Source organism: Desulfatitalea alkaliphila (assembly GCF_022968795.1).
Classification (GTDB): domain Bacteria; phylum Desulfobacterota; class Desulfobacteria; order Desulfobacterales; family Desulfosarcinaceae; genus Desulfatitalea; species Desulfatitalea alkaliphila.
Genome location: NZ_JALJRB010000007.1, coordinates 1 through 57,671 on the forward strand (window position 1 = coordinate 1; position 57,671 = coordinate 57,671).

Genomic DNA, 57,671 nt, shown 5'->3' on the forward strand with positions numbered 1-57,671 from the left:
GCACCCGGCCCCCCGACCCACCCGCCGGCGGTCGTTCAACCCTCCCTTGTCATTCAACCTTTCGTTACAATCGCCACCATTTTCTATCATTCCCGCTGTTCCCTCCTTCCCCTCGATGCCCTCCATGCCCTCCATTCCTCCATTCCAACCTTTCCCAGCCGTGCCGCATTCACCTTTCCCGCCCACGCACCATTCACCATTCACCATTCACTCCCACGATTGGCAATCGCAACGCAAACATCTGTTATTCGATTCAAATCGAAATGCAGTTCTCGCGATGCGATCGACGGCACACACGCTTTTCAACATTTCGCCACGCCCCGATAGCGTCAATACCGAATGTCCCTTCCCCCTGCTTGTCATTACACAGCGCATTTGATAGAAACAGCGCCATGGTACACAAGTTCCAACAAGGCCGGTTGATCCTGGCGTCCAACTCCCCGCGACGGCGTTATCTGCTGTCCAGGGCGGGCCTTTCCTTCGAGGTGCTGCCCAGCGGTGTGGACGAAGCGCAGGTGCCCTACGACACACCCGCCGCCTACACCCAAACCCTGGCGCGCGCCAAGGCGCTGGATGTGGCCGAACGCCGGCCCGATGCGTGGGTCATCGGCGCCGACACCATCGTGGTGATCGACGGCCAACCCCTGGGCAAACCCAGGGGCCGCACGGCGGCAAGGGAAATGTTGCACCAATTGAGCGGCCAGACCCATCAGGTATTCACCGGCTATACCATATGTTGTATCGCGCACAACCACCACGTCACGGATGTGGTATGCACCGACGTCACTTTCAAATCGCTCAGCGAACCGGAAATCGAGTGGTACATCCACACCGACGAACCCTTCGACAAAGCCGGCGCCTACGCCATCCAGGGACTGGGCACCTTTCTGGTGCAGCGCATCAACGGCTCCTACACCAACGTGGTGGGGCTGCCGGTGTGCGAGGTGATCGCCCATCTGATCGAGGCGAAGGTGATCCGCATCGCCGCCGACGGTGAGCCGTGAATGCAACGCATGCGGATCGGGTCGCAAGAGTACAATGGAGAGGTCAATGAACAGCACCATCGCTGATCGCCTGCACGAGGTCCAGGCACGGATGGCGATGATCGCCCGCAGGTGTGGGCGGCGGCCCGAGGAGATCCAATTGGTGGCGGTGGGCAAAACCCATAGGGCGGAAGCCATCGAAGCGGCCATGGCGGCCGGGGCGACCATCATCGGCGAAAACTATGTGCAGGAGGCCCGCGACAAGTTCGCCGCCCTGTCTCATCGACCGGCGGCCTGGCACTTCATCGGCCATCTGCAGACCAACAAAGCCAAATATGCCGTGCGGCTATTCGAACTGATCCACACGGTGGACTCCCTCAAACTGGCGGAGGAACTGAACCGGCAGGCCGGCAAGGCGGGAAAGATCCAGCGGGTGCTGATCCAGGTGAACACGGGCGGCGAGAAGAGCAAGTCGGGGGTGACAGCGGAGCAGGCGCCGGCCCTGGCGCGGGAACTCAGCGGCCTGGAACACCTCAAGGTCGAAGGATTGATGGCCATCCCCCCCTATTTCAACGACCCCGAAGCGTCCCGTCCCCATTTCGCCGCGCTGCGTGAACTGCGGGACCGGATCGCCGCCCTGGCCATCCCCGGCATCGAGATGCAAGCCCTCTCCATGGGCATGACCGGCGATTTCGAAGCGGCCATCGAGGAAGGCGCCACCCTGGTGCGCATCGGCAGCGCCATTTTCGGAGCGCGCGCATGAAACTCCTATTGCACATCTGTTGCGGTCCCTGCGCCATATACCCTTTGAAGGTGTTACAGGAACAGACGACCCAAGTGATGGGCTATTACTACCGCAGCAACATCCACCCCTACACCGAATGCCTGCGGCGACAGCAGACCCTGGAAACCTATGCCGACACCATCGGCTTGCAATTGATCGTCGACCGGGAGTACGACCTGGAGGGCCATCTGCGAGCCACGGTCTTTCGTGAAACCCAACGCTGTCTTTTGTGCTACCACCGGCGCCTCAAGGCCACCGCCCTAGTGGCCAAACGGGGCCGCTTCGATGCTTTTTCGACCACATTGTTGTACAGCAAATTCCAGCAACACGACGCCATTCGCGCAACCGGACAAGCGGTGGCCGAAGAGGTGGGGATCCCCTTCCGATACCACGACTTCCGCGTCGGCTGGAAAGAAGGCATCACCGCTTCCAAGGAGATGGGCATGTACCGGCAGCAATATTGCGGATGCATCTACAGCGAGAAAGAACGCTACTTCGGCCGCGGCAGCCGCCAATAAATCGGCGGCGCCACACTGACGCCACTGTTTCACATACGCCAAAGACGCGCAGGCGCCCGGCGGGAAGGCAACATGTTCCACAACTTCATCTACTTCATCGTCGCCTTGATCACCCTGATCCTCTACCAGCCGACCCAAACACCGGCCTTGTCCGCCCTGGATGCGCTGCTGGGGCTGCTGGTCGTCACCGGGCTGTTTACAGCCATCGTTCGCTTTCGCTTCGACCGTCTGGCACGGCGGGCGAGCCACTACAGTCAACGAGTGCTGGACCAACGGTTCGGCCAGTTAATGTCCCAGCACGCCATTCTGGCCCTCGCCGTTTTCGCTGTGGTCATCTGGGTCCTGGATCTGCCCTCCCACATCGGTTTCCTGGGCATCTTCGTCTGGTTGCCCACCCTCAAGGACCTGCTCTTTTTGCTGCTGTTCGGCGGCTACCTGGTGCTGGTCTGGACCTATGCCTACGATGCCCACCAGGCCATTTACGGTGGGGATCTCACCCGCGCCAATTATGTTTACTCCAATGCCGCCTTCAGCGCGCCGATCCTGCTGCCCTGGACCCTGTTGTTCGGCATCTCCGATCTGTTGCGTCTGCTGCCTTTCGAGCTACCCACGCGAATACTCGATTCGGCGGTCGGTCAAACGGCCTATTTCCTGGTCTTTCTGGTGTTGGCTACCATCTTCGCCCCCCTGTTGATCAAACGGATCTGGCGTTGCCGCCCCTTGGAGGCAGGCGACCTGCGCCACCGCATCGAAGCCCTCTGCCGCCAGGCAGGGGTGCGCTACGCCGATATCGTCTACTGGCCCATCTTCGGCGGCCGGATGATCACCGCCGGTGTCATGGGGCTAATGGGGCGCTTTCGCTACATCCTGGTGACCGACGCCTTGCTGCAAATGCTCTCCCCGTCCGAAGTCGAGCAGGTGATCGCCCACGAAATCGGGCATGTCAAACGCAAGCACCTGTTGCTCTACCTGCTGTTCCTGGTCGGCTTCATGCTGATCTCCTACGCTGCCTATCCCCTGAGTTTCATCGCTCTGTTCTTTGTCAAACCGGTTCTGTCAATCGTACTCCATTTCAATCTCAATCCCACCAACTTCATCTACGCCATCTACGCCGTGTTGCTGGTGGCGGGCGTAATCGTTTACTTCCGATACATCTTCGGCTATTTCATCCGCAACTTCGAGCGCCAGGCCGACCTGTTCGTCTTCCGCATGTTTCGCGATCCCCAACCCTTGATCGTTACATTCCAAAAGATCGCGGCCACATCGGGACAACCGGCCGACAAACCCAACTGGCACCACTTCAGCATTCAGGAGCGGATGGATTACCTGCAACGCTGCCGGCACGATCCCCACCTGATCGCGCGACACGACCGCAAATTACGTTACAGCATCGCCCTTTTCCTGACCGCCTTTTTACTATTGGCAGTGGGCGTCTTTCAACTCAACCAGGCGGTGATAGGACACGGCGGACGCCAATTGCGCCTGGCCGCCCTTGAAAACTACCTCGAGCGCAAGACGCCTAAAACCGAGGAAGACGCTCTGCTCTACGCCATGCTGGGCAACACCCACCTGGAACGCAACGACGAAAGGGCCGCCCTATCGGCCTACGAAAAGGCCGCCCGTCTCAACCCCAACGATCCCGACATCCTCAACAACCTGGCATGGGTCCTGGCCACCATCGAAGAGCCATCCCTGCGCAAACCCCAGCGCGCCCTGCACCTCGCCCAACAGGCCATCGCCCTGCAATCGACCGCCCCCCATATCTGGGACACCCTGGCCGAAACCCTCTACGCCAACAACCGCATAGAAGAAGCCATCAATGCGCAGCAAACCGCCCTATCCCTGAACCCCCCGGACAGAACCCACTATGAAACACAACTGGAAAAATTCAGACAAGCAAAAAAAAGGCAGGAATAATCAATACATCACCCCTTACTAAAAGGAACCAATCCTTCAACTTAAAACTTAAACCTACTTTTAAAGGCCCCAATCCTTCAACTTAAAACTTAACACTTAACACTTAAAACTACTTAATACACACCTTTCGAACTTGCAGCATATCGGTTTTACCACCGAAAATCTTTTCTATACCATCCTGTTTCAACGTCGTCATGCCGTCGGCGATGGCCTGCCTGCGAATCTCTTCCATCTGGGCCCGGCGCTGGACGAGCTTTTTCATCTCTTCGGTGCCCACCAGCAGTTCATGGATACCCATGCGGCCGCGGTACCCGGTGTTGTTGCAGAATTCGCAGCCTTGCGGTTTATACAACTCCAGTTCATCGTTGTAGTTGATGTTGACGTTCTTGGCGAATTCCTCTTCCCCGTACTCGCGCACCAATTCGCCAAACTCTTCTTCGGAGGGGTTGTACGCCTTTTTGCAATCCGGGCAGAGGGTCCGCACCAGGCGCTGGGCCATTATGCACAAAATGGCATCGGCGAAGTTGAAGGGGTCCATGCCCATGTCCAGCAGGCGGACAATACTCTCCGGAGCAGTGTTGGTGTGCAGGGTGGAGAAGACCAAGTGACCGGTCAAGGAGGCCTCGATGCCGATGTGGGTGGTCTCCTTGTCGCGCATTTCGCCGACCATGATCACATCCGGGTCGGCGCGCAGAAAAGAGCGCATGGCGGCGGCGAAGGTGAAGCCGATCTTGGGTTTGACTTGTACCTGGCGCAGCCCCTTCTGGGTGATTTCCACCGGATCCTCGGCGGTCCAGATCTTGGTCTCGGTTTTATTGATGTAGGCCAGGGCCGAATGCAAAGTGGTGGTTTTACCGGACCCGGTGGGGCCGCACACCAGCACAAGGCCGTAGGGCTGGATGACGCACTGCACGAAGTTGTCGTAGTTGCGCTCGGAGAAACCGATCTTATCCAGAGGAATCGGCTCGCCGGCGGCCAAGATGCGCATGACCACATCCTCCATCCCCCCTTGGGTGGGAATGGTGGCCACACGCAGTTCGATGTCCTTGCCGCCGTACTTCTTGAATTTGATCTTGCCGTCCTGGGGCAACCGCCGTTCGGCGATATCCAGATCGGCCATGATCTTGATGCGCGACACCACCGCGTTGCGGTAGGCGAAGGGAACGGTCTGGTAAACCGTACAAGAGCCGTCCACCCGGATGCGCACCATGGTGTTCTGCTTGCCCGGATACGGTTCGATGTGAATGTCCGAAGCGTTGCGGGCGTAAGCATCCAGGATGATCTTGTTGACCAGCTGGACGACGGCGCTGTCCTCTTCCCCGACGCCCGATTCGGCCTCCTCGATCTCATGATATTCGTCCTGCAACTGAGAAAGAATATCGTCGATTTCGGCCATCTCCCGCTCATCGGCGCTGAACAGCTTGATGAAATCGAGGATGTCCTGCTTGAGAGTGACCGCGAACTTTAGGCGCCGACCTGGAAAAAGGGCCTTGATCTCGTCGATCCGCTTCAGATCGTGGGGATCGTCGATGGCGATCACCGGTTGTCCCTCATCCAGGCGCAACGGTACCCACAGATTGGCGCGCATGAAGGGCACTTTGATCCCGGCAAGCAGTTCACCGGGAATGGGGTGAGCGGCGCTGTAAGAGACAAAGGGCACTTTGTAATAGCGGGAAAGGGATTCGCCGATCTCGGTCTTGGGCACCTTGTATTCGCGGCTCAGGACGCTTTCCACCGGCTCCTTGCGTTGACGGGCGTCGGTGATGGCCTTGGCCAGCTCTTTCTGGGTGACCAGGTGGTTTTCCAGCAGATAGTCGAACTTGGTCACACGCCCGCCACGGGCTGCCATACGTTTTTGGTTGTACAGTGCGATACCGATGATCTTGGCCAGATCGACCACCGCTTTTTCGTCCGCTTCATGGAAACGGCCGCCGTCCTTGCGATTGATCAATTGCAAGGCGCCCATAAGGTATTTTTGAAAAATGATGGGATAAACGAGAACTTGCTGGGTACGGAAGCCGGTTTTCTGGTCCCAGCTCTTGTCGAAGTCCAGGTTCTCGTCGATGTTTTGCAACTCCGCCTTGTCATAGACATTGCCGATGTTGAGCAGCTTGTGGGTCAAGGCGGCGTAACCGGCCAGGGAGGATTTGCTCACGGGAATGCGGATTTCACCGATCTCGTCGCCGGACTTGAAACGCGACACCAGCTCCCGCTTGACGCCATCCACCACATAGACGGTCAGTCGTTCGGCATCGAACAGGGAGAGAATCTCATCCGACAGATCGATAAAAATCTCGTCCAGATCACGTGCCGCATTGATTTTATTGCCAATTTCGATAAGTCGCGTACGGTAGGCGACTTCGGACTGCAAATTGACGTTCCCGTCCTCCAAGGTGGCACGGGCCTGGGTTTGAGATGTATTCAAATTCAACATAGGACCTTACCTGTGGACTCCATGGTATCCATCCGCATGGGGCCGTAAGGGGCCACTGACAGCCTTGCCGAAACCGTCGGCGGCCCTCACCGGATGGGCAAGCAGGCTAATCGCCCGACCGCTCCACGGGGTCGGACCGATCCGCCGGTGGGGCTTTGAAATGGTGAACGATCTTTTTCGCCCCGCCGACGATCAGCACAATGCCAATGAAATAAAAGATGATCACCACCGATTTGGAAAAGGATTCGAACTCGGCCAGTCGGGGCATCACCTGCACATTGCGCAACAGCACGCCCACGCCGGCCAAAACGAGCGCGATTCCCCAAAATAGTTGACGGTAGTCCTTCGCCGCAGGTTTATCGTTGTTTGTCATCGCTGTTCCAAGTGCCGACAATCGGGCGTTTGAATAGCTATCGGCTGTTTGATACCGGAAGTTTACCATAAAATGGTGATCACCGACAGGAAACTGAATGCATTTCCGCGAAGGGCATGTGCCATCCGCGGCATACCCTGTACCGTCCGTCTCGTCCTAAATGGCGTAAAGACGCTCCCGCGTGATGATGGACACCCCATTGGCCGTCAGCACTTTGATGGCCGCCTCGCTGTTGTCAAAGCGAAAGATCATGACCGCATGCTTGCCGGTGTGGTGCACATAAGCGTACATGTACTCCACGTTGATGTCGGTGTCTTTCAGGATCTCCAGAAGCCGGTGCAGCCCGCCCGGACGATCCTCCACCTCCACGGCCACCACCTCGGTGCGCCCCACCGTCAGGCCGTTGTCCTTGAGGGCGTTGGCGGCTTTCTCGTTGTCGTCCACAATGAGCCGCAGCACCCCGAAATCGGAGGTGTCGGCAAGGGCCAGGGCCTGGATGTTGACGCCCGCTTCGGCCAAAATGCCCGTTACCTCGGAGAGGCGGCCGGATTTATTCTCCAGAAAAACGGATATTTGTTCCACTTGCATAGGGCCTCCTTCAACCGGCTGCGCCGGCTGCTGCTTGCTCGACGGTTAAACACGATCGGGTCGGAAAAACCGTTCCCGGCGGCGGATCGGCCGCCGGCAGGCATCGAAATCGTTCCCCCCGGGCCTACAACTTGCGGTTGTCCACCACGCGCTGGGCCTTGCCTTCGCTGCGGGCGATGGCCTTGGGCTCGACCAGGCGCACTTTGGCCGTGACGCCCAACAGCTCCTTGATGTTTTTCGAAATGCGTTTCTCGGTGGCCTGAAGCTTCTTGACCTCATCGGAAAACAATTGCTCGCCGATCTCCACCTTGACCGTCAACACGTCCAGCGCGCCTTCCCGGTCCACCACCAGTTGGTAGTGGGGGGTGACGCCCTCGGTGTCGATCAGCACGCTTTCGATCTGCGAGGGGAACACATTGACCCCCCGGATGATCAGCATGTCGTCGCTGCGGCCGGTGACGCGGCTCATGCGCAGATGGGTGCGACCGCAGATGCACGGTTCGGGATTCAACGAACAGATGTCCCGGGTGCGGTAGCGAACCACCGGGAAAGCCTCCTTGGTAATGGTGGTGAACACCAGCTCGCCCACGCTGCCGTAGGGCAGTGGTTCCAGGGTGGCGGGGTCGACGATCTCGGGAATGAAGTGGTCCTCGAAAATGTGCAGCCCGTTCTTGGCCTCCTTGCACTCGATGGCCACGCCGGGCCCCATAACCTCGCTGAGGCCGTAGATGTCCACGGCGGTCAGGTTGAGTTTGCGCTCGATCTCGCCGCGCATGGTTTCGGACCAGGGTTCGGCGCCGAAAATGCCGAATTTGAACTTGAGGTCCTTGAAAGAGACCCCCATCTCTTCGCACACTTCGGCCAGGTGCAGGCTGTAGGAGGGCGTGGCGGTGATGATGGTGGGGCCGAAATCCTTCATGATCATCACCTGCCGGCGGGTGTTGCCGCCGGAAACGGGAATCACCGACACCCCGAGCAGCTCCGCGCCGTAATGCACCCCCAGGCCGCCGGTGAACAGGCCGTAGCCGTAAGCGTTGTGAATGATATCGCCCCGGTTGGCGCCGCCGGCCATCAGGGCCCGGGCCATGAGTTGGGCCCAGGTCTGAATGTCCCGCGCGGTGTAGCCCACCACCGTTGGTTGACCGGTGGTGCCCGATGAGGCGTGAATGCGCACCACGTGATCCATGGGCACGGCAAACATCCCGTAGGGGTAGTTGTCGCGCAAATCCTGCTTGGTGGTGTAGGGCAGGCGCCGGAGGTCGTCGAGGGTGCGGATATCGGTGGGGGAAATGCCGGCTTCCTTGAATTTTTCCCGGTAAAAGGCCACGTTGGCATAGACCCGCTCCACGGTGGCCTGCAACCGGCGCAGTTGAATCGCCTCCAGCGCCTCGCGCGGCATGGTTTCATATTCCATATTGTAAATCATCGAACCACTCCTCCTTGAAACAATCACTCATCCATCAGTTTGCCGGTGAAGGCCGGTTTGCGTTTCTCCAGAAAGGCGCTGGTGCCCTCCTTGGCGTCCGGGCTGGCCATGCAGAGGGCGAAGGCGTCGGTTTCAATGCGCAAAGCGGTGGTCAGGTCGGCATTGAGACCGTTGTCCACAGCCTGCTTGACGGCCCGCACGGACACCCGGCCCATGGCCGCCATCTCCCGCGCGGTGGCCATGACGGTGTCCATCAAGGCCTCCGGTGCGACCACTTTGTTGACGATCCCCAGCCGCAAGGCCTCGACGGCGGAGATCATCTTGCCGGTGAAGAGCAGCTCCTTGGCCTGGGCCGCGCCGATGATGCGCGGCAACCGCTGGGTGCCGCCGTAGCCGGGAATCAAGCCCAGCTTGATCTCCGGTTGGCCGAAGGAGGCCTTTTCCGAGGCGTAGATGAAATCGCAGGCCATTGCGATCTCCAACCCGCCGCCCAGGGCGAAACCGTTGACCGCGGCGATCACCGGAATCGACAGCTGGGTCAGGGCGTTGATGGCGGACAAGCCACGATTGATAAACACCTTTGCCTTGAGGGTGTCCAGCCGGGCCAGCTCCGTGATGTCGGCCCCGGCCACGAAGGCCTTGTCGCCGGCGCCGGTCAACACCAACACCCGAATCTCCTCATCGGCGGCGACGGCTTCCACCGCCCGGGCAAACTCTTCCAGCAAGGCGCTGTTGAGCGCATTGAGGGCCTTCGGCCGGTTAAAGGTGATGGTGGTGATGCCCTGTTCCGTGGCCACGCTGATGTGCTCGTATGACATCTCTGCTGCTCCTTCCCTGCTTGCTTGTGCAACCGTTGATGAAAGCGGATTTCAACTCGGCCCCTGAAGGGCCTCCCGCATTGCCGTCGGCGTTACTTCGTTAATATACCGTTTGATGCCATCCACGATGCCCTGGACCAGCAGACGCTGATATTCAGGGCTGGTCAGGCGCTTGCCCTCCTCGGGATTGCTGATGAAGCCGGTTTCCACAAGGATCGATGGCATTTCGGCGCCCAACAGCACATAGAAAGGTGCCTTTTTGACCCCTTTGTTGCGAATGTTGTATTTCCGGCCCAGTCGGCCCAAAGCCCCTTCCTGTACGTAGCTGGCCAAGAGTGTGGATTCGCTGACTTTGGCATTTTGCATCAGATCTTTCAAGATCGAATCCAGATCGCTGATATTTTTCATGGAAGTGGCGTTTTCGCGCGCCGCCACGCGGATGGCCTCGTCGTCGGTGGCCAGATTGAGAATGTAGGTTTCGAAACCGGACGCCCGACGGTCCGGCGATGCATTGGCATGAATCGAAATGAACAGATCGGCATTTTGCGTGTTGGCAATGGCCGTCCGTTCCTCCAGGCTCAGGTAGACATCCTTGTCGCGGGTCAAAATCACCTCGCACTTGAGTTGCGCCCGGAGCTGTTCCGCCAACTTTTTGCTGATGGCCAGGACCACATCCTTCTCTTGGACCCCCTTGTGATATCCCGGTGCCCCGGGATCGCGTCCGCCATGGCCCGGATCGATGACGATGCGCCGCACGCCGAGAGCCAACTGTTTGACGATGGCGCCGGGTGGCAAAACGCCCGTGTCTGACGGCGAGACCTCGGGCGCCGGCCGCTGTGCAACGGCGCCCGTTTCCACGCCCCAAACATCCAATACGATGCGGAAAGGGTTTTTAAGGGAAAAGATCTTGAAGGTCCGGGCCGATTTGATATCCACCACCACCCGCACCGTATCGGCGGTGTATTGCCCTGCGCGGGCATCACTGAGCAGATCGTCGTTGATGGGAATGATACGTTGCAGGTCGTTGCTCAAACGGCTGTTGTGCAGGTCGATGTAGATGCGCTGGGGCTTGCCGATGGCCGGATCTTCGCGCAGCTCGTTGTAGGTGAAGACGGCATCCTGGTCGGCGTCGATCACCACCCGGGTGTAGCGCGGATTGGACCAAAAACGCAGACCCTCCACCACCGCCGGCCGGCCCGTGCCGCCCGCAACCGCCGCCGGCCGGACCACCGCCGGCGCTCCGTCCTGCGCCGTCTCGATCACCCGGGCGATGGCGTCGCCGTCGCTGCCCTCCTGCCGGGAGGCGATCCCCAGCGTTTGGCGGGCCATCTCCGCTTCAGGGCTTTGGGGATACCCATCGAGCAGCTGTTCGTAGGTTTTGCGCGCTTGCAGCCGATCCACTTCATTGCGCGACCAGTGGTGCAAGCCGCTGTAGCTTTGGGCCAATCCAAACAGTGCCGCGGCGGCCAGGGCGCCGTTCGGTTCGGCCTGGTAGGCCTGGCGGTAGGCGTTGATGGAACGCAACCACTGATCCCGAAGCTTCTTCAATTCGGGTCGCTGTTCGAGGCGTGCATCGTTGGCACGGGCCTGTTCGTAGAACTGCCGCGCATTGCGGGTCGAAGCGGCGTTGGCCGAAGCCGCGGGCGGCGGCGCGGCCGGTTTGGCGGCGGGGGGGGATGATTTTTCAGCGGTGGTCCGGGTCCCGCCCCCTCCTTTCAGTGCGCTGCTCGCTTTTTCGGCACGAGGCCGATACCGACTTTTTGGGAAATGGCGCACCACCCGTTCGAAAAGATCGATGGCCTCCTGCCGGTCGGCCCCCACGAATGAACGTTTGTACAGCTCGCCATAGAGCACGCCAGCGTGGTAAAGCCCGGCGGCGGCCCAGGGACCGTGGGGGTCATGGCGGTAAACGGCAAGATAACGGGTAATGCAGTTCAGCCACTGATCCCGGTACTTCTGCCGGTTCGGGGCGTTGCGCAGGTCCCGATAGCATCGCTCGGCCTCGTAAAACTTGGCCTCGGCGGTTTGGGCGTGGGCCGGCGGTTGATACAAGGCTGCCAACATCAGGCAACCCAACAACCAAGCCCCCCGGCGTGCTATCCATCGCAGATGTGTGCTCATCCCGCTGTATGCTCCACTATTGTCAACTATTGCGCAGGCTTTTCATTCGTTGGTGTAAAGAAACCATGAGGGGCAAGGATTGTCAATCGCCCTTGCGGATCTTCTCCTGCAATTGGTGCAGCAGATGAAGCGCCTCCATGGGGGTCATGGTGTCGGGATCGATGGCACGCAGCCGGTCGATCACCTCCCGGTCCGCCGACTGGAACAGCGCCATTTGCACCGGTTTTTTGAAATCGTTCGCCGCTGCGTCCCAACCGCCGACGGCGGCGGCGTCCGTCGAACCGTGCCGTTCCACCCGTTCCAGAACCTGCTTGGCGCGCACCACCACCGTTTCGGGAATGCCGGCCAAGCGGGCCACCTGTATCCCGTAGCTGCGATTGGTGCCGCCCGCCACCAGCTTGCGCAGGAAGATGATGCGATCCTTCCACTCCTTGACGGCGATGTTGTAATTCTTGACCCTCGGCTTGATGGCAGCCAGCTCGGTCAGCTCGTGGTAGTGGGTGGCGAAAAGGGTCTTGACCCCTTTGCCGCTCAAGTCATGAAGATACTCCGCCACGGCCCAGGCGATGCTCAGCCCGTCGTAGGTACTGGTGCCGCGGCCGATTTCGTCCAGTACCACCAGGCTGCGCTCCGTGGCATGGTGCAGGATGTTGGCGGTCTCCTCCATCTCCACCATGAAGGTGCTTTGACCGGCCGCCAGATTGTCCAGCGCGCCGACGCGGGTGAAGATCCTGTCGGTGATGGGGATGTCGGCGGCGGCGGCCGGCACGAAGGCGCCCATTTGGGCCAAAATCACTTGCAGGGCCACTTGGCGCAGGACGGTGGATTTGCCGGCCATATTGGGCCCGGTGACGATCAAGACCTGTTCGTTGTCGTTGTCCATGGCGATGGTGTTGGGCACGAAGCGCTCGCCGCGCATCATCCGTTCCACAACGGGGTGGCGCCCCTCCTCGATACGCAACACCCCTTGCCGGTTGATGGCGGGACGGCAGTAGTCGTTCCGGTCGGCCGTTTCCGCCAGGGCCAGGAGACAATCGATGCGCGCCAAAAAACGGGCCGCGGCCTGCAAATCGTTGCCGCACGCCCGCACCTGCTCGCGCAATTCATTGAACAGTTCGAGCTCCAGGGCCCACTGTTTTTCCTCCGCCCCCATCACCCGGGATTCGAACTGCTTGAGTTCATCGGTGATATAGCGTTCCGCATTGACCAGGGTTTGCTTGCGCACGTAGCGGTCCGGCACCGAAGGCGCCTGGGCCTTGGACACTTCGATGTAGTAGCCGAACACCTTGTTGTAGCGCACCTTCAAGGTGTTGATACCGGTGGCCTCGCGCTCCCGCATTTCCAGTTGGGCCAGATATCCTTTGGCATCCCGGGCGATATGGATCAACTGGTCCAAGGGCGGGTGATACCCGTGGCGGAACATGCCCCCTTCGTTGATCGTGGGCGGCGCATCCTCGCGAATGGCCTGCACGATCCGTTCGGCCAGGGTGTTCAAGTCATCCAGCGCGAGCGACGGTTGGAACAGGTCGCTGCTCAATACCTTCAAATCATCCCAAATGGGCGGCAGGGCCGCCAGGGAGCGCCCCAAAGCCAGCAGGTCGCGGGCGTTGGCGTGGCCCATGGCGATTTTGCCGTGGAGCCGCTCCAGGTCGTAAACCCCGTCGAGGGCTGCCACCATGCGACGGCGCACATCCCCCCGGGCCACGGCCTCCTCCACCGCATCGAGTCGCAGGCCGATTTTTTCCGGTGAAAGCAGTGGATATCGCAGCCACTGTTTGAGCCGCCGCCCGCCCATGGCCGTTGCCGTGCGGTCGATGATGCTCAGCAGGGTGCCTTGGCGCGTACCGCTGCGCAGATTCTTTTCCAGCTCCAGGTTTTGACGGCTCATGTGGTCGATGACCAGATGGTTGTCCAGGCGGTAAGTGGTCATCTGCCGCAGATGGTCCACCGCCTGCTTCTGGGTCTCGCCGACGTAGTGCAGCAAAGCGCCGGCGGCCGATAAGCCGGCGGTCAGCCCCTCGGCGCCGAACCCTTCCAGAGAACGGGTGTGAAACTGCGCCAACAACCGATCCCGTCCCCGCTGCAGGTCGAAGGCCGAGGCCGGTAACCAGTTGACGGCCCGCTGTTCCAGGGCGCACACCATTTTCCGGAGTAGCGGCACATGCTGCATGGTTTCGGGCAACAGCACCTCCCGCGGGGCGATGCGCAACACTTCATCCAGCACCTTGTGGCCTTCGGTGGTTTCGGTGACCCGAAAAAGGCCGGTGGAGATGTCCAACCAGGCCAACCCCAGGATCTCCCCCCGTCCGACCAGGGCCAGCAGGCAATTGTGGGCCTTGGCCTCCAGCATATCGCTGTCCACGATCATGCCGGGTGTGACCACCCGCACCACCTCGCGCCGGACCAAGCCCTTGGCCGCGGACGGATCTTCCACCTGGTCGCAGACGGCGACCTTGAAACCGCAGTCGATCAAGCGCCCAATGTAGGATTGGGCGGCCCGATAGGGCACGCCGCACATGGGCACGGGCACATCATCATTCTTGTTGCGAGAGGTCAGGGTGATCTCCAACGCCTTGGAGGCCGCCTCGGCATCTTCGAAGAACATCTCATAGAAATCCCCCATGCGATAAAACAGAATGGCGTCCGGGTATTGCGCCTTGATGGACAGATATTGCTGCATCATGGGGGTGGTTTTGGAGGCGCTCATGGTGCGGAGATGCTTTTCAAGCCGTGCGGCGTGTTGCCGGCAAGGGTTCGGGGATTCATGGCGTGCGGGCACCCGTCGCTACCGGTGGCACGGCGGCGGCAGCGATGACCGCAGGTCTATTCCCGGGGCGTGGTCTGATCGCGGGGCGCCGTTTCGGGATCCTCCGCCGCACCGTCTTCTTCTTCGGCCCGGGTGGGCGGATCGGTTGATTGTGCCGCCGATTCATGGGCGGCCGCTTTCGTCGATTTGTGACCGGTGTGCGGCTTCAGCGTTTCAATGTCTTTTTTCATGGCCGTAATGGCTTCGGCCTGGGAATTGATGGTGTCTTTGAGTTTTTTGACCTTTTTACCTGTTTTTATCCGCTCCACGAAACCGAACAGGAAGGCGATCAGCCATCCGAGAACAAAAAAGAAAAGAAAATAGATGACAAAGGGAAGCGCAGGTGTCTGGTAACTGCCGAAACCAAGATTGATGGACAACGGCTGTTCGGCCGTCAGCAGCACATCACGGTTCTGGTAGACGATCAATCCAAGCAAAGCGAGAATGACAATCCAAAAGACCAGTTTCACCTTTTTCATGCGGATCCTCCATGATCCCGGAGTGGCGCCGCCGGCAAGGCCGAAAGCGCTGATTTGCCCTGATAATTACAGGTTGAGCCCTGAAAACTCAACACTTTTTATTGCCTCAAAGGCAAGGTTTCCAAATCCCCCCAGGCACCCATGGCGCGGCCCACCACCACCAGCACCCCCCGCACGCCCTGGATATGCCGGGCCCAGTCGACCGCCGATTGGATGTCGGCGGCGCTGCCCACCCGGTTACCGGTGGCTGTGGCCACGGCATCGGCCAGGGCGCAGTTGTCCGAGAGGATGCACACGGCATCGGCCCGTCCCAGGCTCAGGGAGTGGCCCACCGATCCGGAAGAGCTGCAGATCGCCCGAAGCCCCCGATCCGGTTGGATGCGCACACCGATCTGAAGACTCAGAGGGGAGGCACCGGCAAATACGGCAACGGTCAAAGGTCGCTGGATTTCAAAATAGATATCTCCACCGTTTTCGACAATAATTTCGGGTGACCAGCGACGCAACCGCCGGCCCACCGCTTCTGCCAGGGCCCCGGCCACGGCGGCCATGGGGCCCACCGCCGCGCGTTGGGCGGCATCGATCATTTCGCGCACCAAGGGGGGCGCCAAAGGATCGGCAGGCCAAGGGCGCAGTGTCTGCTGAAAATCCGGAAACCGCTGGATATAGCGCTCCAGATAGCCCCGCTGGGCCAACACCGCCGCACGCGCCTCCGCCGCCAGCGGCACGCTGCTGTAGATGCCCAGGTCGGTCTGCTGCACGACCACCTGTTCGGCGTGCAAGTGGCTGCGCACCAAGCGACGATAGGTCCGCTCCTGATAACCGATTCGGGGCCCTGGGGTGTCGGCATGGGGCATGGTGCCGACCTACACGTCCACAATTTCCGGCCGCAGGTCGGCCGGACATTGCAGCAAGAAGTAACGGTCGGTCATGCCCGCGATAAAATCTCTTACGATTTCCGCCGGTTGATGATTCGAAACATAGGTGTCCGACATGTCGGACAAAAAGCCGCTGAAGATGCGGGATCGCTGGTTGCCCCGGCGCAGATCTTCCAGGTAGGTGTCGAACAAAAGATCGAACAGGGTTTGGATGGCATCGGCATGGGGCTTGATGGTCGGGTTGAGATAGATGCGCTCCAAATTGAAGGTTTTGAGTTGCTTCAATGCCTGCGAGACCCGGTCGCTCATGGCGATATGGGGTTGATCATGGCTTTGACGAATGATGTCGGTCACCAGGCTGTAAACGATGGTGCCGTTGGTGTTGCCGAGCACCTCGGTCACCGCCTTGGGGATATCGGACCTTCGAATCACGTTGAGGCGGATGGCATCCTCCAGGTCGCGGCCGATATAGGCCACGGTATCGGCCATGCGCACCACGCACCCTTCCAGGGTCATGGGCATCAGGGCCTGATCCGGATCGCGTTGCTTGCGCGCAATCTCCGCATCCAAATCGGTGAAGGTTTTGTCGCGCTGCGGCAGCAGCACCTGGTTGTGAATCTCACCATCGTGGCACAAGATCCCGTCCAGGGTCTGAAGGGAAAGATTCCAGCCGCGTCCCTTACGCTCCACGCGATCGAGGAATTGGATGCTCTGCACATTGTGCAGGAAGTGGCCGATACCCGCGCCGGCACAGAGGCGGCTCAGGTGCCGTTCGCCGTCATGGCCGAAGGGGGTGTGGCCGATGTCGTGCCCCAGGGCAATGGCCTCGATCAGATCTTCGTTGAGGCGCAAGAAACGCCCGATGGTGCGGGCGATCTTGGAAACCAGTTGGACATGGAGCACCCGGTGGGTGATGTGGTCGTTGCGAATCAGGTAGAACACTTGGGTTTTGTCGATGTAACGGGTGTAGGCGCTGGAATGCATGATGCGATCCGCATCCAGGGAGAAGGATTGACGGTATCCCGAGCGTACCTTCTCTTCCGGCACACGACGCAAGCACTGCTCGCTACGTGCCGCCAAGGGCGAAAAGAGCGCCGCCTCGCGGCGGTTCAATTGGGCCTTTAGATCGGCCAAGATGGCAGTGGTCTCAGATAGATCCATCGACTATGCATTGCTCCAGAAGTCGGTTGTAATCGATGCCGGCCCGGCGAAATCCTTCGCGTCCATATTTCATGTTGGCTTCCAACACCACGAAGTCATCGCGCCGGCAGGCGATATCCAGTCCAACGTCATCCCAGCGGCACACCCGAGCCGTACGGACGGCCAGGGCCAGGGCACCGCGGGGTACCGGGGAGAAGTCCACATCCCCACCACATCCGATGTTGGTCCGGTGATCGCCCACCGGGGCCACGCGCCAATAAGCGTGCACCACCCTGCCGCCGATCACCACCGCACGAATGTCCTTTTCCATGGGCAAGTAGGCCTGAATATAGGCCGGTCCTTCCATTTGGCAATAGGCGGCCAGGTCCTCGGCACTGCGAATCAGATATACGCCTTTGCCAAGGGCCGACCCGCGCGGCACCTTGGCGATGAAGGGGAACGAGAAATGGTCCACTATGCGGGCCTTCTGCCGGCGGCCGTAAAACACACGGGTCCGTGGGTGGGGGATGCCGGCCATTTGGAACAGCGCGGTCTGCTTGATCTTGTCCTGGGCGAACTTATAGGTGTGGTAGCTGGGAAAAGTGGGCTTGCCCATGGTGTCGAGCAGCTCCGCGTAAAAAGGAGACGGATAGTAAATCTTGGCCGCTTCGCGGATCCATCGGCGCTCCTCGGGGGTGTAGTCGAGAAAGTTGGGGCGCACCCCCAAGGTGCGGACGTTGCGGCAGTGACGCAAGCGCCCTTCGAGTGCCACGAGGGGGTTGTCGAGAGATGCCGATGTCATTGTTCCGTCCAGTTGTCTATGGCGGTGGTGCGATGACAAAGGTCCCGGGCGGCAAGGAGGGATCGATCCAGAAACGCTCCAGCAGCATGGACAGGGTGTCCCCTTCCACCGAGGTCACACGGATTTCCTTTGGCACTGTGAACTCATGAACGGTTTGCCAATCCAGCCATTGGACTCGGAAACGGACGGTGTCCGATCCGTCGTAAACGGTCATTATCTCAGGATGATCGCAGCCGAGCGACACCACTTCGGCCACGCGAGCGCGCCAGCGATTTTCCAGCACCACCCCGCAGGACGCATCGTCCAGCCGGCGGGTCGCCGCATGGGCAGGCAACGGCGGCCGTCCAGCCAGAATATCCACCAAATCCCCGAGCCCCATGGGCACGCCGATCAACCGCTCCAAGGCATTGGGGGTTTGCCGGAAACGGCGGTGTTTGCCATCCGAAACATCATAAATATTGATGGTTTGGCCGTCGCCCGCCATACTGAACAACGGCTGCCCAAGGGGACCGAGCCATTCGAGGCGCAACCGGTCCGGCGCCGCGGCCGCCCAAGCGGCCCGGCCGCTGGTGGTGCGTCCCCCCTCCTGCATTTGAATTCGCATCAATCCCTTGAAAGGCGGAAGCATTTGATTGTGGCGGGTCCACTCGGTCACTTGTCGTCGCGCCAGGGGGTCTTCCTCGACCGCCGGCAGCCACCCTGCACAGCCGTGGAGAACGATCAGGGCAAGGCCCAATAACATGCATTGCAGGCGCCGACGCATCTGTCCTTGACGGTGCGGTGATTGGCAGCGTTGCATCTTTCAGGGGCTGTCCTTGCGAGGTTGCTGCGGCAATTGCAACTCGCGCAACTTTTCCCGGAGCGCTTCACGGTTTTCGGTTTTCAGCTCAAGGGAGCGTCGGTAGGCTTCCAGGGCCTGCTCTTTGTCGGCGAGCCGCCAATGGATATCCCCCATGTGTTCCAGAATGGTCGGATCGTCCGGCACGAGGTGCACCGCCTTGACGATCCATTCCAGGGCCTCTTGGTAGCGCCCCATCTTGTAGTAGACCCAGGCCAGACTGTCGGTGATGTAACCATCGTCGGGTTTGATGGTTAGCGCCTTTTTGATCAACGCCTCGGCCTCTTCCAGCGCGATGCCCAACTCCGCGTAGGTGTACCCCAGATAGTTGAGGGTTTCCGCATCTTCGGGCGCGATGGCCAGGGATTTTTGCATGGCATCGATCACATCCTCGGGACGGTTCATTTTATCGTACACCACGCCCATCCGAAAATGGTAACGGGCGTTGCGGTCATCGATGGCCACGGCTGCCCGCAAGGCATCCAATGCCTCGGGATAACGCCCGCCGGCCTCAAAAAAAGCCCCCAGGTAGAAATGGAAAGCCGCGTTGTGCGGATCATGACGCAGCCCCTGTTGAATCGCCTTGATGGCCTCCTCCGTCCGGTCCGCATCGTTTAGCAGCATCGCACGATGGATGACGGCGCTGCCGTAGAAGCGCGATTGGGGTTGGACGCGGGACAGATGGGACAATGCCGTGGACGAATGGTTCAATTGATCATGGACCAATCCCGCCAGGTAGTGCAAGTCGGCGTTCTCCGGTGCCGCTTCGAGCATCCCCGTCACGGCCCAGACGGTGGTTTCGAAGGCGCCTTGTTCGTAGTAACGCTCGAAAAGATGCCCCAGCGCAGCCGGATTGCTTTCCACCTGCCGTCCCAGCTCCAACAGCAGCCGGCGGCCCTGCTCCGAATCGCCCTCGCTATGGTAAAACGCCGCCAAGTCCAGGAGCGCGCCGCTGTTGTCCGGGTGGTAGGCGAGCAAGGTCTGGTAGGTGTGTATGACCTGGTCGGTGTTGCCCTGAATTTTGTAGATATGGATCAACTCCAGGTAGGGCTCCTCCAGAGAAGGTTCCAACGCCAGGGAGCGTTTGAATGCTTGCGCCGCTGCGTCCAGTTCACCCTGGGCCAATAATGCTTTACCCTGAAAATAGTGCGCGGCGTAGGCGTGGGGAAAGCGCTCCACCATCATGCCGAACACCCGCGCCGCGTTGGCCGGATCGTCGGCATCCCAGTAGATGCCGCCCAGATGCATATATGGATCGGGATCGTCGGCGCCCAAGGCCAGCACCTTCTCGTACACATCCTTTGCAGCCTGGGGCATACCGTTCTGCTGATAGATGCGCCCGGCCATGATCAAGGCATCGGGATGGTTCGGCTGATCCGCCAGCACTTGTTGGATCAGGGCCAGCGCTTGTTCCAACTGTTGGTGCGCCATGTAAAGGCCCGCCAGCTCCAGACGGGGCAAAACCCCTTCAGGATCATGGTCGATCGCCTGCTCCAGATACCAACGGGCCTCGGCCAGGGCACCCTCTTTGATCTTCATCTGAGCGGCGACGAAATAGTAATAGGCGGCGGCATCGTCACCCCTGTCCCGGGCCGGCGCAGGCAGTTCAACGGTATGAAAAGCCGGGTCATCCAGCGGACCTCGGCAGCCAACGGCAACGGTCAATGCGCAACAGGAGATCGCCATCCAAAGCAGCACCGATAGCAGTCGTTGAGATGAAGAAAGGTGCTTGGATGTTTCGTGGCGCCGCATCCATGCGCCCGTCAGTGTCGTGGCTGGCACCGGCCTGACCTCATGGGTTGGTGTAGACATCGAAATCGGGGATCTCGTTTTTGAAGAATTCCCGCATTTTTTTAATCACATTCTTTTCGATCTGGCGCACCCGCTCCCGGGAAATGCCGTAGCGATCGCCTATCTCCTGCAAGGTCACCGGATTGTCCGAAAAGATGCGCTGATCGAAAATCTCCAGCTCCCTGTCCGTCATCTGCTCCCGGAACTCGGACACCTTGTTGTGCAGCAGCACCTCGATTTGTTTCTTTGCCACCTTGTCTTCAGCGGAGCCGGTGCTTTCACTGAAAAACTCCATCCTTTCGGTGTCGGAACCCTCTTTTACAGGTGAATCCAAGGAGACATCCCAACCGTCCAGCCGCTGATCCATATCGATGATTTCCCGTTCCGAGACGCCGAGCCGCTGGGAGAGCAACTTGGGCTTGGGATCGAAGCCCTGTTCGATCAGCAACTGTTTCTCTTTCTTCAACTTGAAGAAGAGCTTGCGCTGCCCCTGGGTGGTGCCGATCTTCACCAGGCGCCAATTGTCCATGATGAACTTGAGGATGTAGGCCTTGATCCAGAAGGAAGCATAATAGGAAAATTTGACATTCTTGAAGGGATCGAACTTCTTGACCGCCTGCATCAAACCGATGTTCCCTTCCTGAATCAGATCCAGAAGATTCTGCATCCAAACGCGTTGGAACTCCAGTGCGATCTTGACCACCAACCGCAGATTGGAGGTCACCAGTTGGTAAGCGGCCTCCGAGTCATCTTCTTCCTGCACCCGGCGGCCCAATTCGATCTCTTCTTCCCGCGTCAACAATCGATATCGACTGATCTCCGTCAAATAACGCTGCAATGGATCGAACTTGGTCAGCGCCTTGACCGGTTCCACATTCTTGCTGCGATTGTCGATGGGGCGGCCGGCGGCCGCCTTCTTTTTGCCTTCGGAGGGTTTTGGTTTCTCGGAGACCTTCTGTTTCTCTTTTATTTTGTCCATCAGCGCGGAAACCTCATCGTCTATTGCTTCATGTGTCGCCCACCCCCTGCTTTGAGAACCAGGGGCGTGCAGCGGCGACGAACCTGATTTTTATGGACTTGAACCGGCAACCTGTGCTAATTGCCCTGCCGGTATCCTGCCATGCGCCTGTAGCTCAGCTGGATAGAGCAACGGACTTCTAATCCGTAGGTCGCAGGTTCGAGTCCTGCCAGGCGCGCCATCCAAAATTTTTAAATTATCACATCGCCGACCGCTTTACAAAACATATCATCGTGAAATTCCCACAGCACCGTATGGTTCAGTCGGATTGGTCGGAGATTGAGTGGCGTTAGAAGGCGATTGGGTTGCAGGCGAACCGGAGGTTGACGCGGGCAAGCGCGCATTTTGGCCCGCTTCGGGCAACAAGCGTTTTACCTTATGTTTGCAGTACGGCCGCCAATACCACGGTGATATTGTCTTTGCCGCCGGCGTCGTTGGCCAACGCCACAAGCTTTTCCGCCTGTCGGTTCAAATGGGTGGAAAGGCGCAGCACCTCACTGATGCTGGCGTCTTCCACCAAGTCGGTAAGACCATCGGAGCAGAGCAGAAAGACATCGCCGGGCAGCACGGAGCCCCGTAGAATATCCAGTGCGGGTGAAGGGCGCACGCCGACGGCGCGCAAGATGACGTTGCGCATTTTGTGGGATCGTGCCTCCTCGGCGGTGATCAAACCTTGATCGATCTGATCCTGCACCAGCGAATGGTCTTTGGTGAGCTGCTGCAAGGTCCCTTGCCGCCACCGGTAAGTGCGGCTGTCGCCCATATGGCCGATCACGAATCCGGAAGCGCCGAAAGCCAGCAGTTCTGCGGTACACCCCATCCCTTTGTGGTGCGGATGGTCCGCAACATGCTGTAAAATACGATCATTGGCCAGGCGGAAGGTGCTCTGCACGCACTCGATCAACGCCTGCTCCGCCGGTACCCGATTGTTGCCGAAAGTCACCTCGGCGCTTTGCGCGAAAATCTGACTCGCCATCTCACCGGCAGCCGCACCACCCATGCCGTCGGCCACCAGACAATAACCCGCTTCCGGGTTTGCAAAAAAAGCATCTTCGTTGTTTGAGCGGACGCGACCGACATCGGTTTTTCCGCAGCATTCAATTATCGGCATGGCAATCGAATTGTGGGGCATCAACATCCCCCACCATTTGGATAGGACCCCTGGAAACATGGAATAACGCCTTCGCGACCATTCAATCCGTGACTGACCAGCTTCCCCTTGCGCTCCGTAGCGAGGACCGTCGCTGCGGCATTTTCTCGGCAGCGTATCGCGACATGAAAATTTTTATTATAATATCCGATTATTGTCAACATGCAACAATCTATGACCCCAATTTTTTAGTCCTGCCGCGCTTGGCCATGAAAACGCAAACGGTGCTCAGTACAGCCTATCGGCTATTGGTGACTATATCTTTAATCGATAGAATGAATTAACTTAATCCTAACACGTAAAACTTAAAACGCCCCTCCCCACCCCAATCGCCGTCGGAACCCTAACAATACCCGTTTGTTTTTACGATAACCCTGAGTTAAAGCGTAGGGGCACGGCATGCCGTGCCCCTACGGGGTGGGGGCTGGTAGCACAAGCGTGCATCGGTTCCGTAGAAAGACCATAGAAGGGAGTATGAAATGGTGGAAATCAAGGATATTGGTGGTGAATTCGGGCTGATTCGTCGGCTCGCCCGGTTGGTGCAGGCAGCCGATGACCGTGTTGTTCAGGGGATCGGCGATGACGCCGCCGTGGTGCGCATGGCCCCTGCGCCGGCCCCCTACCTGCTGGTCACCACCGATGTGCTCGTCGAGGATCGCCATTTTCGAAGGCGCTGGTCGACGGCGGAGCAGATCGGGGAAAAGGCGGCCGAGTGTAATATCAGCGATATCGCCGCCATGGGCGGCACCCCCCTTTGGATGGTGGCGTCGTTGGTGCTGCCGACCCACGAAAAAGCCGATTGGGTGCAGGGGTTGTACCGCGGTCTGCATCACAGTTGCCGGCGCCACGGCATCACCATTATCGGCGGTGACACCACGCAAGGGGCCACCGCGACCATCAGCGTCACGCTCCTGGGGACCGTGCCGCCCGAGCTGTTGCGGCTGCGCAGCCACGCACGTCCCGGCCACCTCCTGGCGGTGACGGGTCCCTTGGGCGGGTCGGCCGCCGCCATCGCCCTTCTGTCGGCCGGGCTTGCGCCATCTGCCTATCTGATGGAAAAACACCGTACGCCCAGATGCCGATTGGACGTATCCGGCCGCATCGCTCCCCTGGCCGGGGCCATGATCGATATCAGTGATGGGCTGGGATCTGAGGTCCACCACATCTGTACCGCCAGTGGGGTGGGGGCGCGGGTCGATGCCGCCGCCATTCCCCTGCATCCGGATGTGCGCGCGGCCGCCCGTGAACTGGATTGCGATCCGCTTGACTGGGCGCTCAGCGGTGGAGAGGATTTCGAGTTGCTGTTCTCCATCGCCCCCGACGACATGGCCCGGGTGCAGCGAACGGGTTGCGAGATTTTCCCGGTGGGTCACGTTACCGATCAAGCGGCGGGCATTTTCCTGCAAAGTCCGGGCAACCGCCAACACCCTTTGCCGGGCGGCTACAACCACTTCCTTTGATACCGGCGAGCCGCCGGACCCGGCCCTCCCAACACAGATGTGCTGGAGAAGAAAACCACCGTTCAGCGGTGATTTATGGATGGCGCTAACCCTGCTTGGCCGGACCCGAGCGTTGCGGCTTGCGCCGTCGGGTGGCACCTCCCGACTTGCCGCTGCGCCCTGCAGGCCGACCGGCGCTTTCGGCACCACTGCCGCTTCGCGGCCGTCGGGGACGCCTGCTCCTTTTGCGTCCACGCCCCGCAGTGCCTGACAAGCTGCCGTCGTCACGCGGCCGGGGCTTGCGCTTGGACGGCGGGGGCGGCGGCGGGGGCGTCAACCAATCCTCTTCCGGTTGGATGCAGGGCAACGGGTGACCGATCAGTTCCTCGATGGCGGGAATACAGAAGCTGTCCTCTTCGTCCGCAAAGCTGATGGAGGTGCCGCTGGCGCCGGCACGGCCGGTACGGCCGATGCGATGAACGTAATCCTCAGGGTCCCGGGGAAGCGTGTAGTTGATCACGTGGTCCATACCCTCGATATGAATGCCACGCCCCGCCACGTCGGTGGCCACCAACACACGAATCTTGCCCGCCTTGAAATCGTTCAAGGTACGCATTCGCACATTTTGGCGGATATCGCCCGAGAGTACGGCGCAATCGATGTTATAGCGCGTGAACAGATCGGCCAGCCGGCGGGTTTCATCCTTGCGATTGCAAAAGACGATCACCTGCGACAATTCCTTACGGGTGATGATATTGTAAAGCAAAGCGTACTTCTCTTGTCGGGTGACGATGTAAACCAGCTGTTCCACCGTATCCACCGCGACCTGTGCGGGCTCGATCTCCACGGTCACCGGATCGGTGGTCCACTGGGACGCCAGTCGGGTCACCTCGGGCGTCAGCGTGGCGCTGAACAGCAAGGTTTGCCGTTTGTTCTTGTGGGGTGTGGCGGAAATAATTCGGCGCACGTCCGGAATGAATCCCATGTCCAGCATCCGGTCCGCCTCGTCGATGATCAACGTCTCCACATGGTCCAGGTGAATGTCGCCCTGACGCTTGAAGTCGAGCAGTCGGCCGGGCGTGGCCACCACGATGTCGGTGTTTCGCCCTGTCAACTGACGCCGCTGTTTTTCATAATCCATGCCGCCGAACACGCTGGTGATGGTCAAGGGCGTATGCTTGGCAAGCTCTCGCGCCTCATCGGCAATCTGCATCACCAGCTCCCGGGTGGGGCCCAGCACCAACACCCGCGGCGCGCCCTTGCCCGGTGTTTCACTCAGGGGCCGGCGCAGCATGCGGGTGATGACGGTGATCAAAAAGGCGGCTGTTTTCCCGGTGCCGGTCTGGGCGCGGCCGGCCGCATCCCGTCCGGCAAGGGTGCTGGGCAGGATCTCGGCCTGGATGGGGGTGCAATACTGAAACCCCAATTCGGCGATGGCGCGCATCAGTGGATCGGGCAAGTCCAGATCGTGAAACCGCACCTTGCCTTCAGCCGAGGTTACGGCAAAGTCTGCGGGATCCCATGTTGCCGGCGGTGGCGGTTTCCGGACCACCGTGTCCGTCTCGGGCGGCGATGCTTTAGCCCCCTTGTCGGGGCGTGGCTCGCGACGCCTGGATCGAGGGGTTGCGCTTTGTTCGGTGGGTTCCGCCACCGGCGCCTGCGCCGACTGCGGCCCGTCGGGCACGGCGTTTTTTGATGTTTGTTTCTCGGGATGGGATGTCGTGAACAGTTTGTCGATGAATTTCTTGATAGTCTGTATCAAATTGAAAATCTTTCCGTAACATATTGAATGCGTTGTGGGTTAACAATGGGCTAACAACTGGTGGTCGGCAGGGAGCGGTCGGCAGGTCCTCAATCCATATAGCGACCGGCAAAAATGTAAGCCAATCCGCTTAGACTGTAATCGATCTCCATGGAAAGAAATTGGGAAAGCGAATGGAGCGTTACGATGGCATTGATATCTGCATCCTCCCTGGTAACGCCGTGGATACGTTCCAGCAGTCCTTCATTGACTACCTGGACCCGGCTGTAATGCTCTTCCAGCGCTTTAAAATCGCAACGCATTTCAGACTGGTTGCGACTCTTGAAATATTGGGCCAGCAGATACATGGAAGCGGTCCGGACGGTGGTCTCCTCGATGGTGGCAAACGGTAAATGAAACCGTGCCATGGGCTTGAGAAACTCCATGACCGGACAATCGCTGGTAGCCATGATAATGCCGAAAATGGCGGACAGCCCTTCCATGATGGAGGTCTGCTTGGAATAGGTGCGTTCCGCCGTATGGCACACCACCATGCAGTCGTGGTAAGAAAAGAGGTCTTTGAAAGCCTCCACCAGTTCCATCAGATTGACGGCGATGGGGCAATTGGCATGCCCCTCGTCTTGCAACGGGCAATGCCGGCACTGTTTGAAATGGAGCCGCACCCATTCGGTTGTCTTGCCCGTCGCCGAGGCGATCGGAACCATGCTCAACGTATCCGGATCCAAAGTGATATGGTAATCCTTGATCTGACCGTTGAGAAATTGAAACTGGTAGTGGTATTCGAAAGGACTCCGTTTAATCATGACGCCACCGCTCCTTCGGCCATCAGCCCGCCTTGTTTTTCAGCTTGGTCATCAGCTTGGATACGGCATCTTTCAATTGCAAGTTTTGTTCCCTGAGAGACTGTAGCTGCTGAGCGTGCTCTCGCTTGGCCTCGGCGAGTGTGTTTTGCAACGCGTCTTCCTTGGCCGCGAAGGTCGCCTTCAGCTGCTCCTCCATGCGGGCAAGGGCCTGCCGCTTGCCGTCGGCCGCAGCTTCCGCCTGGGCCAAAACCTCTTTCGAGCGACGGAATTTGTGGGACGCCTCGAAACGGCGTTTGTAGCCCCACGCCCATAGGCAGGCCATCACAAGGCCGAGCAAACCGGCCAACCGGATATACAAGATGCGATCCAGTGAACCGAGCCACGTGTCCAGGTGCCATCGGGCCTGCATCATCGGCAAATCGGCGATGGCGCCGAAGAGAACCAGCAGGAACAGCAGTGTGAATGCGGTAATTTTCAATACGATGCCCACGAACCGACCCCCGAAGGCGGCGCAAGCCGACCTTTTTCGCGCTTCGAATGGATACAGGTGTCAACCATAACGCACACCGCTCACCGGTTTCATCGCAGAGGCCCTGCGGGCCGGGTAAAGCGAGGCGGCAACACAAATGGCAAAGGTGCCCAAGGCGATGACCGCCAAATCCACGAAGCTGATCCGTACCGGCAAAGTGGTGAGGAAATAGACATCGCCCGGCAAGGAGATGAAGGGGTACCGGTCCAAAATCAAGCATAACACCACACCGGCACACAATCCCAGCCCGATGCCCACCGCGCCGATGGTCATCCCTTTGTATAAAAAGATGCGGGCAATGGCCCCGTTGTCGGCCCCCATGGCTTTTAAGATCGCGATATCCTTTGTTTTCTCCTTGACCATCATAATCAGGGCGCTCACCACGTTGAACGCCCCCACCAAGATGATCAGGGTCAGTATGACATACATCATGATCTTCTGCAGCCCCAGCATGGAGAACAGATTGCGGTGCAACTGTTTCCAATGATTGGCCCAGAAAGCGCCGCCCAACTGCGCCAGGATGCGCTCGGTGGCGATTTCGGCATTGTCCGGATCGTGGAGGCGCACCTCCAGGCCGGTCACCACGTCGCCCACGCCGATGGCCGATTGCAACCGGTGGATATTGACGAAGCCCATGGCACCATCATACTGGTGCATGCCGGTTTCGAACAGGGCGGTCACCTTCATCCGCTGCGTACGGGGCAATACCCGCGCATCGGCGCGCTGGGTGCCGGCCACCATCAACAACAGCTCGTCACCGGCCACCACACCTAACTTTTCCGCCAAGACCGCGCCCAACACAATCGCCGGCGGCCCTCCCTCCCCCTCACCGGTGGCCAATAAGCTTCTGATCTCGCCCCCGTCGCCCAATCCCACGACAACGTCGCTGCGCGCCGGATCGATGCCCCTCAGAACCAGTCCCGCCACACTGTCCATGGAACGGACCATCCCCTGACTGACAATGAAGGGGGCGGCGCCGGCCACTTCCGGCAACGCCTGCAACCGCTCGAGATGGAACGGGTAATCGCCGATCCAATCGTTGTAGCGCATGATCGTCACATGGGCTTCGATACCCAGTATGCGATTGCGCAGTTCCGCTTGAAAACCGGTCATCACGGCGATCACCACCATCAATACCATCACGCCCACACCGACACCCAAGGCGGCCAGAAGGGTGATCAGCCGGACCAGCTTGCGTTGGTTCTTGATTTTCAAGTGGCGCCGCGCCACAAAGGTGACAAAGGACATAGTGCGTCCATTTAACAACCATTGGGGTTGATAACAAGCACAAACTATTCGGGGTTCAGGCCCCGATTCATTTTTCCCGCCACATATCCTTCAAGGTCCAGGCAGACATGATCATAACCCAAGGCACGCAGCGCATCGACAACCCGACGCCGCGACGCGGGACGAAGCAATTCGGACTGAACCGCCGGTTCCACCTCGATGCGGGCCACGCTTCCGTGATGGCGCACGCGACACGGTCCCTGAATGACATCGCGCACCAGCGATTCGGCCTGGTCGATACGGGTCAACAAAGCCGGCGAAATGGGCGTATCGTAGGGCACACGGCTGGCCAGGCAGGCCATGGCCGGCTTGTCCCAATTGGGCAGCCCCATCTTCTTGGCCAGGGTGCGGATCTCCCGCTTGCTCAGCCCGGCTTCCATCAACGGCGCGGCGATGCCGAGTTCATTGGCCGCTTGCAGGCCGGGCCGGTAATCGCCCGCATCGTCCAGGTTGGCGCCGTGGGCCAGGGCATGAATGCCCACCTGTCGGGCCTGTCGGGCCATGATCGCGAACAGGCGACGCTTGCAGTAATAGCAGCGCAATGGCCCGTTGGCGACAAACAAGGGATCTTGCAGCTCATCGGTATTGAAAACCACCTGCTCGACCTTCAATTGCCGGGCCAATTCCATACTCAATGACAGCTCGGAGTCCGGATGAATGGCGGATCGGGCCGTAAAAGCAACCACCCGTTCCCCAAGTACCTGCTTGGCGGCGGCCAAAAGCAACGTGCTGTCCACGCCGCCGGAGAAGGCCACTCCCAATCCGTCGCAATGCCCGAGCAGTTCCAGCAAGCGTGCATATTTTGCATCGGTGGTTGCGCTGATGGGCATGAAGCTGTTTTTAGTGCTTTTCGCTTTCGTATCCATGGAGCTCGAGTTTCTCAAAAAATGGTTTACAAATAATGGATAATACAATATGTTTCCGATTTGTTCAACCATTCGACAAGGAAGAAGGGGAAACGCATGGGCAAGGACAGCCTCATTAAATCGACGACTGCCAAATCGGGTGCCAAGAAAAAGAAAACCACAAGTAAAAAGACGACCGCCAAGAAAAGTGCCCCGGCAAAGTCCAAAACCAAAAAGAGCGCCGCCGCGGCGGGCAAAAAGACCACCAAAGCCGCCGCCAAAAAGACCACGGCCAAGACCACTGTCAAAGATCTGCTGTTCAAGCAATTCGATTCCCGATTCACACCGGCGGCAGGTGGACCGCCCACCGCCGACCGTTCCGCCATGAGTGCGCCGCCATTGATCACCGCCGACGATCCCGCCGAGGTACAGCGCCTGCGCGGCCTGCTGGACCGCCGCTTCTCGATGGCGGAGATCAAGGCCGCCGCCAAGGAGCCGCCTCCGGTGGAAAAGAAACCGGCCGCACCTGAACCGGATGTGCCTGAACCGCCTGTAACAGCGTCGACCGAGGTGCCGGCCGGCGAACAAGAGACGGCGCCCCCCGATCCGCCGGAAGCAGCGAAGCCGGTAGAGCAACCGGCCGCGCCCATCGCGACGCCTGCCCCACCGGAAGCGAAAGCGCCGGTCTCCGAGGCGGGCTCCGCCGAAGACCCCCCGCCGGTAGCCGAAGAAGTCAGCGCACAGACACCGACCCCAGTGCCGGAACCACCGGCCGCAACATCGGCGGCAGCGGCATCGGTCCCGACGGCGCCCGCAGAAGAACCACCCAAACCGGCCGTGGCCACCGCGCCCGCCGCCGAACAAGTCTATCAATCCATGGAGGAACCTGCCGTGCAATCCCGAAACATGTCATCCGGTGCCCCGCCAGCTGCCGACGAATCGACGTCCGACCCTGTGATGCGAGCCATGAAGATCGGCATCGCCGCCTTGTGTGTGGTGGTGCTTTTCATTCTGTGGGCCAGTTTCGCCAATAGCAAACGTTACTATATCTCCGAAGACCGCCACGGCATGACCATCCTGCAGGGCGCCTTCTCGCCCACCGGCAAACGTGTCTTGGCGGTGCTGCCCGGCCGTCAGCCGGCCGATCCCGTGCAAGCGGTCTACAGCCGTAAAGAGGTCTTCCCGCTGATCTTCCAATTCCATTTGGACCAAGCCGATGCCAAGCTTGCCGAAACCGGGTTGCCCGATTTCGACACCATTCAAACCCGGTTGGACCTTGCGGATGCCTTCGCCCTGGACAAGGGAATGCGGGCATCGGTCACCCAGCGGCGCAATCACCTGCAACGTACCCAACTGATCCACCAAGCCCATGTGGAAATCAGCAAGGATACATTGCCGGCGATGTCCACGGCCCTGCAGCAACTGCGGCAGGCCCAGCGTCTGGCTGCGGATCCGGTGCAATTGGAGGCCATCAACCAGATGATCACCCTGGTCAACGAGCGCCGCGCCGGGCTGCAAGCCCGGATCGCCGCGGAGACTGAAGAGGAGACCGGCACGCGGTGATGGCCCGGGCCGGACGCCCCTCATGACCATTCGCCGATTCTTGATCGCCGCCCCCACCTTGTTGGCTGTGGCGCTGCTGGTCTCTTATTTTTGGGTGCCCAGCTACGAAGACCAGGTGGGGGGTAATCCGGAGCGCTTGACCCGCTTCATCACCGCCTCCAGCGGCGATGCGAGCATGCTCAATCCGATCCTGTCCGCGGATTCGGCCAGCAGCCAAATCGGATCCCTGGTGTTCGAAGGCCTGGTGGACCGGGATGAACATCTCGCATTCCGCGGACGGATTGCCCGCTCCTGGCGCATCTACGCCCAAGCCTACTTCTACATCAACCCGCAGGGGACCACCCGGCGTTGGGGCAAGACGAATGCCGCCACCCTGGTGAACGGTCTGCGCACGCTCACTGCGCAGGACGACCCCTTCTGGCACAACATCACGGCCGTCGATTTGCTGCCCTCGGAATCCTTGCGGCACACCGCGGCCCCGTCGGACAACGCCGACGGCGAACCGATCCTACTGCACGTAACGCCGCCGCCGCGGGTCCGGCTCACCCTCGAGAGTGTCGATCCCGACCTGTTCGAACGACTGGAAGATGAATTGGGTGCCGGCTATTTCGACCGCTTCGACCCCCTGCCCTTCGTCGTGCCCGACGGTGACATCCCGCAGGCGCAATTAGCGACCATCGCCCGTGATATCTTGCCCGCCACGGCCTACAATCCGATCATCCAGTTCGACCTGCGACCGGGCGTCACCTTTCATGACGGCCGGCCGGTGACCGCCGAAGATGTGCGCTTCACTTATGAAGCCATCATGAACCCGAGCAACCTCTCGCCCCGGATACCCGATTACGAACCGGTGCAGGCCGTGGAGGTGATCGATCCGCTAACGGTGCGCATCGTATACAACCGGCTCTATTCACCGGCGCTGGGCACCTGGAGCATGGGCATTTTGCCCGCCCATCGTCTCAACGCGGCCGCCCTGCGGCAAGAGGCCCTCAAACGGGGCGAGTCGCCCGAAACCTTCGGCCTGCGCCAGAGCCGTTTCAACCGCAACCCCATCGGCAGCGGCCCCTTCATGTTCGACAACTGGAAATCGGATCAGTACATCCGCCTCAAACGGTTCACCGATTATTGGGAAGGGGCGCCCAACTACGAGCAGTATGTCATGCGCATCATCCCCGATCCGCTTACCCAGGAGATGGAGTTCTATGCCGGGACGGTGGACGACTATGCCGTCCAACCCCACCAGGTGGCGCGCCTGCGGCAAGACGAGCGGTTCCAGCACTTCTCCGGCACCGCATTCGGCTACTCTTATATCGGTTACAACAGCCGCCGCCCGCCCTTCGACGATCCGCGGGTGCGCCGGGCCCTGGGCATGGCCATCGACGCCGATCAAATCATCGAATATGTGCTCTACGGCCAGGCCGAGCGGATCACCGGCCCCTTCGTCAAGCAAACCGATTTTTACAACCACGACATTCAACCGCTGCCCTACGACCCCCAAGGGGCCCTCGACCTGTTGGCCGAAGCGGGTTGGACCCGCGGCGCCGACGGCTTTCTGCAAAAAGACGGTCGTCGCATGGCCTTCACCCTGATCACCAACAACGGCAACCCCATCCGCCGGGCCATTCTGGCCATCGCCCAGGATGCCTGGCGCAAAATCGGCATCCAGGTGGAGACCGATCTGCTGGAGTGGTCCGTCTTCATTCAGCGGCGGGTCAACCAGTTGGATTTCGATGCCCTGGTGCTGGGATGGTCCATGGGCATCGATCCCGACCTCTACCAAATCTGGCACTCCAGCCAAAGCGGCCCTTTCCAGCTCAACTTCGTCGGTTTCGACGACCCCGAGGCGGACGATCTGATTCTCCAGATCCGCCGTGAATACGACCATGACAAACAGGTGGCCGCCTGTCATCGATTGCACGAGATCATCGCCGCCGCGCAACCCTACACCTTTCTGTTCGTGGGCCGCTGGACCGCCTTGCTGGATCGCCGTATCGTGCGGCGGGTGCAAACCCCGGACGGCGAGATCCAATACAAACCCATCGAGCCGACCATCACCGGCGGTTACACGTTCCATTTCAACCAATGGATCAAATTGCCACAATCTTTGGAAGATAGTTTTAAGTTTTAAGTGTTAAGTTTTAAGTTGAGGAATGCTATCGATTATAGGGGGTTGGGGGTGGGCGAGCAGATGGGTTATTTGGAATCCAAATTGAAATCGGGTTCGGGATCGCTATCGATAAGTTGAGATATCGCCTTCGTTCATGGATCTTAGGGGGCCGATTTCGATACCGATCCCGATAGCGATTTCGATGTGGACGAAGGTTCGAATCAGTGGATGGGGGTACCCAACCGAATTGGGCTTTTTCCTAACGAAAAAGCGACGTGGCTTGTTCTATCACGGAGGCGGGGGGGCCGGGTGCTGCAATGCGTGCAGGCGCTTAGGGGCCGTTATGGGGTGGGCGCAGGGTGTTCGGCCCGCACTGTTTGAGCGCAGCGCGTTTGCGGGCCACCCGGCCTATGCCCACCCCAAACATCTATAATAGACAGAATTCATTAACTTAAAACTTAAAACTTAACACTCGCATAGCACCCACCCGCCGGTGGTCGTTCAACGCGCCTTACTAAAGCATCAAGTAATGGTAATGCTACCGGCAAGGAGAATCGATGACGGCATTTTTAGGCCGAAGCCTGATTCAGAAAACCATCACCCTCTTTCTCGTCTCGGTGGTCTCTTTTCTGATCATCCACCTGGCCCCCGGTGAACCGAGCCAGATCGATCCGCTCAATCCCAAGTTCTCGCCGGAGATGGTGGAACGCATGCGCCAGGAGTTTCACCTGGACAAGCCGTTGCACATCCAATACCTGTTGTTCTACCGGGATCTATTCAGCGGCCGTATCGTCTCCTGGCGGGACAACCTGCCGGTATTGAATAAAATCGGCGAACGGTTTCTCAACAGCCTGCCTCTTTTCATCGTGGGCACCCTGCTGACCTGGACTTTCTCCTTTCCCGTGGGCATCCGCTCGGCCATCCGACGCGACGGCCCCTTCGATAAAACCACCACCTTCCTGGCCTATGTGCTGATCTCCATTCCCGGATTCTTTTTCGCCTATATTCTGATTATCCTGGTGGTCACCCAACTGCATGTGCCGGTCATCGGCATGTACTCCTTCGGCATCGACACCGCCTCGCCCATGGTGCGTTTCATGGATCGCGTCTGGCACTTGGTGCTGCCGTCGGTGCTGGGCGCCACTGGGGGCATCGCGGTGCTGTCGCGCTACGTGCGCAGCCAGATGCTGGAGATCATCGGCCAGGACTATGTGCGCACAGCCCGGGCCAAGGGCCTGCCGGACGATGCGGTCTACTACCGGCATGCCTTGCGCAATGCGCTGCTGCCCTTCGTGACCATGTTCGGCCTGATCCTGCCGGGGCTGATCGGCGGATCGGTGATCATCGAATCCATCTTCTCCTGGCCCGGCATGGGCCGCATGGCCTATGAAGCGATTCTGGCCCGGGACTACCCGGTCATTCTTACGCTCAACTTCATCACCGCGGTGTTGGTGCTGGTCGGCACCTTGATCTCGGACCTGCTCTACATGGTGGTGGATCCGAGGATTCGCCTATGACCGCCGATACCCGCAACAGCGCCTTGGATGCCGCCACCGGACTGCCGCCCGCCCGCACCCCGTGGGAGGAAACCTGGCGCCTGCTACGCAAAAACCGGCTCGCCTTCAGCGGCCTTTTGATTTTTGTGATCTTCTTCCTTGTGGCCGTAGCCGGCATCCTGCTCACTGCCGGATCCCGACCGGTGCTCGACCCGGCCCAAGTACGCCTGCAGGAAAAGCTGCTGCCCCCCCTGTCGCTGCCCAACCACGAAGTGTTGCCTCCCGAAGCCCTGCCCCCCCTGGGCCGTTACTTGCTGGGCACCGACGACCTGGGCCGGGATGTCTTCGCCCGCATGCTCCAGGGCGCCTGGGTATCCCTGACGGTGGGTTTCGTGGCCGTGGGCATCGCTGTGATCATCGGTATCATCCTGGGAGGACTGGCCGGTTATTACGGGGACCAGGAATTGGAAGTCGGCCACCTGCTGGTCTGGACGACCGGGGTGATTGCCGCCTTCTTGCTGTTGACGAACCGGCCGGCGGGTGCAGCGGCAGCAGCGGCGGCGTCCGCCGTCATCTGGATCGTCATGCGGCGCGAAAGATCGCTTTACGAGGGACCACCGTCCCGGCGCCGTTGGTTCACCCGGGGCCTTGTCAGCGTGGACACCCTGATCATGCGGGCGGTGGATGTCATGCTCTGTTTCCCCTCCTTTTTTCTGATCCTGACCGTGGTGGCCCTGCTGCCGGCCAGCCTCTACAACATCATGGTGGTGATCGGTCTGACCAGTTGGATGGGCACCACCCGTTTCGTGCGCGCCGAATTTCTTTCCCTGCGCGAGCAGGATTTCGTCGCCGCCGCCCGGGCACTGGGCATCGGCGACATGCGCATCATCTTTCGCCATATCATGCCCAACGCCATGGCGCCGGTGCTGGTGTCGGCGACCCTGGGCATCGCCACGGCCATCCTCACGGAAGCGGGCCTCAGCTTTCTGGGCTTCGGCGTGCCGCCGCCCCACGCCACCTGGGGCAACATTCTGTCCGACGGCAAGCAGTTCATTTTCGACGCCCCCTGGCTCACCTTCGCCCCCGGCATCGTCATCCTGATCGTGGTCCTGGCATTCAATCTGTTCGGCGAGGGGCTGCGCGATATCATGAACCCCAAACTGCGGGAGCGTAACTAAACTGGCCGATACGCAAAACATACTGTTGCAGGTGGAACAACTGCGAGTGCACTTTCACGGCGAGGGACCGGTCGCCCGGGCGGTGGATGGGATCGACTTCCAAATCCACCGCCGGCAGACAGTCTGTATCGTGGGTGAATCGGGCTGCGGCAAAACCGTCACCGCCCTGGCCGTCATGGGGTTGCTCCCCATGCCTCCGGCCCGCATTGCCGGCGGGCGCATCCTGTTTGACGGCCGATCGCTGTTGGACCTGCCCGCGGATCAGTGGCGCACCCTGCGCGGCCGTCGCATCGCCATGGTGTTTCAGGAGCCCATGACCTCCCTCAACCCGGTGTTCACCATCGGCGACCAGATCCGGGAAACCATCCTGGCCCACGAAGCCTTGAAAGAGGCCCAAGCACGGCTACGCACCATCTCCCTGTTGAATGATGTGGGCATCGAGGATCCCGAACGGCGGGCTTCCGATTACCCCCACCAGCTCAGCGGCGGCCAGCGCCAGCGCGCCATGATCGCCATGGCCCTGGCCTGCGGACCGGACTTGATCATCGCCGATGAACCCACCACCGCCCTGGACGTGACGGTGCAAGCCCAAATTCTGCACCTGTTGCAGCGGCTGCAGGCCGACAAACAGATGGCGATCCAGTACATCACCCACGATCTGAGCGTCGTTTCGGCCATTGCCGACCGAATTTACGTGATGTACGCCGGTGTGATGGTGGAGCAGGGCAATCCCGGTCAGATCTTCCAGCAGGCGCGCCACCCCTACACCCGCGCCCTGCTGGACGCCTTGCCCACCAAGGAAAAGCGGGGCCAACGGCTGGCGACCATTCCAGGAACCGTTCCCCACCCGGCTTACAAGCCATCGGGTTGCCCGTTTCATCCGCGCTGTGGTTTCCGGGAACCCGCATGCGAACGGGATTTTCCGCAAATGTGCGACTACGGCGACGGCCATGGGGCCCGCTGTCCGGTCATCCAGCGAATGGGCGGTTTTCCATGAAATCCGAGGCCGAAAGAACAAGCCTGCAAGGAGTGCCGCAACCCGGGCAGAATGTCCCTATCCTACAGGTACGGGACTTGAAAAAAAGCTTTCCCGTAAAGCGGGGTCTGATGCAACGCACCCGGCAACTGGTGCGCGCCGTGGACGGCGTGGACCTGGACATCGCCGCCGGCCGGACCTTGGGGCTGGTGGGCGAAAGCGGCTGCGGCAAATCCACCGTGGCCCGCATGATCCTGCGCTTGCTCAAGTCCGACAGCGGCACGATCCGCTTTGAGGGCCGCGTGATCGACGCCTTGAGTGAAAAACAATTCAAGCCCCTGCGCCGATCCATTCAGATGATTTTCCAGGACCCCTACAGCTCCTTGAACCCTCGCATGACGGTTGCCCAATCCATCGCCGAAGGGGTCCGCATCGCCGGCATCGCCGGCCGCCGGCAGCAGCGTGAGCGCATAGAGGAACTGCTGACGATGGTGGGCATGCCTCCGGCCGTCGCCGACCGCTATCCCCACGAATTCAGCGGCGGGCAACGCCAGCGGGTGGGCATCGCGCGGGCATTGAGCGTAGCGCCCCGTCTGATCCTGTGCGATGAACCCATATCGGCCCTGGATGTATCCATCCAGGCCCAAATCATCAACCTGCTAAAGGATCTGCAAGATCGATTGGGTTTGAGCTACCTCTTCATCTCCCACGACCTGCATGTCGTCAGCTATATTTGCGACAACGTCTGCGTCATGTATCGCGGTCGCATCGTCGAAGCGGCCCCGGCCGATGCGTTGTTCGATGATCCACGCCACCCTTATACCCACAAACTGCTGGCTTCGGCGCCGTCATTATTGGCAAAAGCCGAACAACCGCCGCCCGTCGAAGCCCGACGCGATCCCCTGCCGCCCGGTGCCTGCACTTACGCCCAGCAGTGCCCCGAGATGGATTCCGCCTGCCTCGATGGGCCGACGGCCATGCACCAGGTCGGACCCGACCACTGGGTCCGCTGCCCACCGGCAGCCGGCAAGAACCCCTGAAGCAGTAGGCGATTTCGATTTGGAATGGGGAAAACCGGCAGGGGCAGGATCAGCGCAAAAAGGGATCGACGGCGATGCCATCGATCCCTTCGATTTTTCTGTATTTCGGAAATTTCCGCAAGCGGAAGGCGGATTAGCGCTTGGAGAACTGGAAACGAGCGCGGGCGCCCTTCTGTCCGTACTTTTTGCGCTCTTTCTCACGCGGATCACGACGCACGAAACCGGCTCTTTTCAGAACAGGACGCAGCCCGGCATCGAATTCCATCAGGGCCTTGGTGATGCCGTGGCGGATGGCGCCGGCCTGACCGATGATACCGCCCCCCAATACCTTGATTTTGATGTCGAATTTGTCCTGGTTGTTGGTCAGGACGAGGGGTTGGGTGATGATGGTTTTAGCGGTATAGACCCGGAAGTAATCTTCCAAGGTGCGCCCGTTGATGGATATTTCCCCCTTGCCGGGGGTGATCCATGTCTTGGCGATGGCGTTTTTGCGTTTGCCGGTTGCGTAGTAAGTGGTATCCTGTGCCATAGAAAAATCCCGAATCACCTTTTCTTAAAGTTTCAACGTTTGGGGTTGCTGGGCGCTGTGCGGATGCTCACCGCCGGCATACACCTTCAGCTTGAGAAACATTTGGCGTCCCAGACTGTTTTTGGGCAGCATGCCCTTGACCGCCTTGCGGATCAACTCTTCCGGTTTCTTTTCCATCAATTTGCGGGCCGTGATCGATTTGATCCCGCCGACATAGCCACTGTGACGGTAATAAATCTTCTGCTCCATTTTGCGGCCGGTCAGTTTGATCTTGTCGGCATTGATGACGATAACGGCATCCCCCGTATCCACATGGGGGGTGAAGGCGGGGTTGTGTTTACCCCTCAGACGAGCCGCGATCTGCGAGGCCAAACGGCCGAGCACGGCGCCGTCGGCGTCCACGAGCCACCAATGGCCGCGGTTGTCGGATGCTTTGGCACTGTAAGTGTACTTTTTCACGATATCTATCTCCTGCGCGTTGTTCTGAATCCGCCCTACCTAAATGATATTGCCCTGCAAGTCAAGGAAAATTAGTGGGTTTTTCACCCTTTTGACAAATCCGTTTTTATTTGTTTTAGCAGTGGTGCCATGAACGATAATGCCGCCCAACTGGAAATCGAAGTCAAGTTCCATCTGCCCGATCCCGAGGCAATGGCCGATCGACTGACGGCCATGGGGGCCAGGGCCCGACCCGTCCATTTCGAAACCAACCTCTGTTTCGACGATGCCGACCGGCACCTGTTTCGTTCCGGCCGTCTGCTGCGCCTGCGCCGGGATGATCAATGCCGCCTGACCTACAAGGAACGTCCCGATCCAGCCACCGATCAGTTCAAAGTGGTCAACGAATTGGAGGTGACCGTCGACGACTTCGACACCATGCGCACGATCCTGCACCGGTTGGGTTACCATACGGCCCGCACCTACGAAAAATGGCGCCAAACTTTTGAATGGCAGCAACTTCACTTCTGCCTGGACAACCTGCCCTTCGGCCACTTTCTGGAAATCGAAGCCCCCGGCGCGGACATCCGTTCGGCTGCCCGGGCCCTCGATTTGCCATGGTCGGAACGCATCATCAAGAACTATCTGGCCATTTTCGAAATCCTGCGTTCAGGGATGAACCTGCCCTTCTCCGACGTCACCTTCGATCTGTTCAAGCACCACCCGGTGGATCTGACCTCCTATCTGCCGCTGCTGCAGGTAACGACACGTCATGGAACTCCCGATGTACAATAGCGCGCACAACGGCATATTGTCGGTGATGAGCCTCAATCTTCGCTTCGGCTTGGCCGAAGACGGACCCAACAACTGGGTCCATCGACGTCATGCCTACGCGCCTCTGTTGGCAGCTTTTCCCAGCGATTTTTTCGCCTTCCAGGAGGCCAATGACTTCCAGATCGACTTTCTGGCCGACCTGCTGCCGGATCACGGATACATCGGTCGGCGCATGCCCGCCCCGCAGCGTTGGCAAAACAATGTGATCTTCCATCACAAACGCTGGCAATGCGTGCACCATGAACACTTCTTCTTGAGTTCGACGCCCCACAAACCGAGCCGTTTCCGGGGCAGCCGCTGGCCGCGCCAGTGCACCTTGGGTGTGTTCCGGAATCGATGCCGCTGCCTGGTGGTGGTCAACACCCACCTGGATTTCGCCGAGTCGGTGCAAGTCCGCAGCGCCCACTTGATCCGCAAAAAAATGGGGCGCCATGATCGCAAGGGACCCTCCGTGCTGATGGGGGATTTCAATACGATTCCCGGCAGTGCCTGCTATGAGGTGTTTACCAGCCCGCCCGACCGGCAACGCTGTTTGCGCAATGCGTTTCCTCCGCCCTATACGGGGACCCACCATGGGTTCGACGGCGGCGAGGAGGGGGATCCCATCGACTGGGTGCTCTACCGCGGCGCCCTGACGGTGCGTCGGGCCTGTGTCATCACCGAACGTTTCGGGGGAATCTTTCCATCGGACCACTATCCACTGGTGGTCCGATTTGAATCATGAAGGATGGAACGCGGCACACGTTGTCACGGGGTGTTTTTGCGGCAGGCCACAGTTGCGTTGAGCAATCCGCCGGCCTCCACCACCAAATCATTGCAAATGACCTCACCGGAGCACTTGCCGGTGGCCAGGATCACCAACTCCTTGTTGACTTCCAGCCGGCCATCGAACACCCCCCCGATGGTCATCACGGCAGCGCGGGCTTCGGCATACACCGCTCCCTCTTCGGCAATCACGACATGATCCCCCTCCAGCGCACCTTTCACGGTCCCCTTGATCACCAGACGGCCCTTGCCGATCACCGTGCCTTCGACCGTAAACCCTTCATCAATGATCGAAAACTGCTTCTGCTCCGTTTTCACTGCCGTCTCCTTCCATGGTCGCTTCCACTTGCTGCGTTTCGGGCTGTTGGGTTCCCTCGACGGCCGCATTGTCCAATTCCGCACCGCTCGGCGTCGGCATCTCACCGGCAGGCGCCTGATCGTCATCGTTGCCCGCGGGACCGGGCGATGCCGGTGGCACCGCCTCCGCCGACGGTTCGGGATCGGGTGCTGGTTCCGGTGGCGGCGGCGCAGGCGGATCGTAGGGAATGTCGACATCATAATCCCGGTTCAGCAAGAGGGTTCCCTCTTCCTCGAAGACATACACCGTCACCGTGTCATAAGTAATGGGCGCGCTTTGACCGGGGGCTCTGAACCGCATGGTGCGGTAGTTGTTGATCCTGAATTCCTGACCGCCGCCGGGGTTGGGCCTGCCGCCACGCAAGGTTACGTTGGGCACGGCCAGAGGCGGCACCGTGGGATCGTCTTTTTTACGGTAAACCAACACGATGTCCCCCGACAACATCTGCCGCGGCTGCGATACATTGTAAATCCGGAAAACGGCTTCCAGTACCTGCGCGCCAGGTGTGTAATTGACTTCGAACCGGCGCACATCCGCTTGCCAGCGCACACGGGGCGTCGGTTGCGGTGATGGTGACGGCTCCGGCGCCGGTGATGGTGACGGTTCCGGCGCTGCTTCGGCCTTGGCCGCGACGTTTGTCTCCGCTTGATCTTCACCTTCAGCGGCGGTTGTCTCCGCTTCCTCTTCACCCTCGGCGGCGGATGTTTCCTCTGCGACATCCGCGTGCACATCTGCCGCCGCCTCGGGTCCCTGTTCGATCACCAGTTTTGCCAGCAGGATGTCTTTTTCGTTGCGCAGCGTCCCTATCTGTCGACGAAGGTCAGTCAGTTCCCCCTCAAATTCTTGGGCTGCGCGATGTTTCTGAAAATAGGCGATACCCAGCACCACCGCGGCCAGTTGGCTCAACAACAGCGCCACGGCCACGGCGATCACCAGGCCTTTGAAGTGCTTGAAGGGAATCACCCGACCGTGTTCGCCCACCAGCATCACGCTCCAATAGCGTTTCCGTTTGGTTGCCGTGCCGCTCCCGTCGCTGGTTTTTCCTTTTCCAAACATACCGCTTCACCTGAAAAGCTTGTGTTGAATGGCGTATCCCAAGTGCCGGTAGGCCTCCTCGGAGGCCTTGCGGCCGGAGGAGGTGCGCATCACCAGGCCGATCTTGAGCAGAAAGGGTTCGACCACATCCACCAGGGTGTCCGTCTCTTCTTGCAGGGTCGCCGCAATGGCTTCGATGCCGACCGGCCCGCCGTGGTAGTAGTCGATGATGGTTTTCAGATAGCGCCGATCGAGGCCGGTCAGCCCCTTGCCGTCCACCCCTTCCAAGGTCAGGGCCGATTCCACCGTATCCCCGGAAATATGTCCGTCACCGCGCACCTGGGCATAGTCCCGGACCCGTTTGAGCAGGCGGTTGACGATTCTGGGCGTGCCGCGCGAGCGCAGGGCCAGGGATTTGGCGCCCGCCTCATCGATGGTCACATCCAGGATGGCGGCCGACCGCTCGATAATCCGCACCAGATCGGCGGTGTCGTAAAAATCGAGACTGCGCAACAGTCCGAAACGATCCCGCAGGGGGGCGGACAGCAGTCCGACCCGGGTGGTGGCGCCGACCAGGGTGAAACGATTGAGGCGGTAGCGGTGGCTTCTGGCATGAATGCCTTTGTCAAAAACGAAATCGACGGCGAAGTCTTCCATTGCCGGGTAGAGAAACTCCTCCACCGCTTTGGGTGTGCGGTGAATCTCGTCGATGAAGAGAATGTCCCCCTCTTCCAAGTGCGTGAGGATGCCGATCAGGTCGCCCCCCTTTTCCATGGCGGGGCCCGACGTCACGGTCAGCCGGCCACCCATCTCCCGGGCAATGATGTGGGCCAGGGTGGTCTTGCCCAATCCCGGCGGCCCGTGAAACAGCACGTGCTCCAAAGGCTCCTTGCGGAACAGGGCCGCCTCGATGGCGATCTTCAGCGTATCGACCACTTCCCGCTGGCCGACATAGTCCGTAAGACATTCCGGCCGCAGCGATTGAATGTCCGGATCGCCGTCGTCGGGCCGGCAAGCCGCGTCCAACAACCCCTGTCCGGTCACACCCCTGGTCAATCCATTCTCATCCATGGCGCTACTGGTCCTTCTCGCCGCGATACACCTCGTCGAAAAGCGCTTCCGGCGTCGATATGGATGGATCGCGCTTGAGCGCCGTTTCGATCATTCGTTTGGCATCGTTGGGCTTGTGCCCCAACTGGTTGATCAGCACGTCCAGCACCGGCGCCGTGAAATCTTCCATCTGGGCGCGCTCCGGGGTGTCTCCCTTGCGAATCAAGGTGAACTTGCCCACCTTGCCCTGCAGCGTGGCGATGATCTTCTGGGCGGTTCTGGGCCCGATGCCTCTCAATCGTTTGAGGCGCTCCAGATCGTTGGATTCGATGGCGTCGGCGATGTCGCGAATGGAGATGGTCAGCGCCTTGGCGGCCTTGAGCGGGCCGATGGCATCCACGGAGATGAAGTGCTGGAAGAACTCCTTCTCCGCCTCCAGGTTGAATCCAATCAACACCGGTTTGGGTTGTCGTTCCGTTTGGTGGTGATAGATGTACAGCGCCACCTCGTCGCCCACCTGCTTGCCTTGCAAGGTTTCATGGACAAAAGCGGGAATCGTCACTTCGTATCCCACCTGGTTGGCCAGCAGGAGAATGCGATCCTCCTCCTTCTTGAGCAGGCGGCCTTCAAGATATGCAATCATGGGGACCCTTTCCACGCCGTTCAGCAATGCAGATTTCGGGTGCCACCATAACGAAAGAGGCCGATAAGGGCAAGGCCCAAGGCATCCGAGGCGTGGTAAGGACGGATCGGGTCCGAACAACCCAACAGGTTGCGCACAGCCTTCTCCAGCTGTTCCTTGCCGGCATTGCCGTTGCCTGTCAGCACCTGCTTGGCCTCCCGCACGGCGACGGTATGCACCGTGGCCGCCACCTTGCGGCTGGCCAGCAGGATCACGCCGCACACCTGCCCGAGGGAAATGCCGGAGCGGGGATATTTTTCGAGGGAGAAGACATCCTCCAGCACCACCACGTCCGGTTTCTCCGAGACCAGGAGCTCGCATAGCCGGTCGAAGATCTGTTCGAGACGCAGTGCCAGGGAATCCTTGGAATTGGTGTGGACCACCCCGAAGGCAAAGCCGTGCACTTTGTGGCCTTGGCCGGTGACGATACCGATTCCGGTGTCGGCCAATCCGGGGTCGATTCCGAGAATTTTGATGCTCATAGCGGATCGGCCGCCGCACGCCGCTGTCGGCAATGCGCAGCCTGTGGTCGACCGCCGCGACCACCGTGTATTATCGCCATGGCCTTACAACTCTTTGAGCCGGGTCATGGCCACTTTTGCTTCGCTGCTTTGCGGGAAGCGTTCTTGCAGCGCTTGCCAAACAAGACGGGCGTTGGCTTCATCACCCAACTGCTGAAAGGCCATGCCCTGCTTGAGCATGGCGGCCGCCACCTTGTTGCCCGTGGGGTATTTTTCAATTACGGTCTGGTATTCCAGGATGGCCTTCTCGTACCATCTTTCCCGATAGTGGGTCTCACCGATCCAGAACTGCGCGTTGTTGGCCAAAGCGGAGTTTGGAAATCGCTTCAACAGTTGCGCAAACCCTTCGCGGGCGTCTTCAAGGCGGCCATTGTCGAAGGCTTGCATGGCCAGTGCGTAAAGGGCGGTGTCATTCTCCGCGTCGGCAAACCGTTGGGCTGGAGCCTCTCCGGCAGCAGGTGTTTCGGTGGTTCGGGCGGCGGCACGCAAACCGAGATAGGATTCGATGGCCGCAATGCGTTGTTCCAGCATATCGATCCGAGCCAATGATGCCGATGCATCGGTACGTCCCGCGCGCGGGGTATCATCGGTGCCGGTTGCGGCTTCACGGCGTTGCAGCTGATGAGCCATTTCATCCACCCGCCCGTTCAACAAACGCAAATCCTGCCGGATGCGATCCATTTCGGCCCCTGCACCGGCCACCCGGGTGCGCAAATCGGTCTCCAAGGCCTCCCGTGTCGTAACGGTCTCCCGAATTTCGTCCGCCAAGCGTTGTTGCAGCGATTCCTGGGTTTTCTGCAGTTCGCGCTCCCTGTATTCCAGGCTTCGCAAACGTTCGTCCAGAATCAATACATCCCTTTGGCTGGCGCACCCGGTCAAAGCCAATACAATAAGTATCCCGACAATCTTGCGAAACATGTTATCCATCACCTTGTTCGACCTCGTATGGGCTTGCGATGTTCAGTCCTCGCAGTTGCGGCACCCGTCGGACCAGCGGAAAAAAGCAGGCGACCCGACCCCGCAGGGGGTGCAAGGGTCGCCTGCGGATGACCGATGGCTGGACGATCCGTAGGGGTCGTGGCCTAGCGGATCACAAATTGGGCCCGTCGATTTTTGGCCCAGGCTTCCTCGTTGCTGCGCGGGTCAATGGGCCGCTCCTCGCCGTAGCTGATGGTGCCTATCCGGTTTTCGGCAATGCCTAGGTTGACCAGAAAGGCCTTGGCCGAATCGGCACGCCGTTCACCCAGCGCCATGTTGTAAGCCGCGGTGCCGCGTTCGTCGCAATGACCTTCGATAACCACCCGCAATGCGGAATTGGCCCGCAAATATTCCGCCTTGGCGCGCAGGACCTGCTGTGCCCGGGGGGTCAACGCCGAGCTGTCGAAATCAAAATGGACGTTCTCGTTGACGAAAGCCGCTTTGGCCGCTTGCGCCGCCGCCGCCTCGGCACGCAACCGCTCTTCTTCCAGACGGGCCCGCTCGGCCGCCTCGGCCGCTTGGCGCTCGGCGTCCGTGGGGGTCGTCACCGTCGGTGCCGGTGCCGGCGCTGGTTCCGCTTCAACCGCCTTTTTTGCACAGGAGACCGTCAGAAAAGTAACGGCCAAAACCATTGCCAGCGCCAAAGCCAACCAATTCTTGCTCTTCATTTTCTCCTCCTTTGTTAGGATGCTGCCGAAATACGATTATTGGGGAATGTTGGGTGACCAGTTGGGATGACTTTGTTCACCATCCATTACAAGTAAGCGCCTCTGATCCGTGCCGAAAGCGGTCATGACGTGAAGTTGCGACCGGCCTGTGCGGGTCGAACTGAAAACGATCAGGCTGCCGTCCGGAGACCATGAGGGTGCTTCGTTGTCGCCCTGGTTGTGGGTTAGTCGTATTGGATCGTTACCATCGATGTCGATGACATTAATGTTGAATCGTCCGTCATCCATGGACGAGTAAGCGATACGATCGCCTTTGGGGGACCAGCTTGGTTGCGTGTTGTAACGTCCCTGGTATGTCAGCCGATGCATCCGTTGGCTCTCGATTTCCAGAACGAAAATTTGGGGCGTTCCGGCCCGGTTGGATACAAAAGCCATCATCTTGCCATCGGGTGACCAGGTCGGTTCCACGTTAATTCCCGCATGGTTGGTCACTCTTTTAATCATTTTCCCGTCACCGGTCAATAGGTAAATTTCCTGATCGCCCGTAAAGGAAAGGGTTGCGGCCATTTCAAAACGATGGGGCACCCAAGACGGCTTGATCTGCACCCCTTTGTAGTTGAGGGTGGTCTCAGCGTCGTTTTGCAAATTGCGAATGACGATCCGGGAAGGGCCTTCCTTGAATGAGGTGTAGGCCAGGTAACGACCGTCCGATGACCAGTGTGGAAAGTTGGAGATGGAACTGTTGCGGGTGATTTGACGCACATTGGTGCCATCGAAATCGCAGGCGAAAATCTCCTTGTTGCCGGCGACGGTGGAAACGAATGCGATTCGGCTGTCGAACACCCCCGGATGACCGGTCAACACCTGGATCACTTCGGAACAGAAGCGCCGGACCATCTTTCGTTGATCGCCGATGACGCCCCGGTAGCGCTTGCCCACCATCATTTCCGCCTTGAAGGTGTCGAACAGCCGCAACTCCAACTCCAAGGTCTCGCCCAGCACCGACACCCCTCCGGTCACCAGCAGCTCCGCGCCCACGGTGGTCCAATTGCCGAAGTTGAGTTCCGTTCGAGTGATGCCGCCGCTGCGCGGATCGTACAAAAACCCGATACGGTCAAGGCTTTTGAAATAGCCGGTGAAATTCAACATTTCGACGACCTGGTCGGAAATGGGCGCGGCCAGTTCCTGTTCGTTCCCGTTGGGGGTCAACGCCTTGAATACCGGCACGGCAATGGGGATTTTGCGCAGAAACGGGTTGGTCAGGTCAATGTATTGGATGTCCGCCCTCACGATTCCCGGCCAGAGCAACAGACCGATCAGCGCGAGTAGCGGCAAGTATCTATTGTTCATAAACTGTCAGCGCTCCAATATGGTGTCGTAATGCAGTGTCATGGCAAATCCGGAAAACCGGCGTTTGTTATTGAATCCCTTTGGGCGTGAAACGCAACCCCATTTCGATATAGGGCCGCCGCAGTTCGTCGGGATGGGGCCGCACCGGACTGGATTTGACAATGGCGCGGTAGGCCGATTCGTCCAGGTAGGGATTCCCCGAACGGTCCGTGAAAAAGATGTCCTCGATGCGTCCGTCGGGCATGACCTTGAACACGATGCTGGCCACGCGATCCCCCCGGCCGCCCCCCATCTGGTCGGCGAAGGCCCAGTTCTTCTGGATGGCAAAAGCCACTTCGAGTCGATAGAGGTCGATGGCTTCGATCTCCTGGCGGCTGCCGATACCGAAGCCACCGCGCCCGTCGGCGGCCGTTCCTTCGCCGCCACCGGCCCCGCCGCCGGCGCCGGAGGATGGCCGACCCTCTTTTTCCACCTGCTCCCGCAGGCGCCGAATGGTTTCCTCGAGGGGATTGGTCTGAGGTTGCGGTTGCGGTTGCGGTTGCGCCGCCCTGGCAGTTGTTTGTCGGGGCTGGGGCGGCGGCGTCTCACGGGGTGTCTCCCGAGGCCGCATGGTCTGGTATTTCAGTGCGGTTTTGGCCTGGGGCGTGCGCGGCGCAAGGGACACTTCGGGCGTGACCTCTTCGCCGGGGGTGGATGCAGCGACTTCCGCAGAAGGTGCGGCCGTTTCGGAGGGCGGCGCCTCTTGGGTCGGCGCCGGTGCCGCCTCGGCCCCCTGTTCGGATGAGGCGGCGGAGGTGACTTCCGTGGACGCACCGCCACCCCCCAGGTCCACCATTTGAACCTGCATGACCGACGACATATCGAACCGACTGGAATCGGAACGCGGTGTGTAAACAAACAACCCGAACACCAACGCATGCCCCAACAGGCTGATCAGCAGGGCAATTGTCGCTTGTCGCCGCTCGCGGCCGGCGGCATATGGCAGTGCCTGGCGAAACATGAAAGTGAACCTAACGCCCGGCGGCGCGGCGCGGATCGTCTTCGACGGGCACGGTCACCATGCCCAGCTTTTCCACGCCGGCGGATTTGATTTCGGCCATCACTTTGGCAACGAATCCGTAGGGAACCGTTTTGTCCGCCCTGAAAATCACCTCGCGGTCCGGTCGATTCTCCAGTATATTGGCCAGCTTGTCCCGCAGGTAATCGGGTTCGACGGCAAAATCGTTGATGTGGATGATCTGCTCCGCGTTGATGGTCACCACCAGATGCTCCTTGGGCGATTCCATGGGCATGGCGGTCGCCTCGGGCAAATTGACGTCCACGCCCTGGGTCATCATGGGCGCGGTCACCATGAAAATGACCAGCAGCACCATCATCACATCCACGAAGGGAACGATATTGATATCGGACATCAAGCGATCCGTGTTGGTGTGCATCGCCATTGGTTCGGCTCTCCTTTTTCTGTTCTCGGCAATCCAGCGGCAACCCGGCGACTTTCACCGTGGCCGGGCAGCGCTGTCAGCGAAACCGCCGTGCCGCCGTCAAGGCGCTTCCGTCAGCAGATCACGCTCGATGATGCCGACGAAATCGGACGAGAAACTGACCAGTTCAGACTCTATAATTCTAATTTTATTCATAAAGTGATTGAACGCAATGACCGCCGGGATGGCCGCTGCCAAACCGGCCGCCGTTGCCACCAAGGCTTCGGAAATGCCCGGCGCCACTGCCGCCAAGCTGGCCGAACCGCGCAATCCGATCATATGAAAGGAGTTCATGATGCCCCAGACCGTTCCGAAAAGGCCGATGAAGGGAGTAGTGTTGCCGGTGGTGGCCAGGAACGGCACCATCTGGGACAAACGGATGGTTTCGGAACTGATCGCCCGCCGCATCGCCCGGTCCACGCCATCGGCCGCCCGGGAAACCCGCTGCCCCTCAGTGTCCCTGCTTTTGTGGGCCTCGCCGGCGGAGGGCCCGCCGCCGCTTTGACTCAACTTCTTGAGCTCCACGTATCCAACCCGAAAAATACGTGCCACGGGGCAGCCGGCCAGCTGCTTGGCCTTGGCGTAGACGCCGGCCAGATCCCGGCTTTTCCAAAAATAGTCGGTGAACACTGCCGATTCGCGCAGCGCCCTGTTCAAGGTACGCCATTTGATGAAAATAATGGTCCACGAGGCAACCGAAAAGAAGAGCAGCAGGAACAGTACCAACTGCACCATCAAACCGGCGCTGCCGATCATTTGGATAATATCGATGTCCGATTGGGTCATGAGCTGTATCTCCTACAATTGATCATCTTTATACGCCATGCACGCCACTGCTCGCAATTTGACGCCTGTTGACTTGTCCGGAAGAATCGGCCGGTTGGGCGGGTGGCGGGTTTATGCGGAATTGAAGCCTTTTGCCGGTCAAGGGCCGGCGTTGATCCATGGTATGGGCAATCCTTCTTGCGCACGCAAAACGGTCCGTCAGTTTCACTCAACGGCATCAACCTATCCAACCCGGCCGAAAGTGTCAAGACAATGCAGTGGGGACCGATAATTGAGGATCGGGTCTTATTGGGCACGGCGTGCCGTGCCCCTACGGGTTGGTTGCGTGAAAGAACCCATCTGCTCGAACAACCCCCAACCATCTATAATCGACAGAATTCATTCAACTTAAAACTTTTCACGGAAAAATTGAAACTGAAAACGCTTAACACTCCCCCCTATCTTACGCTATTAGTCGCGATACGCTGATTTTCAGCATCGTCGCCAATAAATTCCGAGGAGCTGCCATGCAACCTGTTGCCGATTTGATCTTTGAGGCCCTGTTTCTCAAACATGTACCCCGCAGCGGGTACGCATTTCTCGGTACGGGACGCGAATCGGTGGCCGAGCACGTGTATGCCGCCACTTTCATCGCCTTCGTCCTTTCGCGACTCGAACCGACCGCCGACACCCAGCGACTGGTCACCATGTGCATAGTTCACGACCTGCCCGAGGCGCGCATCGGGGATCTCAACTATGTGCAGAAACGGTATGTGCGCCCCGATACCGCACAAGCCGTCACGGATGCCTTGCAACGGGTCGATTGGGGCCCGGACATTGCCGCTTTGATCGAAGAGTTCGAAGCGGGGACCACGCTTGAAGCCAAACTGGCGCGGGATGCGGACCAGCTTTCGCTCGTGGTGGACCTCAAGGCACTGAAGGACCTGGGATATGCGACCCCCGATGAATGGCTGCCCCATGTTCGCGACCGCCTGCAAACCCGGACCGCCAAGGATCTGGCCGATGCACTGATGGCCACCCCACGAAATGAATGGTGGTTCAGACTTTTTTGTTGACAGTAACACTGTTCTTCCATAGGTGAATTTTCTTGGGCCGACCATCTTCCGACGCAACCGCGAGGCCCAAGGGCAGACGCCGTCACCTTCCCGCCCGTTGCGCCACGACGACACGCTCGGACGACTCGTCGGCCTGCTGAAATCCCATTACTTGTTACATGGCGGAGGCGATTCCCATGAATTGGTTGGCAGACACCCTCACCTCGTCCATCGGCAAAAAATGGCTGATGGCGCTCACCGGACTTTCTTTCTGCGTTTTTCTATTCACGCATTTGGCAGGTAATCTGACCCTCTACGGCGGCAGAGCGGCGTTCAACGCCTACGCCGAGCAACTGCACAGCCTGGGGGCATTGCTGTTGGTGGCCGAACTCGGGCTGCTGCTCTTCGCCTTGATCCACGTCGTCACCGGCCTCACCCTCTTTTTGCAAAACCTGAAGGCCCGGCCCGTCCGCTACCAGGTCAACAAAAGCGGCGGCGGGCGCACCATCGGTTCGGCCACCATGCCCTACACCGGTTTGCTGTTGTTGCTGTTCGTGGTGTTCCATTTGATCAATTTCAGTTTCGTGGACAAAACCGGCACCACCATTTACGATATCGTGACACAGGCATTCGCCGATCCGCTCTATGTACTTCTTTACGTCGCGGCCATGATCGTTGCCGCCATTCATGTCAGTCACGGCTTGTGGAGCGCCTTTCAGACCATCGGCGCCAACCACCTCAAATACATGCCGGCGATCCGAATCTTGAGCATTCTCTTCGCACTGGTGGTTGCCTGCGGATTCGGATTTCTGCCCATATATCTTCTGATCAGCGCATAACGCACGGAAAGGAAACAGGATGTTGCTCGACGGCAAAGTGCCCGCAGGGCCATTGAACGAAAAATGGGATCGGCACCGGTTTGAGCTCAAACTGGTCAATCCCGCCAATAAACGCAAATTCGACATCATCGTGGTGGGCACCGGCCTGGCAGGCGGATCGGCCGCGGCCACCCTGGCCGAACTGGGATACAACGTCAAGGCCTTCTGCTTCCAGGACAGTCCCCGACGGGCCCACAGCATCGCCGCCCAGGGCGGCATCAATGCCGCTAAAAACTATCCCAACGACGGCGACAGCATCCGCCGCCTGTTCTACGACACCGTCAAGGGTGGCGATTTCCGGGCGCGGGAAGCCAACGTTTACCGCCTGGCCCAGGTCAGCAACCTGATCATCGACCACTGCGTGGCCCAGGGCATCCCCTTCGCCCGCGAGTACGGCGGCCTGTTGGCCAACCGCTCCTTCGGCGGCGCGCAGGTGTCGCGCACCTTCTATGCCCGCGGCCAAACGGGGCAGCAGTTGCTGCTGGGGGCCTACGGCAGCCTGATGCGGCAAGTGGCGGCCGGCAAGGTGCAAATGTTGCCCCGGCGGGAGATGCTCGACCTTGTGCTGGTCAACGGCCATGCCAAGGGCATCGTGGTCCGCAACCTGATCAGCGGCGCATTGGAACGGCATGCCGCCGATGCCGTGGTGTTGGCCACCGGCGGCTACGGCAATGTCTTTTTCCTCTCCACCAACGCCATGGGATCCAATGTGACGGCCGCCTACCGCGCCTACCGCAAGGGGGCCCTGTTCGCCAACCCCTGTTTTACCCAGATCCATCCCACTTGCATCCCGGTACACGGCACCTATCAATCCAAACTCACCTTGATGAGCGAAAGCCTGCGCAACGACGGCCGGGTGTGGGTGCCCAAAACGCCCGGAGACAAACGCAAACCCGACCAAATACCGGAAAGTGAGCGGGACTACTACCTGGAACGCAAATACCCCAGTTTCGGCAACCTGGTGCCGCGGGACGTGGCCTCGCGCAATGCCAAGGCGCAGTGCGACAAGGGCAAGGGGGTGGGCGAAACCGGGTTGGCGGTCTATCTCGATTTCGCCGACGCCATCGCCCGCGACGGCCGGGATGTAATCGCGCGCAAATACGGCAACCTCTTCCAGATGTACGAAAAGATCACCGGCGACGACCCCTACAAAACCCCCATGATGATCTACCCGGCGGTGCACTACACCATGGGCGGCCTTTGGGTGGATTACAACCTGATGAGCAACATCCCCGGCCTGTTCGTCATCGGCGAAGCCAACTTCTCGGACCACGGCGCCAATCGCCTGGGGGCCAGCGCCCTGATGCAAGGGCTGGCCGACGGCTATTTCGTGCTGCCTTACACCATCGGCGGCTATCTCACCGGCACCGCCAAAACGGACATCAACACCGCCCATCCGGCCTTCGAGGAAGCCGAACGGGACGTGCGGGCCACGGTGGACAAGATGTTGGCCATCGGCGGCAAGCGAACCGTGGACGATTTCCACCGCCAACTGGGGTTGATCATGTGGGAGTATTGCGGCATGTCCCGCAACAATGAGGGCCTGGAAACCGCCCGGGGCCGGATTCAGGAATTGCGGTCGCGGTTCTGGCAAGAGGTCACCGTACCCGGCAGCGCCGGGGACTTCAACCAGAGCCTGGAAAAGGCGGGCCGGGTGGCCGATTTCCTGGAATTCGCCGAGCTGATGATCATCGACGCCCTGGCGCGCCAGGAATCTTGCGGCGGCCACTTCAACGAGGCCTATCAGACGCCGGACAACGAAGCTCTGCGCAATGACGATGAATTCTGTCATGTCGCCGCATGGGAATATCGCGGCACGGATGCGGCACCGGCGTTCCACAAGGAATCGCTGACCTTTGAAAATGTGCAACTTACCCAAAGGAGCTACAAGTGAGCACGCAGCACCTGAACCTCACATTGAAAGTCTGGCGCCAGAAGGGTCCTGCGGACAAGGGCCGTTTCGACACCCTTCAGGTCCGTGATATTTCACCGGACATGTCTTTTCTGGAAATGCTCGATGTGGTCAACGAACAGCTGACGCTGGAAGGCAAGGCGCCCATCGCCTTCGATCACGATTGCCGCGAAGGCATCTGCGGTATGTGCGGCGCGGTGGTCAACGGCCGACCCCACGGGGCGCTGAAGGGCACCACTTTGTGCCAACTGCACATGCGCCATTTCGAAAACGGCGATGTCATCGCCATCGAACCCTTCCGGGCCATGGCCTTCAAAGTGATCAAGGACCTGGCGGTGGATCGCAGCGCCTTCGATCAGATCATCCAGGCCGGCGGCTACATTTCGGTCAATGCCGGCGGCGCTGCCGACGCCAACGCCATCCCCGTGCCCCAGGACCGGGCGGAGTTGGCCATGGACGCCGCCCAGTGCATCGGCTGCGGCGCCTGCGTGGCGGCCTGCCCCAACGCGTCGGCCATGCTCTTTGTCAGCGCCAAGCTGTCCCAGATGGCACTGCTGCCCCAAGGGCGACCCGAGGCGGCCCGGCGCGCCATCGCCATGGTGCGTGCCATGGATCGCATGGGGTTCGGCAATTGCAGCAATGAGACCGAATGCGAGGCCGAATGCCCCAAGGAGATCAATATCACCAACATCGCCCGCCTCAACCGGGAATATTTCAAGGCCGGTTTCGGTTCGGCGGTCAAATAGCGTCCCTTCCTGGCCGGAATGACTCCGGCGAACGACACTGCCTGCAATTGTAAAAATATGGGGGGTGAGAGTTACCCCCCTTTTTTTTCCAGCTGTCCCGCCACGGCGCTGGTGGCCTGGGCCACTTTATCCGGGTCTCCCAAATAATAACGCCGTATGGGTTTTAAATCCGCCGCCAGTTCATACACCTGGGGAATGCCGGTGGGGATGTTCATGGCCAGGATCTCCTCGGGCGACATCCCGTCCAGATACATCACCAAGGCCCGCAAGCTGTTGCCGTGGGCGGTGATCAAAACCCGACGGCCGGCCAGCACGTCCGGTGCGATGGTTTCCCGCCAATAGGGCATGAACCGCTCCACCGTGTCCTTGAGGCATTCGGTCAACGGCAACCGATCCGCGGATAAATCGGCATAACGGGGATCGTTTCCGGGGAAACGCGGATCATCGGCCGTCAGCGCCGGGGGCGTCACATCGTAACTGCGGCGCCAGAGCTGCACCTGCTCCATGCCGTGCCTGGCCACGGTCTCGGCCTTGTTCAGGCCCTGCAGGGCGCCGTAGTGGCGTTCGTTCAAACGCCAACTGCGAAATACGGGCACCCACATGCGGTCCATCTCTTCCATCACGATCCAGAGGGTTTTGATGGCCCTTTTGAGCACGGATGTATAGGCCACGTCGAAGACCATGCCGGCCCGCCGCATTTCACGCCCCGCTTCGGCCGCTTCGCCCGTACCCCGTTCGGTCAGCCCGACATCGGTCCAACCGGTGAATCGGTTCTCCCGGTTCCATTCGCTTTCGCCGTGGCGCAGCAGAACCAGCTGAAACATGGCGCACTCCTTTCATGGGCCGCGTCAATCGGCCGAATGTTGGACAGCGCCGACCTTGGCCGCCATCTCTTTCAACTGAACGATATGGTTGCGCTCTTCCTGGATAATGCCTTCCAGTTGGGTCATGACCTGTTGGTCGTCCAAAAAGTCGTGCAGCATTTCATAAAAAAGAACGGTGTCGTTTTCGAATTCGATGGACTGAGCCAGCACTTCGGCCAGATCGGACGCGTCGGCCAATCTTTGCGGATCCAGGGAGAAGGTTTGTTGCGCCATGATGTTTTGCAGCAGTTCGCGCCCCATTGCGGCCAAGCGGGACTTGGGAACGTCGGCCCTACAGGCGGGGTCCAGGTGTTCGAACCAATGGGCATGATCCCGCTCCTGGTCGGCCATGGCGGCCAACAGACGCGCTACTTCGGGATCGGTCGCCTCGCGGCTGGCGCGTCGATAAGCGGCTTCGCCGTTGCGCTCGATCTGAATGGCGATATCGCAGATATCTTCCTTGGTGAACATGGTTGCCGATTCCTCCATAGGATTTTGTCGTCCCTTTTTCCTATAACACCGGATTCACGACAGGTTCAATGTGTAAACATTTATTTCCACTGATACGTCGGATAGTATGAAAACGGCAGGCCGGGGTGGACTTTCGACCCGGCATCCATAATTTGTTATAATCGTGTTGGTCAAAATTGCAACGAGCGGCACACCACACAGGGGAGGCCGAACATGCGACCCTTCAAAATCATTTCGGGAACATTATGCCTATGGGGCGCTCTGGTGCTTGGCGCCGCGGCGCAAACCACATTGTCCACGGCCGACAACGATGCATTGTATTACACCCCGCCGCGGCTGAGCTTGCTCGAAGGGGCCGTCTCCTATTGGCGCCCGGGCGCCGAAGATTGGGTGGCAGCCCAAATCAACACGCCCTTGGCACCCGGTGACCAGCTTTACGTTGGCAATGAAGGACAAATGGAGCTGCAAATCGGTACCGAAGCGTATTTACGTGCCGCCGGCGACACCCAGATCGGTCTCGAGCAACAAACACCGGCGTTGCAGCACTTCAAGGTGACCTCGGGAGAAGCGGCCCTGGATCTGCGCCGTCTTGAACCCGGTGAGCAAGTGGCGCTGGACACACCCCGGGCCGCGCTGACCATCGATCAACCGGGTTACTACCGCTTGACTGTCGGTGCGGATCAAACCACGATAGTGGTCCGCAACGGCGGCAGGGCCCATGCCGTTTTGGCCAACGGGGATACCGTCCCCGTCACCGCCGACGAGGCGGCCACCTTTGCCGGCCCGTCGTCCACAGCCGTCACCGCACGCGCGGCACCGCCGCTCGATGCCTGGGACGAGTGGAACCACAATCGAACCGACGATCACCTTCAAGCCGAGAGCACGCAACACCTCCCGCCGGGCACCTACGGTGCCGCCGAACTGGACCGCCATGGCACGTGGCGCTCCGTACCCGTCTACGGTACCGTTTGGGTGCCGCGCGCGGTGCCCGCCGATTGGGCCCCTTACAGCAGCGGCACATGGGTACGCGATCCTTATTACGGCTGGACCTGGGTCGACAGCGCCCCTTGGGGATGGGCGCCCTTCCACTACGGTCGCTGGGTTTACGTGCACAATACCTGGAGCTGGGCGCCGGGCCCCCGCGTCCGCCGTGCGATCTACGCCCCTGCCATGGTGGCCTTTTACGGGCAACCGGGGGTGAGTGTCAGTGTTTCCGTCGGGGGCCCCATGGTCGGTTGGGTTGCCCTGGGCTGGGGCGAGCCACTGGTGCCGTGGTGGGGACGTCCCGGCTTTATTCACCGACCCTGGTGGGGTGGGTGGGGCGGTCCACGGGTGATCAATAATGTGACCATACAGCACACCACCATCATCAATGCGCGCCACATCACCACCTATCGCAACAGCCGAGTGCGAAACGCCGTGGTGACGGTCAACCCACGGCACTTTTCCGGCAGACCCATTGTCCGGACACAGCTTTCAGAGGCGGATACCCGCCGACTGCGCCCCACCCATGCGGCGCCCTCGCTCTCCACGCGGCCGTCCCACTTCGTTCCCACCACAACGAGGGGCATTCGACCGCCCGAGGAGCGATTGCAACGGACTGTGGTGCGCTCGCGTCCACTGCCGGGCAGCGGCCCGGCCGTCACCGGTCGTGCACCAGACCAACGGAGGATGGACCGGCCCACCGCCCCCCGTACCATCGAACGCGCCACGCCGCGGCGGCCGGATGCCACAATGCCTGAGCGGCGCGTGACGACGGACCGGACCCGCAGCGGCAGCCGTATCACGGCACCGAATCCGTCGTCGCCGACACCGCCGCGCAGCCCGGCGGAATCCGGCGTCCGAACGGCGCCGAGACCCGGCAGCCGTTTCGGTGCCGACGGCCCATCGCCCGGTCTGCGGCCTTCGTCTCCCGAAATGCCCCGCAACCCGGCGGATATGCGTCAACGCCGAACGACTTCGTCTCCCCGCGCTCCCGCAACACCCCGGTCGAGCGGAGAGGGATTTCGCGCTCCCGGTGAAGCCGGCGTCACGCCGCCTGCGGGCATCCGCAACGCTCCGCAGAACGAGGGGCGGCCCAGCCGACCCTCCATGGCGCCATCACGCATGGCGCCCACGCAGCCGCCCGCGGACCGCTCCATTACAACCGGCGAGCGGATGGCGCCCCGTTCCGGTGGCACGGTACGGTCGCAGGATAGGTCGGGCGCACGAGACACGGCACCGTTTTCCGGGCGCCGATCCCGATAGCCAATGGTCGCGGGGCCGCAGCCCTGCTCCGCTTTGTTTTATTGGGAATCTTAAAGGAGTGGTGCCAAAAGCCTGGCGATGCGCACAGCCAAGCGCACCGGAAACGCGCGTTCCGCCAGCTCCTGCGCTGACGATAGGCGCGAATCGGCAAAATCG

54 protein-coding genes and 1 tRNA gene (1 of these 55 running past the window's edge) are annotated in these 57,671 nt (G+C 59.9%); 19 read left to right on the top strand and 36 right to left on the bottom strand.

Translation table 11 applies throughout. The features are described from left to right. Positions 1-392 precede the first annotated feature (392 nt). The 4 genes from MRX98_RS07905 to MRX98_RS07920 all read left to right on the top strand — a co-directional run bounded on the left by MRX98_RS07905 (position 393) and on the right by MRX98_RS07920 (position 4,202). Positions 393-1,004 carry a Maf family protein gene (locus tag MRX98_RS07905; protein ID WP_246905008.1) on the top strand — a complete coding sequence of 204 codons (612 nt, stop codon included), beginning with the start codon at positions 393-395 and terminating at the stop codon, positions 1,002-1,004. A gap of 46 nt (positions 1,005-1,050) precedes the next feature. Then, positions 1,051-1,746, top strand: a complete 696-nt coding sequence (locus tag MRX98_RS07910; protein ID WP_246905010.1) for a YggS family pyridoxal phosphate-dependent enzyme — start codon at positions 1,051-1,053, stop codon at positions 1,744-1,746. Further along, positions 1,743-2,285, top strand: a complete 543-nt coding sequence (locus MRX98_RS07915; protein WP_246905013.1) for an epoxyqueuosine reductase QueH — start codon at positions 1,743-1,745, stop codon at positions 2,283-2,285. Before MRX98_RS07910 ends, MRX98_RS07915 begins: the two co-directional genes overlap by 4 nt. A 72-nt stretch (positions 2,286-2,357) precedes the next feature. Next, positions 2,358-4,202 carry a M48 family metallopeptidase gene (locus tag MRX98_RS07920; protein WP_246905029.1) on the top strand — a complete coding sequence of 615 codons (1,845 nt, stop codon included), beginning with the start codon at positions 2,358-2,360 and terminating at the stop codon, positions 4,200-4,202. Between the two features lie 109 nt (positions 4,203-4,311). Here the strand turns inward: MRX98_RS07920 and MRX98_RS07925 are convergent, their stop codons facing one another. From MRX98_RS07925 to MRX98_RS07990, 14 genes are all read right to left on the bottom strand, one after another. Beyond that, complete coding sequence (locus MRX98_RS07925; protein WP_246905041.1) at positions 4,312-6,636, bottom strand: GspE/PulE family protein; 2,325 nt, start codon at positions 6,634-6,636, stop codon at positions 4,312-4,314. Between the two features lie 106 nt (positions 6,637-6,742). Continuing rightward, positions 6,743-7,009: a hypothetical protein gene (locus MRX98_RS07930; protein ID WP_246905049.1), complete on the bottom strand. Its 267-nt coding sequence runs from the start codon at positions 7,007-7,009 to the stop codon at positions 6,743-6,745. Positions 7,010-7,165: 156 nt separating this feature from the next. After that, a complete protein-coding gene (locus tag MRX98_RS07935) occupies positions 7,166-7,597 on the bottom strand; it encodes an ACT domain-containing protein (protein WP_246905052.1) in 432 nt (143 codons plus the stop codon). A gap of 124 nt (positions 7,598-7,721) precedes the next feature. Further along, a complete protein-coding gene (locus tag MRX98_RS07940) occupies positions 7,722-9,023 on the bottom strand; it encodes a phenylacetate--CoA ligase family protein (RefSeq protein WP_246905055.1) in 1,302 nt (433 codons plus the stop codon). A gap of 23 nt (positions 9,024-9,046) precedes the next feature. Continuing rightward, positions 9,047-9,841 (bottom strand): enoyl-CoA hydratase/isomerase family protein, encoded by a 795-nt coding sequence (locus MRX98_RS07945; protein WP_246905058.1) that lies wholly within the window; start codon positions 9,839-9,841, stop codon positions 9,047-9,049. Positions 9,842-9,892: 51 nt separating this feature from the next. After that, entirely contained in the window at positions 9,893-11,962 is a 2,070-nt protein-coding gene (locus tag MRX98_RS07950; protein WP_246905061.1) for an N-acetylmuramoyl-L-alanine amidase, read from the bottom strand. Positions 11,963-12,044: 82 nt separating this feature from the next. Further along, positions 12,045-14,669 (bottom strand): DNA mismatch repair protein MutS, encoded by a 2,625-nt coding sequence (gene mutS, locus MRX98_RS07955; protein WP_246905063.1) that lies wholly within the window; start codon positions 14,667-14,669, stop codon positions 12,045-12,047. A 116-nt stretch (positions 14,670-14,785) separates the two neighbouring features. Continuing rightward, positions 14,786-15,247 (bottom strand): lipopolysaccharide assembly protein LapA domain-containing protein, encoded by a 462-nt coding sequence (locus MRX98_RS07960; RefSeq protein ID WP_246905083.1) that lies wholly within the window; start codon positions 15,245-15,247, stop codon positions 14,786-14,788. Positions 15,248-15,345: 98 nt separating this feature from the next. Further along, positions 15,346-16,104, bottom strand: coding sequence for a UPF0280 family protein (locus tag MRX98_RS07965; protein WP_246905086.1), 759 nt, complete (start codon positions 16,102-16,104; stop codon positions 15,346-15,348). Positions 16,105-16,113: 9 nt separating this feature from the next. Next, the gene (locus MRX98_RS07970) at positions 16,114-17,286 is read right to left on the bottom strand and encodes a deoxyguanosinetriphosphate triphosphohydrolase family protein (RefSeq protein WP_246905089.1); all 1,173 of its coding nucleotides are present in this window, start codon (positions 17,284-17,286) and stop codon (positions 16,114-16,116) included. Continuing rightward, on the bottom strand, positions 17,273-18,067 hold the full coding sequence (locus MRX98_RS07975; RefSeq protein ID WP_246905091.1) for an ATP-grasp domain-containing protein: 795 nt from the start codon (positions 18,065-18,067) through the stop codon (positions 17,273-17,275). The genes MRX98_RS07970 and MRX98_RS07975 overlap by 14 nt, the downstream gene beginning before the upstream one ends. A gap of 16 nt (positions 18,068-18,083) precedes the next feature. Next, on the bottom strand, positions 18,084-18,809 hold the full coding sequence (locus MRX98_RS07980) for a lipoprotein insertase outer membrane protein LolB (RefSeq protein ID WP_246905094.1): 726 nt from the start codon (positions 18,807-18,809) through the stop codon (positions 18,084-18,086). 60 nt (positions 18,810-18,869) lie between these two features. Continuing rightward, positions 18,870-20,591 carry a tetratricopeptide repeat protein gene (locus MRX98_RS07985; RefSeq protein WP_246905096.1) on the bottom strand — a complete coding sequence of 574 codons (1,722 nt, stop codon included), beginning with the start codon at positions 20,589-20,591 and terminating at the stop codon, positions 18,870-18,872. A gap of 106 nt (positions 20,592-20,697) precedes the next feature. Beyond that, a complete protein-coding gene (locus MRX98_RS07990) occupies positions 20,698-21,675 on the bottom strand; it encodes a sigma-70 family RNA polymerase sigma factor (RefSeq protein ID WP_246905098.1) in 978 nt (325 codons plus the stop codon). Positions 21,676-21,818: 143 nt separating this feature from the next. Between MRX98_RS07990 and MRX98_RS07995 the strand changes: the two genes are divergently transcribed. Then, positions 21,819-21,895: transfer RNA gene (locus tag MRX98_RS07995), tRNA-Arg, on the top strand. 195 nt (positions 21,896-22,090) lie between these two features. Here the strand turns inward: MRX98_RS07995 and MRX98_RS08000 are convergent. Next, the gene (locus tag MRX98_RS08000; protein WP_343217738.1) at positions 22,091-22,885 is read right to left on the bottom strand and encodes a Stp1/IreP family PP2C-type Ser/Thr phosphatase; all 795 of its coding nucleotides are present in this window, start codon (positions 22,883-22,885) and stop codon (positions 22,091-22,093) included. A gap of 458 nt (positions 22,886-23,343) precedes the next feature. Between MRX98_RS08000 and thiL the strand changes: the two genes are divergently transcribed. Then, positions 23,344-24,324, top strand: coding sequence for a thiamine-phosphate kinase (gene thiL, locus MRX98_RS08005; RefSeq protein ID WP_246905102.1), 981 nt, complete (start codon positions 23,344-23,346; stop codon positions 24,322-24,324). A gap of 85 nt (positions 24,325-24,409) precedes the next feature. On the opposite strand, the gene MRX98_RS08010 is transcribed toward thiL, so the two are convergent. The 5 genes from MRX98_RS08010 to larE form a co-directional block, all read right to left on the bottom strand. After that, positions 24,410-26,065, bottom strand: a complete 1,656-nt coding sequence (locus MRX98_RS08010; RefSeq protein ID WP_246905104.1) for a DEAD/DEAH box helicase — start codon at positions 26,063-26,065, stop codon at positions 24,410-24,412. 89 nt (positions 26,066-26,154) lie between these two features. Next, positions 26,155-26,868 (bottom strand): DUF6901 family protein, encoded by a 714-nt coding sequence (locus MRX98_RS08015; protein ID WP_246905107.1) that lies wholly within the window; start codon positions 26,866-26,868, stop codon positions 26,155-26,157. A gap of 22 nt (positions 26,869-26,890) precedes the next feature. After that, a complete protein-coding gene (locus MRX98_RS08020) occupies positions 26,891-27,358 on the bottom strand; it encodes a hypothetical protein (RefSeq protein ID WP_246905119.1) in 468 nt (155 codons plus the stop codon). A gap of 60 nt (positions 27,359-27,418) precedes the next feature. After that, positions 27,419-28,645, bottom strand: coding sequence for an ABC transporter permease (locus MRX98_RS08025; RefSeq protein WP_246905121.1), 1,227 nt, complete (start codon positions 28,643-28,645; stop codon positions 27,419-27,421). A gap of 44 nt (positions 28,646-28,689) precedes the next feature. Then, positions 28,690-29,550 (bottom strand): ATP-dependent sacrificial sulfur transferase LarE, encoded by an 861-nt coding sequence (larE, locus tag MRX98_RS08030; protein WP_246905122.1) that lies wholly within the window; start codon positions 29,548-29,550, stop codon positions 28,690-28,692. A 96-nt stretch (positions 29,551-29,646) separates the two neighbouring features. On the opposite strand from larE, the gene MRX98_RS08035 reads away from it, so the two are divergent. From MRX98_RS08035 to MRX98_RS08060, 6 genes are all read left to right on the top strand, one after another. After that, the gene (locus MRX98_RS08035) at positions 29,647-31,092 is read left to right on the top strand and encodes a hypothetical protein (RefSeq protein ID WP_246905125.1); all 1,446 of its coding nucleotides are present in this window, start codon (positions 29,647-29,649) and stop codon (positions 31,090-31,092) included. A 22-nt stretch (positions 31,093-31,114) separates the two neighbouring features. Next, on the top strand, positions 31,115-33,220 hold the full coding sequence (locus MRX98_RS08040) for an ABC transporter substrate-binding protein (protein WP_246905137.1): 2,106 nt from the start codon (positions 31,115-31,117) through the stop codon (positions 33,218-33,220). A 536-nt stretch (positions 33,221-33,756) separates the two neighbouring features. Continuing rightward, positions 33,757-34,716, top strand: a complete 960-nt coding sequence (locus MRX98_RS08045) for an ABC transporter permease (RefSeq protein ID WP_246905138.1) — start codon at positions 33,757-33,759, stop codon at positions 34,714-34,716. Further along, positions 34,713-35,873, top strand: a complete 1,161-nt coding sequence (locus MRX98_RS08050) for an ABC transporter permease (protein ID WP_246905147.1) — start codon at positions 34,713-34,715, stop codon at positions 35,871-35,873. The genes MRX98_RS08045 and MRX98_RS08050 overlap by 4 nt, the downstream gene beginning before the upstream one ends. Before the next feature lie 46 nt (positions 35,874-35,919). After that, complete coding sequence (locus MRX98_RS08055) at positions 35,920-36,870, top strand: ABC transporter ATP-binding protein (RefSeq protein WP_246905150.1); 951 nt, start codon at positions 35,920-35,922, stop codon at positions 36,868-36,870. 77 nt (positions 36,871-36,947) lie between these two features. After that, positions 36,948-37,889, top strand: coding sequence for an ABC transporter ATP-binding protein (locus MRX98_RS08060; protein ID WP_246905153.1), 942 nt, complete (start codon positions 36,948-36,950; stop codon positions 37,887-37,889). Between the two features lie 133 nt (positions 37,890-38,022). Here the strand turns inward: MRX98_RS08060 and rpsI are convergent, their stop codons facing one another. After that, positions 38,023-38,418, bottom strand: coding sequence for a 30S ribosomal protein S9 (rpsI, locus tag MRX98_RS08065; protein ID WP_246905156.1), 396 nt, complete (start codon positions 38,416-38,418; stop codon positions 38,023-38,025). Between the two features lie 24 nt (positions 38,419-38,442). Next, positions 38,443-38,877, bottom strand: a complete 435-nt coding sequence (rplM, locus tag MRX98_RS08070; protein WP_246905159.1) for a 50S ribosomal protein L13 — start codon at positions 38,875-38,877, stop codon at positions 38,443-38,445. A 129-nt stretch (positions 38,878-39,006) separates the two neighbouring features. Between rplM and cyaB the strand changes: the two genes are divergently transcribed. Beyond that, positions 39,007-39,651: a class IV adenylate cyclase gene (gene cyaB, locus MRX98_RS08075; protein WP_246905162.1), complete on the top strand. Its 645-nt coding sequence runs from the start codon at positions 39,007-39,009 to the stop codon at positions 39,649-39,651. Beyond that, positions 39,641-40,414, top strand: coding sequence for an endonuclease/exonuclease/phosphatase family protein (locus MRX98_RS08080; RefSeq protein WP_246905164.1), 774 nt, complete (start codon positions 39,641-39,643; stop codon positions 40,412-40,414). Before cyaB ends, MRX98_RS08080 begins: the two co-directional genes overlap by 11 nt. A 23-nt stretch (positions 40,415-40,437) precedes the next feature. On the opposite strand, the gene MRX98_RS08085 is transcribed toward MRX98_RS08080, so the two are convergent. From MRX98_RS08085 to tolQ, 11 genes are all read right to left on the bottom strand, one after another. Then, positions 40,438-40,773 (bottom strand): bactofilin family protein, encoded by a 336-nt coding sequence (locus tag MRX98_RS08085; RefSeq protein WP_246905166.1) that lies wholly within the window; start codon positions 40,771-40,773, stop codon positions 40,438-40,440. Beyond that, a complete protein-coding gene (locus MRX98_RS08090) occupies positions 40,739-41,869 on the bottom strand; it encodes a hypothetical protein (RefSeq protein WP_246905168.1) in 1,131 nt (376 codons plus the stop codon). Before MRX98_RS08090 ends, MRX98_RS08085 begins: the two co-directional genes overlap by 35 nt. A 6-nt stretch (positions 41,870-41,875) precedes the next feature. After that, complete coding sequence (gene ruvB, locus MRX98_RS08095) at positions 41,876-42,919, bottom strand: Holliday junction branch migration DNA helicase RuvB (RefSeq protein ID WP_246905169.1); 1,044 nt, start codon at positions 42,917-42,919, stop codon at positions 41,876-41,878. A 4-nt stretch (positions 42,920-42,923) separates the two neighbouring features. Further along, positions 42,924-43,541, bottom strand: coding sequence for a Holliday junction branch migration protein RuvA (gene ruvA / locus MRX98_RS08100; RefSeq protein WP_246905197.1), 618 nt, complete (start codon positions 43,539-43,541; stop codon positions 42,924-42,926). A 20-nt stretch (positions 43,542-43,561) separates the two neighbouring features. Then, positions 43,562-44,062 carry a crossover junction endodeoxyribonuclease RuvC gene (locus MRX98_RS08105; protein WP_246905200.1) on the bottom strand — a complete coding sequence of 167 codons (501 nt, stop codon included), beginning with the start codon at positions 44,060-44,062 and terminating at the stop codon, positions 43,562-43,564. A gap of 84 nt (positions 44,063-44,146) precedes the next feature. After that, complete coding sequence (ybgF, locus tag MRX98_RS08110) at positions 44,147-45,019, bottom strand: tol-pal system protein YbgF (protein ID WP_246905203.1); 873 nt, start codon at positions 45,017-45,019, stop codon at positions 44,147-44,149. Between the two features lie 164 nt (positions 45,020-45,183). Continuing rightward, on the bottom strand, positions 45,184-45,747 hold the full coding sequence (gene pal / locus MRX98_RS08115) for a peptidoglycan-associated lipoprotein Pal (protein WP_246905205.1): 564 nt from the start codon (positions 45,745-45,747) through the stop codon (positions 45,184-45,186). 36 nt (positions 45,748-45,783) lie between these two features. Beyond that, positions 45,784-47,097: a Tol-Pal system beta propeller repeat protein TolB gene (gene tolB, locus MRX98_RS08120; RefSeq protein WP_246905208.1), complete on the bottom strand. Its 1,314-nt coding sequence runs from the start codon at positions 47,095-47,097 to the stop codon at positions 45,784-45,786. Between the two features lie 67 nt (positions 47,098-47,164). Next, a complete protein-coding gene (locus tag MRX98_RS08125) occupies positions 47,165-48,097 on the bottom strand; it encodes an energy transducer TonB (RefSeq protein WP_246905211.1) in 933 nt (310 codons plus the stop codon). 10 nt (positions 48,098-48,107) lie between these two features. Beyond that, entirely contained in the window at positions 48,108-48,539 is a 432-nt protein-coding gene (gene tolR / locus MRX98_RS08130) for a protein TolR (RefSeq protein ID WP_246905214.1), read from the bottom strand. Between the two features lie 99 nt (positions 48,540-48,638). Further along, a complete protein-coding gene (tolQ, locus tag MRX98_RS08135; protein WP_246905217.1) occupies positions 48,639-49,364 on the bottom strand; it encodes a protein TolQ in 726 nt (241 codons plus the stop codon). Between the two features lie 506 nt (positions 49,365-49,870). Between tolQ and MRX98_RS08140 the strand changes: the two genes are divergently transcribed. The 4 genes from MRX98_RS08140 (at position 49,871) to MRX98_RS08155 (ending at position 53,934) form a co-directional block, all read left to right on the top strand. Beyond that, complete coding sequence (locus MRX98_RS08140; RefSeq protein ID WP_246905219.1) at positions 49,871-50,419, top strand: HD domain-containing protein; 549 nt, start codon at positions 49,871-49,873, stop codon at positions 50,417-50,419. 176 nt (positions 50,420-50,595) lie between these two features. Continuing rightward, positions 50,596-51,237, top strand: a complete 642-nt coding sequence (locus tag MRX98_RS08145) for a succinate dehydrogenase cytochrome b subunit (protein ID WP_246905221.1) — start codon at positions 50,596-50,598, stop codon at positions 51,235-51,237. A gap of 19 nt (positions 51,238-51,256) precedes the next feature. After that, on the top strand, positions 51,257-53,170 hold the full coding sequence (locus MRX98_RS08150; RefSeq protein WP_246905223.1) for a fumarate reductase/succinate dehydrogenase flavoprotein subunit: 1,914 nt from the start codon (positions 51,257-51,259) through the stop codon (positions 53,168-53,170). Continuing rightward, positions 53,167-53,934, top strand: a complete 768-nt coding sequence (locus MRX98_RS08155) for a succinate dehydrogenase/fumarate reductase iron-sulfur subunit (protein WP_246905225.1) — start codon at positions 53,167-53,169, stop codon at positions 53,932-53,934. The genes MRX98_RS08150 and MRX98_RS08155 overlap by 4 nt, the downstream gene beginning before the upstream one ends. 71 nt (positions 53,935-54,005) lie before the next feature. Here MRX98_RS08155 and gpmA read toward each other — a convergent pair whose 3' ends face one another. After that, positions 54,006-54,758 carry a 2,3-diphosphoglycerate-dependent phosphoglycerate mutase gene (gpmA, locus tag MRX98_RS08160; RefSeq protein WP_246905228.1) on the bottom strand — a complete coding sequence of 251 codons (753 nt, stop codon included), beginning with the start codon at positions 54,756-54,758 and terminating at the stop codon, positions 54,006-54,008. A 24-nt stretch (positions 54,759-54,782) separates the two neighbouring features. After that, positions 54,783-55,268 (bottom strand): ferritin-like domain-containing protein, encoded by a 486-nt coding sequence (locus MRX98_RS08165; RefSeq protein WP_246905231.1) that lies wholly within the window; start codon positions 55,266-55,268, stop codon positions 54,783-54,785. 213 nt (positions 55,269-55,481) lie between these two features. Between MRX98_RS08165 and MRX98_RS08170 the strand changes: the two genes are divergently transcribed. Beyond that, positions 55,482-57,515, top strand: a complete 2,034-nt coding sequence (locus MRX98_RS08170) for a DUF6600 domain-containing protein (RefSeq protein WP_246905234.1) — start codon at positions 55,482-55,484, stop codon at positions 57,513-57,515. Positions 57,516-57,565: 50 nt separating this feature from the next. On the opposite strand, the gene cls is transcribed toward MRX98_RS08170, so the two are convergent. Then, positions 57,566-57,671: the end of a cardiolipin synthase gene (cls, locus tag MRX98_RS08175; RefSeq protein ID WP_246905237.1), read on the bottom strand. 1,406 nt of this gene lie beyond the right edge of the window; only the last 106 of its 1,512 coding nucleotides appear in the window; the start codon falls outside the window, past its right edge — the gene reads right to left on this strand; it ends in the stop codon at positions 57,566-57,568.

Coding starts and splice junctions, on each gene's coding strand:
- MRX98_RS07985 (WP_246905096.1), bottom strand. CDS start 20,591: ATGGCGATCTCCTGTTGCGCATTGACCGTTGCCGTTGGCTGCCGAGGT.
- mutS (WP_246905063.1), bottom strand. CDS start 14,669: ATGAGCGCCTCCAAAACCACCCCCATGATGCAGCAATATCTGTCCATC.
- tolB (WP_246905208.1), bottom strand. CDS start 47,097: ATGAACAATAGATACTTGCCGCTACTCGCGCTGATCGGTCTGTTGCTC.
- MRX98_RS07920 (WP_246905029.1), top strand. CDS start 2,358: ATGTTCCACAACTTCATCTACTTCATCGTCGCCTTGATCACCCTGATC.
- MRX98_RS07965 (WP_246905086.1), bottom strand. CDS start 16,104: ATGCCCCATGCCGACACCCCAGGGCCCCGAATCGGTTATCAGGAGCGG.
- MRX98_RS07975 (WP_246905091.1), bottom strand. CDS start 18,067: ATGACATCGGCATCTCTCGACAACCCCCTCGTGGCACTCGAAGGGCGC.
- MRX98_RS07980 (WP_246905094.1), bottom strand. CDS start 18,809: ATGTTATTGGGCCTTGCCCTGATCGTTCTCCACGGCTGTGCAGGGTGG.
- MRX98_RS08150 (WP_246905223.1), top strand. CDS start 51,257: ATGTTGCTCGACGGCAAAGTGCCCGCAGGGCCATTGAACGAAAAATGG.
- MRX98_RS08170 (WP_246905234.1), top strand. CDS start 55,482: ATGCGACCCTTCAAAATCATTTCGGGAACATTATGCCTATGGGGCGCT.
- larE (WP_246905122.1), bottom strand. CDS start 29,550: ATGGATACGAAAGCGAAAAGCACTAAAAACAGCTTCATGCCCATCAGC.
- MRX98_RS07905 (WP_246905008.1), top strand. CDS start 393: ATGGTACACAAGTTCCAACAAGGCCGGTTGATCCTGGCGTCCAACTCC.
- MRX98_RS07960 (WP_246905083.1), bottom strand. CDS start 15,247: ATGAAAAAGGTGAAACTGGTCTTTTGGATTGTCATTCTCGCTTTGCTT.
- rpsI (WP_246905156.1), bottom strand. CDS start 38,418: ATGGCACAGGATACCACTTACTACGCAACCGGCAAACGCAAAAACGCC.
- MRX98_RS07935 (WP_246905052.1), bottom strand. CDS start 7,597: ATGCAAGTGGAACAAATATCCGTTTTTCTGGAGAATAAATCCGGCCGC.
- cyaB (WP_246905162.1), top strand. CDS start 39,007: ATGAACGATAATGCCGCCCAACTGGAAATCGAAGTCAAGTTCCATCTG.
- ruvA (WP_246905197.1), bottom strand. CDS start 43,541: ATGATTGCATATCTTGAAGGCCGCCTGCTCAAGAAGGAGGAGGATCGC.
- gpmA (WP_246905228.1), bottom strand. CDS start 54,758: ATGTTTCAGCTGGTTCTGCTGCGCCACGGCGAAAGCGAATGGAACCGG.
- MRX98_RS08035 (WP_246905125.1), top strand. CDS start 29,647: ATGGGCAAGGACAGCCTCATTAAATCGACGACTGCCAAATCGGGTGCC.
- MRX98_RS07950 (WP_246905061.1), bottom strand. CDS start 11,962: ATGAGCACACATCTGCGATGGATAGCACGCCGGGGGGCTTGGTTGTTG.
- MRX98_RS07970 (WP_246905089.1), bottom strand. CDS start 17,286: ATGGATCTATCTGAGACCACTGCCATCTTGGCCGATCTAAAGGCCCAA.
- MRX98_RS07915 (WP_246905013.1), top strand. CDS start 1,743: ATGAAACTCCTATTGCACATCTGTTGCGGTCCCTGCGCCATATACCCT.
- MRX98_RS08145 (WP_246905221.1), top strand. CDS start 50,596: ATGAATTGGTTGGCAGACACCCTCACCTCGTCCATCGGCAAAAAATGG.
- MRX98_RS07940 (WP_246905055.1), bottom strand. CDS start 9,023: ATGATTTACAATATGGAATATGAAACCATGCCGCGCGAGGCGCTGGAG.
- MRX98_RS08000 (WP_343217738.1), bottom strand. CDS start 22,885: ATGTTTCCAGGGGTCCTATCCAAATGGTGGGGGATGTTGATGCCCCAC.
- MRX98_RS08045 (WP_246905138.1), top strand. CDS start 33,757: ATGACGGCATTTTTAGGCCGAAGCCTGATTCAGAAAACCATCACCCTC.
- MRX98_RS08040 (WP_246905137.1), top strand. CDS start 31,115: ATGACCATTCGCCGATTCTTGATCGCCGCCCCCACCTTGTTGGCTGTG.
- MRX98_RS08015 (WP_246905107.1), bottom strand. CDS start 26,868: ATGATTAAACGGAGTCCTTTCGAATACCACTACCAGTTTCAATTTCTC.
- ybgF (WP_246905203.1), bottom strand. CDS start 45,019: ATGTTTCGCAAGATTGTCGGGATACTTATTGTATTGGCTTTGACCGGG.
- MRX98_RS07945 (WP_246905058.1), bottom strand. CDS start 9,841: ATGTCATACGAGCACATCAGCGTGGCCACGGAACAGGGCATCACCACC.
- MRX98_RS08165 (WP_246905231.1), bottom strand. CDS start 55,268: ATGTTCACCAAGGAAGATATCTGCGATATCGCCATTCAGATCGAGCGC.
- MRX98_RS07990 (WP_246905098.1), bottom strand. CDS start 21,675: ATGGACAAAATAAAAGAGAAACAGAAGGTCTCCGAGAAACCAAAACCC.
- MRX98_RS08090 (WP_246905168.1), bottom strand. CDS start 41,869: ATGTTTGGAAAAGGAAAAACCAGCGACGGGAGCGGCACGGCAACCAAA.
- tolQ (WP_246905217.1), bottom strand. CDS start 49,364: ATGACCCAATCGGACATCGATATTATCCAAATGATCGGCAGCGCCGGT.
- pal (WP_246905205.1), bottom strand. CDS start 45,747: ATGAAGAGCAAGAATTGGTTGGCTTTGGCGCTGGCAATGGTTTTGGCC.
- MRX98_RS07910 (WP_246905010.1), top strand. CDS start 1,051: ATGAACAGCACCATCGCTGATCGCCTGCACGAGGTCCAGGCACGGATG.
- MRX98_RS07925 (WP_246905041.1), bottom strand. CDS start 6,636: ATGTTGAATTTGAATACATCTCAAACCCAGGCCCGTGCCACCTTGGAG.
- MRX98_RS08125 (WP_246905211.1), bottom strand. CDS start 48,097: ATGTTTCGCCAGGCACTGCCATATGCCGCCGGCCGCGAGCGGCGACAA.
- MRX98_RS08025 (WP_246905121.1), bottom strand. CDS start 28,645: ATGTCCTTTGTCACCTTTGTGGCGCGGCGCCACTTGAAAATCAAGAAC.
- MRX98_RS08050 (WP_246905147.1), top strand. CDS start 34,713: ATGACCGCCGATACCCGCAACAGCGCCTTGGATGCCGCCACCGGACTG.
- MRX98_RS08080 (WP_246905164.1), top strand. CDS start 39,641: ATGTACAATAGCGCGCACAACGGCATATTGTCGGTGATGAGCCTCAAT.
- tolR (WP_246905214.1), bottom strand. CDS start 48,539: ATGGCGATGCACACCAACACGGATCGCTTGATGTCCGATATCAATATC.
- thiL (WP_246905102.1), top strand. CDS start 23,344: ATGGTGGAAATCAAGGATATTGGTGGTGAATTCGGGCTGATTCGTCGG.
- MRX98_RS08140 (WP_246905219.1), top strand. CDS start 49,871: ATGCAACCTGTTGCCGATTTGATCTTTGAGGCCCTGTTTCTCAAACAT.
- MRX98_RS07930 (WP_246905049.1), bottom strand. CDS start 7,009: ATGACAAACAACGATAAACCTGCGGCGAAGGACTACCGTCAACTATTT.
- MRX98_RS08105 (WP_246905200.1), bottom strand. CDS start 44,062: ATGAGCATCAAAATTCTCGGAATCGACCCCGGATTGGCCGACACCGGA.
- ruvB (WP_246905169.1), bottom strand. CDS start 42,919: ATGGATGAGAATGGATTGACCAGGGGTGTGACCGGACAGGGGTTGTTG.